Annotated in this window: 44 protein-coding genes and 1 pseudogene (1 of these 45 only partly in view); 20 read left to right on the top strand and 25 right to left on the bottom strand. The window is 45.4% G+C overall.

The genetic code is table 11. The features are described from left to right. Nucleotides 1–796: 796 nt before the first annotated feature. The 8 genes from yacG to nadC form a co-directional block, all read right to left on the bottom strand. Nucleotides 797–991 (bottom strand): DNA gyrase inhibitor YacG, encoded by a 195-nt coding sequence (gene yacG, locus R7E78_RS10395; protein WP_017635922.1) that lies wholly within the window; start codon nt 989–991, stop codon nt 797–799. Between the two features lie 158 nt (nt 992–1,149). Further along, nucleotides 1,150–1,890: a cell division protein ZapD gene (gene zapD / locus R7E78_RS10400; RefSeq protein WP_005373086.1), complete on the bottom strand. Its 741-nt coding sequence runs from the start codon at nt 1,888–1,890 to the stop codon at nt 1,150–1,152. A 27-nt stretch (nt 1,891–1,917) separates the two neighbouring features. Continuing rightward, entirely contained in the window at nt 1,918–2,532 is a 615-nt protein-coding gene (gene coaE, locus R7E78_RS10405) for a dephospho-CoA kinase (protein ID WP_171345764.1), read from the bottom strand. Continuing rightward, complete coding sequence (locus tag R7E78_RS10410) at nt 2,533–3,402, bottom strand: prepilin peptidase (RefSeq protein ID WP_171345765.1); 870 nt, start codon at nt 3,400–3,402, stop codon at nt 2,533–2,535. It abuts the gene before it with no gap. Nucleotides 3,403–3,466: 64 nt separating this feature from the next. After that, nucleotides 3,467–4,690, bottom strand: coding sequence for a type II secretion system F family protein (locus R7E78_RS10415; RefSeq protein WP_262640631.1), 1,224 nt, complete (start codon nt 4,688–4,690; stop codon nt 3,467–3,469). 23 nt (nt 4,691–4,713) lie between these two features. Then, nucleotides 4,714–6,399, bottom strand: coding sequence for a type IV-A pilus assembly ATPase PilB (gene pilB / locus R7E78_RS10420; protein ID WP_171345767.1), 1,686 nt, complete (start codon nt 6,397–6,399; stop codon nt 4,714–4,716). A gap of 5 nt (nt 6,400–6,404) precedes the next feature. Next, on the bottom strand, nt 6,405–6,878 hold the full coding sequence (locus R7E78_RS10425) for a prepilin-type N-terminal cleavage/methylation domain-containing protein (protein WP_065274839.1): 474 nt from the start codon (nt 6,876–6,878) through the stop codon (nt 6,405–6,407). 255 nt (nt 6,879–7,133) lie between these two features. Then, nucleotides 7,134–8,021: a carboxylating nicotinate-nucleotide diphosphorylase gene (nadC, locus tag R7E78_RS10430; protein ID WP_017635915.1), complete on the bottom strand. Its 888-nt coding sequence runs from the start codon at nt 8,019–8,021 to the stop codon at nt 7,134–7,136. 92 nt (nt 8,022–8,113) lie between these two features. On the opposite strand from nadC, the gene ampD reads away from it, so the two are divergent. From ampD to lpdA, 5 genes are all read left to right on the top strand, one after another. Further along, a complete protein-coding gene (gene ampD, locus R7E78_RS10435; protein ID WP_017635914.1) occupies nt 8,114–8,665 on the top strand; it encodes a 1,6-anhydro-N-acetylmuramyl-L-alanine amidase AmpD in 552 nt (183 codons plus the stop codon). Between the two features lie 405 nt (nt 8,666–9,070). Beyond that, nucleotides 9,071–9,838 (top strand): pyruvate dehydrogenase complex transcriptional repressor PdhR, encoded by a 768-nt coding sequence (gene pdhR / locus R7E78_RS10440; RefSeq protein WP_005379989.1) that lies wholly within the window; start codon nt 9,071–9,073, stop codon nt 9,836–9,838. A gap of 48 nt (nt 9,839–9,886) precedes the next feature. Beyond that, nucleotides 9,887–12,550 carry a pyruvate dehydrogenase (acetyl-transferring), homodimeric type gene (gene aceE / locus R7E78_RS10445; protein WP_005386612.1) on the top strand — a complete coding sequence of 888 codons (2,664 nt, stop codon included), beginning with the start codon at nt 9,887–9,889 and terminating at the stop codon, nt 12,548–12,550. Between the two features lie 19 nt (nt 12,551–12,569). Next, nucleotides 12,570–14,462, top strand: a complete 1,893-nt coding sequence (aceF, locus tag R7E78_RS10450; protein WP_005396678.1) for a pyruvate dehydrogenase complex dihydrolipoyllysine-residue acetyltransferase — start codon at nt 12,570–12,572, stop codon at nt 14,460–14,462. 267 nt (nt 14,463–14,729) lie between these two features. Beyond that, nucleotides 14,730–16,157, top strand: coding sequence for a dihydrolipoyl dehydrogenase (gene lpdA, locus R7E78_RS10455; RefSeq protein ID WP_005379993.1), 1,428 nt, complete (start codon nt 14,730–14,732; stop codon nt 16,155–16,157). Between the two features lie 138 nt (nt 16,158–16,295). Here the strand turns inward: lpdA and opaR are convergent, their stop codons facing one another. Continuing rightward, the gene (gene opaR / locus R7E78_RS10460; protein ID WP_262640632.1) at nt 16,296–16,910 is read right to left on the bottom strand and encodes a transcriptional regulator OpaR; all 615 of its coding nucleotides are present in this window, start codon (nt 16,908–16,910) and stop codon (nt 16,296–16,298) included. A gap of 319 nt (nt 16,911–17,229) precedes the next feature. Between opaR and hpt the strand changes: the two genes are divergently transcribed. Beyond that, nucleotides 17,230–17,760, top strand: coding sequence for a hypoxanthine phosphoribosyltransferase (hpt, locus tag R7E78_RS10465; protein WP_005379995.1), 531 nt, complete (start codon nt 17,230–17,232; stop codon nt 17,758–17,760). Nucleotides 17,761–17,836: 76 nt separating this feature from the next. Here hpt and can read toward each other — a convergent pair whose 3' ends face one another. Then, nucleotides 17,837–18,505, bottom strand: coding sequence for a carbonate dehydratase (gene can, locus R7E78_RS10470; protein ID WP_213907281.1), 669 nt, complete (start codon nt 18,503–18,505; stop codon nt 17,837–17,839). Between the two features lie 281 nt (nt 18,506–18,786). Between can and R7E78_RS10475 the strand changes: the two genes are divergently transcribed. The 4 genes and pseudogenes from R7E78_RS10475 (at nt 18,787) to R7E78_RS10490 (ending at nt 23,452) form a co-directional block, all read left to right on the top strand. Next, on the top strand, nt 18,787–20,457 hold the full coding sequence (locus R7E78_RS10475; RefSeq protein ID WP_005379997.1) for a SulP family inorganic anion transporter: 1,671 nt from the start codon (nt 18,787–18,789) through the stop codon (nt 20,455–20,457). Nucleotides 20,458–20,707: 250 nt separating this feature from the next. After that, nucleotides 20,708–21,625, top strand: coding sequence for an ABC transporter ATP-binding protein (locus tag R7E78_RS10480; RefSeq protein ID WP_005380000.1), 918 nt, complete (start codon nt 20,708–20,710; stop codon nt 21,623–21,625). Continuing rightward, nucleotides 21,626–22,396 (top strand): ABC transporter permease, encoded by a 771-nt coding sequence (locus tag R7E78_RS10485; protein ID WP_005386598.1) that lies wholly within the window; start codon nt 21,626–21,628, stop codon nt 22,394–22,396. It abuts the gene before it with no gap. Between the two features lie 127 nt (nt 22,397–22,523). After that, nucleotides 22,524–23,452, top strand: a pseudogene (locus R7E78_RS10490) (Kdo(2)-lipid IV(A) acyltransferase). A gap of 53 nt (nt 23,453–23,505) precedes the next feature. Here the strand turns inward: R7E78_RS10490 and panC are convergent. The 7 genes from panC to sfsA all read right to left on the bottom strand — a co-directional run bounded on the left by panC (nt 23,506) and on the right by sfsA (nt 29,452). Then, on the bottom strand, nt 23,506–24,411 hold the full coding sequence (panC, locus tag R7E78_RS10495; RefSeq protein ID WP_065274834.1) for a pantoate--beta-alanine ligase: 906 nt from the start codon (nt 24,409–24,411) through the stop codon (nt 23,506–23,508). Nucleotides 24,412–24,422: 11 nt separating this feature from the next. Continuing rightward, the gene (gene panB, locus R7E78_RS10500) at nt 24,423–25,217 is read right to left on the bottom strand and encodes a 3-methyl-2-oxobutanoate hydroxymethyltransferase (RefSeq protein WP_054574817.1); all 795 of its coding nucleotides are present in this window, start codon (nt 25,215–25,217) and stop codon (nt 24,423–24,425) included. Between the two features lie 24 nt (nt 25,218–25,241). Next, entirely contained in the window at nt 25,242–25,727 is a 486-nt protein-coding gene (gene folK, locus R7E78_RS10505) for a 2-amino-4-hydroxy-6-hydroxymethyldihydropteridine diphosphokinase (protein WP_017635910.1), read from the bottom strand. After that, entirely contained in the window at nt 25,724–27,091 is a 1,368-nt protein-coding gene (gene pcnB / locus R7E78_RS10510) for a polynucleotide adenylyltransferase PcnB (RefSeq protein WP_005386589.1), read from the bottom strand. The genes folK and pcnB overlap by 4 nt, the downstream gene beginning before the upstream one ends. Nucleotides 27,092–27,193: 102 nt before the next feature. After that, on the bottom strand, nt 27,194–28,057 hold the full coding sequence (gene gluQRS, locus R7E78_RS10515) for a tRNA glutamyl-Q(34) synthetase GluQRS (RefSeq protein WP_047102653.1): 864 nt from the start codon (nt 28,055–28,057) through the stop codon (nt 27,194–27,196). Between the two features lie 95 nt (nt 28,058–28,152). Continuing rightward, complete coding sequence (gene dksA, locus R7E78_RS10520) at nt 28,153–28,599, bottom strand: RNA polymerase-binding protein DksA (protein ID WP_005386584.1); 447 nt, start codon at nt 28,597–28,599, stop codon at nt 28,153–28,155. 136 nt (nt 28,600–28,735) lie between these two features. Then, complete coding sequence (sfsA, locus tag R7E78_RS10525; protein WP_262640633.1) at nt 28,736–29,452, bottom strand: DNA/RNA nuclease SfsA; 717 nt, start codon at nt 29,450–29,452, stop codon at nt 28,736–28,738. A 33-nt stretch (nt 29,453–29,485) separates the two neighbouring features. On the opposite strand from sfsA, the gene hrpB reads away from it, so the two are divergent. The 10 genes from hrpB (at nt 29,486) to R7E78_RS10575 (ending at nt 45,845) form a co-directional block, all read left to right on the top strand. After that, on the top strand, nt 29,486–31,987 hold the full coding sequence (gene hrpB, locus R7E78_RS10530; protein ID WP_206169861.1) for an ATP-dependent helicase HrpB: 2,502 nt from the start codon (nt 29,486–29,488) through the stop codon (nt 31,985–31,987). After that, the gene (gene mrcB, locus R7E78_RS10535; RefSeq protein ID WP_262640634.1) at nt 31,980–34,352 is read left to right on the top strand and encodes a penicillin-binding protein 1B; all 2,373 of its coding nucleotides are present in this window, start codon (nt 31,980–31,982) and stop codon (nt 34,350–34,352) included. Before hrpB ends, mrcB begins: the two co-directional genes overlap by 8 nt. A 122-nt stretch (nt 34,353–34,474) precedes the next feature. Beyond that, entirely contained in the window at nt 34,475–36,805 is a 2,331-nt protein-coding gene (locus tag R7E78_RS10540; RefSeq protein ID WP_262640635.1) for a patatin-like phospholipase family protein, read from the top strand. A 268-nt stretch (nt 36,806–37,073) separates the two neighbouring features. Beyond that, nucleotides 37,074–39,671, top strand: a complete 2,598-nt coding sequence (acnB, locus tag R7E78_RS10545) for a bifunctional aconitate hydratase 2/2-methylisocitrate dehydratase (protein ID WP_005380009.1) — start codon at nt 37,074–37,076, stop codon at nt 39,669–39,671. Between the two features lie 99 nt (nt 39,672–39,770). Then, a complete protein-coding gene (locus R7E78_RS10550; RefSeq protein ID WP_017635908.1) occupies nt 39,771–40,139 on the top strand; it encodes a YacL family protein in 369 nt (122 codons plus the stop codon). 188 nt (nt 40,140–40,327) lie between these two features. Next, the gene (locus R7E78_RS10555) at nt 40,328–40,666 is read left to right on the top strand and encodes a P-II family nitrogen regulator (RefSeq protein WP_318057878.1); all 339 of its coding nucleotides are present in this window, start codon (nt 40,328–40,330) and stop codon (nt 40,664–40,666) included. 27 nt (nt 40,667–40,693) lie between these two features. After that, nucleotides 40,694–41,923 (top strand): ammonium transporter, encoded by a 1,230-nt coding sequence (locus tag R7E78_RS10560; protein WP_047102648.1) that lies wholly within the window; start codon nt 40,694–40,696, stop codon nt 41,921–41,923. 152 nt (nt 41,924–42,075) lie between these two features. After that, nucleotides 42,076–43,089 carry a Fe(3+) ABC transporter substrate-binding protein gene (locus R7E78_RS10565; RefSeq protein WP_005386566.1) on the top strand — a complete coding sequence of 338 codons (1,014 nt, stop codon included), beginning with the start codon at nt 42,076–42,078 and terminating at the stop codon, nt 43,087–43,089. 99 nt (nt 43,090–43,188) lie between these two features. Then, nucleotides 43,189–44,814, top strand: coding sequence for an ABC transporter permease (locus tag R7E78_RS10570; protein ID WP_005386564.1), 1,626 nt, complete (start codon nt 43,189–43,191; stop codon nt 44,812–44,814). Beyond that, nucleotides 44,814–45,845, top strand: coding sequence for an ABC transporter ATP-binding protein (locus R7E78_RS10575; protein WP_005380055.1), 1,032 nt, complete (start codon nt 44,814–44,816; stop codon nt 45,843–45,845). The genes R7E78_RS10570 and R7E78_RS10575 overlap by 1 nt, the downstream gene beginning before the upstream one ends. Nucleotides 45,846–46,002: 157 nt before the next feature. Here the strand turns inward: R7E78_RS10575 and R7E78_RS10580 are convergent, their stop codons facing one another. The 8 genes from R7E78_RS10580 to R7E78_RS10615 form a co-directional block, all read right to left on the bottom strand. Continuing rightward, nucleotides 46,003–47,415: a phosphoglucomutase/phosphomannomutase family protein gene (locus R7E78_RS10580; RefSeq protein WP_033905585.1), complete on the bottom strand. Its 1,413-nt coding sequence runs from the start codon at nt 47,413–47,415 to the stop codon at nt 46,003–46,005. 125 nt (nt 47,416–47,540) lie between these two features. Then, nucleotides 47,541–49,949 (bottom strand): GH36-type glycosyl hydrolase domain-containing protein, encoded by a 2,409-nt coding sequence (locus R7E78_RS10585; protein ID WP_047102646.1) that lies wholly within the window; start codon nt 49,947–49,949, stop codon nt 47,541–47,543. 84 nt (nt 49,950–50,033) lie between these two features. Then, entirely contained in the window at nt 50,034–51,953 is a 1,920-nt protein-coding gene (locus R7E78_RS10590; protein WP_262640637.1) for a beta-N-acetylhexosaminidase, read from the bottom strand. Nucleotides 51,954–51,961: 8 nt separating this feature from the next. Then, nucleotides 51,962–52,852 (bottom strand): N-acetylglucosamine kinase, encoded by an 891-nt coding sequence (locus R7E78_RS10595; RefSeq protein WP_262640638.1) that lies wholly within the window; start codon nt 52,850–52,852, stop codon nt 51,962–51,964. A 2-nt stretch (nt 52,853–52,854) separates the two neighbouring features. After that, nucleotides 52,855–54,594 (bottom strand): glycoside hydrolase family 9 protein, encoded by a 1,740-nt coding sequence (locus R7E78_RS10600; protein ID WP_262640639.1) that lies wholly within the window; start codon nt 54,592–54,594, stop codon nt 52,855–52,857. Between the two features lie 63 nt (nt 54,595–54,657). Then, the gene (locus tag R7E78_RS10605) at nt 54,658–55,653 is read right to left on the bottom strand and encodes an ABC transporter ATP-binding protein (RefSeq protein ID WP_005380041.1); all 996 of its coding nucleotides are present in this window, start codon (nt 55,651–55,653) and stop codon (nt 54,658–54,660) included. Nucleotides 55,654–55,700: 47 nt separating this feature from the next. Further along, entirely contained in the window at nt 55,701–56,684 is a 984-nt protein-coding gene (locus tag R7E78_RS10610; RefSeq protein WP_005386550.1) for an ABC transporter ATP-binding protein, read from the bottom strand. 2 nt (nt 56,685–56,686) lie between these two features. Then, nucleotides 56,687–57,671, bottom strand: the 3' portion of a protein-coding gene (locus R7E78_RS10615) for an ABC transporter permease (protein WP_054730004.1). The gene runs 41 nt beyond the window's last position; the window shows 985 of its 1,026 coding nt (coding positions 42–1,026); the start codon falls outside the window, past its right edge; it ends in the stop codon at nt 56,687–56,689.

The raw sequence follows: 57,671 nt of genomic DNA on the forward strand, positions 1-57,671 counted from the left end.
CAAATATTACTGGGTACTGTGGTTAAAATTCGTCATTCTGGATAGCGACGAAGGAGCGTGATTCAGAATCTACTAGTCGAGCATGCAATTGTTTAAGTTGTTAGCTTCATCCTTGCTATGAGTAGATTCCTGATGTCGCTATGGCTCCTCGGAATGACGGGAAATGATGATCAAATATTACTGGGTACTGTGGTTAAAATTCGTCATTCTGGATAGCGACGAAGGAGCGTGATTCAGAATCTACTAGTTGAGAATGTAAGTGTTTAAGTTGTTAGCTTCATCCTTGCTGTTAGTAGATTCTTAATGTCGCTATGGCTCCTCGGAATGACAGTAAATGATGGTCAAAGATTACAGAGTACCGTGGTTAAAACTCGTCATTCTGGACAGCGACGAAGGAGCGTGATTCAGAATCTACTAGTTGAGAATGTAAGTGTTTAAGTTGTTAGCTTCATCCTTGCTATGAGTAGATTTCTGATGCCGCTATGGCTCCTCGGAATGACAGGAAATGATGGTCAAAGATTACAGAGTACCGTGGTTAAAATTCGTCATTCTGGACAGCGACGAAGGAGCGTGATTCAGAATCTACTAGTCGAGCATGCAAGTGTTTACGTTGTTAGCTTCATCCTTGCTATGAGTAGATTCCTGATGTCGCTATGGCTCCTCGGAATGACGGAAAATGATGGTCAAAGATTATATAGCACTGAGGTTCAAATTCGTCATTCTGGACAGCGACGACGGAGCGTGATTCGGTTCCCCAAGAAGGAACCTAGGGTATTCCTTTACCCTAGGTCTCAATTTAATACTGGTCTTCAGACCAGCCATCACTATCGGACATATCGGGTGCGCCTGGGATGGTGTTTTCTTCATCTGCCCATTCACCAAAATCAATCATTTGGCATTGTTTACTGCAGAAAGGGCGATGAGGACTTTGTTCTCCCCATTCTACGTCGGCGCCACATTGTGGACATTGAACGATGGTAACTTTAGACATAGTTGAGCGTCCCATTACTAATTGGTGTTAAAGGGTAGTATACCTAAACGAATTAAAGATGGCTTATTCAACGCGCTATTGCTGCTACGAAATTTTATCAAATATAAGCGCAATAAAGCGTTGAATTTTAGATTATGGAGGCGAGGCGTAGTGTCGTCTTAGCTGCACACAGCAAGTTCAAATTCAATATCTTGTGTGCACGCTTGACCGTTTTCAAACGACATGAACTTGATCGCAAAGCGGTTTTTATGGCCTGAAATCATAGGATACACGCCATATTCCATTGGGATGTGAAGTCTTAGAATGTTGGCTTCATCAGCGTCACTTTGGAAGAAACCTGCACGACCGATTTGAGCTTTGAAATGTCCGGTCTCTCTAGTGAGCTTTAACCATAACGAAAGCGCATCAGATAAGGGCTTTAAGCTTGCTTGCCACTGTTGTGCATCACGCTTTTTACGTTCAATAGGTAGATGAAGCCAGTAGTGTAATGCTGGCAGATCAAAACAGCATGAACCACCCGGTAGATTAAAGCGTTGACGGATAGAGCTTAGGAAGCGATCTTCTTTTAGTGCTTGGCCAAAACGTTCAGCACCCATTAGTTGGCTATGAACGACATCTATCTCTTGTAGTAGGGTATTTAATGCGTCTTGATCGACACCATCAACATTGAGCCAATGGCGGTACGACAGCCGCTGCTTCTCAAGATCTTTAGCCAGTTCACTTTTCAGTTGGATTTGTTCGAAGATCTCAACCATATCGAATAACGCACGGAAAAACAGTTGATACTGATGATTTTCGCTAAACCCAGAGGCCAAGTGAGCCTGACGCAGCAGAGACTCCACTCTTAGATAAATACGAGTTTTCTCATTTAACGGATGTTCAAATTTGTGCGTGGTCATCGACATAAGCCTTTGTGAGTTTCGTTCCTATTTTCGCAGATTTTTCTTACACATGGCTAGGTACTTTTCGTGCAAATCTGTGATTTGAAGCAAAAGATCAGGGTCACTTGGATTATTCTTAACCACATCGTCTGCAAGCGCGAGCCTTTGCTCTCTTGATGCTTGAGAGGCAAGGATGGCGCGAACTTGATCTTCACTCACATTGTCTCGTTTCATCGTGCGAGATATCTGTGTATTCGGTTCTACATCGACGACAAGAACGCGATCACACAAACTATCTAGCTTGTTTTCTACGAGCAACGGCACCACAAGTAACGCATACTCTGAAGTGACTTGCTGCAAATCTTCGATCATCTTTTCACGAATTATCGGGTGCAACAGTGCGTTGAGCCATGCTTTTTCATCTGAATTCGAAAAGATTTTTTCTCTCAGCTTTGCGCGATCTAAAGTTTGGTCTTCACGAACGATATCGTGACCAAAGTGTTCAATAATCGCGTTTAGGCCGGGAGTACCTGGATCGACAACTTCTCTTGCTACAATGTCGGCATCGACGATATCGATTTTAAATTGTTGTTTGAACAGATTCGCGACGGTTGTTTTTCCACTAGCGATACCACCTGTTAAACCAATAACCAAAGCCATTTACACTCCTAGAACTGAAGTAAAGTACCAGTTTAAAATCTGGTCGCCCCAAATTAAGCTTATCCAACCAGCAATTGCTAAGTAAGGACCGAAAGGGAAAGCTTTTTCAATTCCCTGCTTTTGCAAGCGTAGTTGAATGATGCCAAATACGATGCCAACCACAGAAGAAAGTAGAATGATCATCGGCAGTGACTGCCAACCTAGCCAAGCTCCTAGTGCCGCCAGTAGTTTAAAATCACCATACCCCATTCCTTCTTTACCGGTAAGTAACTTAAAGCCCCAGTAAACGGACCAGAGACATAGGTAACCAGCAATAGCACCAATGACAGAATCTTGTAGAGTAACAGGACTTATTTCGACTAATGCTAAGGCAATGCCAGCCCAAGTTAATGGTAATGTTAATTGGTCAGGTAACAACATAGTATCGAGATCGATAAATGTTGCGGCGATTAAGATAAAAGTAAAAAAGAGTAGGGCAACGGTAAAGTAACTAAAACCAAAGTAATAAGCTATAAAGCCTGAACAGAACGCGGTGAGCAGTTCAATCAGTGGATAGCGTGCACTAATGGTTGCCTGACAGTTGTGACATTTGCCTTTTAAAAGCAGCCAGCTAATCACAGGAATGTTGTCGAGAATACGTATCGGTGTTGCGCATTTCTGGCAGGAGGAGCGTGGGACGCTCAAGGTCAGCACTTCTTTAGGAGGTTCTATTTTGTATTCAGGAAATGACTCGGCACATTCGCGTCGCCATTCTAGTTCCATGATTTTAGGTAGTCGATAAATAACCACATTGAGGAAGCTACCCACGATCAGACCGAAGATGGTGGCAAACACAACGAATAGCCAAGGGTAGTACTGGAATACTTCCATATTTGTCTCTTGAGCGATGAGTGAAATCAGCAAGATGCTGTTTTAAAGGAGTTAACAGCTCATTCTAGCCCAATACACTCATTAAGTTAAAGATTGGCAAGTACATTGCTGTCACTAATCCGCCAACAACGATACCTAAAAATACGATAATTAGTGGCTCTAGAATTTTACTAAGGTTGTCGACGGTGTTGTCGACTTCAAACTCGTAGATCGTTGCAACTTTATTGAGCATATCGTCAAGTCGACCAGACTCTTCACCGATCATAACCATTTGTAACACCAATTCAGGGAACACATTACAGTTGCGCATGGCTACATACATTGGCATACCTGCGGCGGTATCACGGTACACTTCTTCTATGGCGAGTTGATAGTGTAAGTTTCCTGAGGTTTTTGATGTGGTTTTTAAACTGGTTAGAATTGGAATACCCGCTGTAAAGCTTGTGGCGAGTGTTCGACTAAATTTGGCGATAGCGGCTTTTGATAATACAGGGCCCAGAACAGGAAATTTAAGCACAGAGCGGTTGAGCATTAAGCGAAAAGAATCTGAACGCTTAGAGAGGATTCTCGCCGAGGTGAATAAACTAATGGAGCCTAGTGCGATAAACGGACTCCAGTTTTGTGTCCAGGCGGAAAGATCTAACACTTGCCTGGTAAACCAAGGTAAATCAGCACCAAAACCAACAAACATTTTTTCGAACTCGGGAATGACTTTGGTGAGCATGATAAACGACACGCCTAACGCGACTAGCACTACCATCGCTGGGTAAATCAGTGCTTTGATCACTTTCGCACGGAGTTGTTCATTTTTTTCTCGGTAGGTGGCTAAGCGCTCGAATACTTCCGCTAAGTTACCGGATTGCTCACCTGTTGCGATAAGGTCGGTATAGAGTGGGTCAAAGTGTTCACTTGCAGTGCGCATGGCTTTTGACATAGGCGTACCCGCTTCGACGGCGCGTGTTACGCTCATCAAAATGGATTTCATCTCTGCTTTTTTATTGTTTTCTGAGACCAATTTTAAAGCCTGAACTAAGGGCACACCGGTTATCAACATCGTCGAAATTTGACGGGTAAACACCGTGATGTCTCTGCCTTTTACGCGATGGCTGAGTTTAGTGAGAAACGAGATACTGCTTTTCTTTAACTTCTTGATCTTGATATGCTGTGCGTTTAGACGTTCGCGTACTTCAATTTCTGTCATCGCGAGGGTTTGTCCAGACGTCTTTTTGCCTGAACTATTGATGCCTTTCCAGCGGAAGTTTTTAAGTTGTGGTGTAGTGCTTTTCATGGATGTGACTGCTGATTAAAGGATTAAAAATAAAGTACACGCTGTAGTTCACTAAAACTTGTGATCCCTTGTTTGAGTTTTTCTATGCCCGACATTTGTAACGTGCTCATACCATTTGCGATGGCGAGTTTTTCTAGTTCATGTACCGAGGCACCTTTAATAAGCGCTTCGGAAAGAAATTCATCAAAGCGCATCACTTCATAAATCCCCGTCCGGCCGGAATAACCATGGGTACACTCATTGCATCCATCGGGATTGGCTTTAAAAATGTTGTCGCTTGCTTGAATTCCAAGATGTTGTAGCTGAACCGTAAGCTCTTGTGATTGTTTACAGTGCGAGCACAGTTTACGGGCCAAGCGCTGGGCAATAATCAAACTAAGAGATGAGGCCAAGTTAAAGCTTTCTACGCCCATGTTTGATAAACGAATAACCGTTTCAGCCGCAGAATTGGTATGTAAGGTTGAAAGTACTAAGTGACCAGTTTGCGAGGCTTTGATCGCGATTTCTGCAGTGTCTAAGTCACGAATCTCACCGACCATTACCACATCGGGGTCTTGACGTAAGAAAGAGCGCAGTGCTTCGGCAAAACCAAAACCAATCTTAGGCTGGACTTGAACTTGGTTAATGCCCGATAAGTTAATTTCTACTGGGTCTTCTGCCGTAGAAATGTTGATTTCTGGTTTATTGAGGATACTCAGCCCGGTGTACAAAGAAACGGTTTTTCCGCTCCCGGTTGGACCTGTCATCAGAATCATGCCTTGTGGGCGACGCAGCGCATCCAAGTACAATTGTTTTTGTTGTTCGCTATAACCAAGCTTGTCGATATCCAATGACGCAGAGCTGCTGTCGAGCAGTCGTAGTACAATTTTCTCTCCAAATAGAGTAGGCAGTGTGGATACACGCATATCAATTGCGGTGTCTTGATTCAACTTGAGCTTAATACGCCCATCTTGTGGTAAACGTCGCTCTGCAATATCAAGCTTAGAGAGGATTTTGATACGAGCGGATAAGCGGCGACTCAAGTGGCTTGGTGGCTGCTGTGTTTCAATTAAGATGCCATCACAGCGCAGGCGCACGCGGTACATCTTTTCATAAGGCTCAAAGTGGATATCGGATGCGCCTTTGCGCACAGCGTCCAATAGAATTTGGTTGATGTAACGGCTAACAGGAGACTCATCTTGGCTCAAGTCTTCAATGTTGTCGATTTCATCTGCGCCCACGTCAACTAGGTTGGCTAACTCTTCTTGGTTGATCTCTTTTAACCCGGACTTCTCATGACTCAATGAACGACCATACAAGCGTCGAATTGCCGCGCTGAGTTGACTAAAATCCCCCAAGACCAATTCAACCTGTAAACCAGTGGCAAAGCGAAAATCATCTTCTGCTTGTTGGTTGGTGGGGTCGGCAACCGCTAATAATAACGTTGAAGACGTACGCTGGAGTGGGAGTGCGTTATGCCGCGTGATTAATTCCCTAAGGCCAAGTTGCTGACAAAGCGAAGCATACTCGTACTGAGATAACTCGGGCTGATTTAAACCAAAGAGAGAACTTAAGTGCTCAGCGAGTTCGCTTGATGTAAATAATCCAGAACTGAGTAAAGCCTCTGGCATCGAAATGCCAGAAGCTTTGACTTGCTCTATTAACGATTCTTCTTGGGAAAACGTCAGTAACCCTTTTTGGCGAAGAGCCGTGGATAGGTTGGTCAACATTTAAGTTAGTTTGGGCAGTAGTCTGTTTGTGCTTTACCGCCAGCTTTACATGAAGCCCCCCACTCTAAGCCTTGAGTTTTATATGATGCAGCCATGATATATTGCTCGCCTTTAGCAATAGGTCCCTTAACTTCATCAGCTGCTGCAATAACTGCTATCGCACCAGAAACGCTAGCATCTGTGGCTTTAACAACGCTAATTTCAATATTATTCAAAACGAATTTAGCGGGAATTCCATTTTCTTCCTTTACACATTCACTAATAAATGTTGTTTCATTTGAGGCATTCTCATGGGCACATAATTCTACTGCTAATTTGGCTGCCGCAGCTGCTTTTGGAAATTCTGACAATGTCGCTTTCTTAGTATAATTTTGGTAAGCAGGAACTGCGAAAGCAGATAAGATGCCAATAATCGCCACCACAATCATTAACTCAATCAGAGTAAAACCCTGTTGTTTTTTCTGTTTACTGTTTTTCATTTTTAACCCTTAATTAATAATGCTCTTGCATTAGCGAAAGATTATGGAGAGTTAAGGCGAGTTGAAAATGGGGAAGAGATGGGCTCTCGAGTGAGATAAAACTCTTTGGTGAAAAGTTGCACATCGTATGCAGAGTTTTGCGAGTAGCACTATTTTTTTAGTGGATAAAAAGAAAGGGCCAATAGGCCCTTTTAAATGATGAATTACTCACAACTAACTGAGTTAGTTGAAGTAATTAGAGATTTATTACTTTTATTATTTGAAGCGCATCGAAAGATCCATCGCTTTTAGATGCTTAGTCAACGCGCCTACCGAAATGTAATCGACACCGGTTTCTGCGTATTCTGCGATGGTCTCTAGCGTAATGTTACCTGAGTTCTCTAAAGCGGCACGACCTGCGTTAATCGCTACGGCTTCACGCATCATTTCTTTTGTGAAGTTATCGAGCATGATGATGTCGGCACCAGCCTCTATCGCTTGTTTCAACTCTTCTAAGCTTTCCGTTTCTACTTCTACTGGTTTGCCTGGGTTAAGCTCTTTCGCTTTTTGGATGGCTTGAGTGATGCCACCACAAGCAATAATGTGGTTTTCTTTAATAAGGTAAGCGTCGAACACGCCGATGCGATGGTTAAAGCCACCACCACACGTCACGGCGTATTTTAGTGCGCTACGCAGACCAGGAATGGTTTTACGTGTATCTAGTAGACGGCACCCAGTATGCGCGATTTTTTCAGCGTACTCTGCGGTAACTGTTGCGCAGCCAGACAGCGTTTGGATGAAGTTCATTGCGTTACGCTCACCAGTCAACAAGTCACGAGCAGGGCCTGTCAGCGTGCAAAGGGTTTGGTTAGGTTCGACTTTATCGCCGTCCTTTACGTGCCATTCAATGCTGACCTTGCCACCGAGCTGTTTAAAAACTTCATCAGCCCATGCTTGACCACAGAACACACCATGCTCACGAGTAATAATCGTTGCGGTATTAACCGCATCGGCAGGGATCAAAGATGCAGTAATGTCGTTATCTGCGTCGACACTGCCACCTAGATCTTCTTTTAAGGTATCAGCGACAGAGCGAGTGATCTCTAAAGGGAGTTGTTGTTTAAGGTATTCTAGGCGTTCTTGAATGTTGTGTGTGTTCTTCATCGCAAATCTTGTCTTGAAAGGGAGATGGCAACGAATGATACTCTCCGGTGTCAATAATTTCAGCAGTTAATTTGCAAAGTAGAGAGGTTGATATGCGCCCAATTATCGAGAATGGCTGGCTGACACAAGCAAAGCATGTTCCGTCACCATTTTTTGATGCCCGCTCTGATATAAACGACATCTCTCTGCTGGTGGTACACAATATCAGTTTGCCTCCTGGGCAGTTTGGTGGACCATATATAGAGGACTTCTTCACTGGCAAGCTAGACCCAAATGAACATCCATTTTTTGAAGCTATTCACAAAATGGGCGTTTCTGCACATTGCTTGATTAAAAGAAACGGCGAGGTTGTTCAATTTGTTTCTTTTCTTGATAGAGCATGGCATGCCGGTCAATCCAGTTTCGCAGGCAGGGAGCGTTGTAATGACTATTCCATTGGTATCGAGCTTGAAGGGACAGAATTTACTGCCTACACAGAAGCGCAATATCAATCACTTGCAGAGATCACTGAGGTGATTATGCAGTCTTATCCTCAAATCACCCCGCCACGAATTACCGGTCATCAATATATTGCGCCCTTGAGAAAAAGCGATCCTGGTCTAAGCTTTGATTGGGTGAAATATAGACTGCTTATACAGCGTTGATTTGTAGCGAAAGTGTAAATTCAAAAAAGCGAAATAAATAAGGCATACGATCAGGTATGCCTTTTTTTGATACCAGAAATATTAATGATTGTTAAAAGTTAACTACACTTTTACGCTCGTACATGCCGTTTTGGTGAATAAATAGACTGATAATTTTGTCATTTTCTGTATTTCTTTTCCAAAACTGCTAGCACGTCGACTTCCCATTTGTATGCTTTATGTAATTGGTCATACCAATTCTATTGCTGTTTTAACAGTCGATTGTTATCAGAGTGTTGGAAGTAAGCTCGTTCTATGATTTAGGTCAATTTTCGGCTGGACAGTGGCGTTTTAATTATGTTAATTTCTGCACCAACTTAAAATTGGTATTACCAATTACCTGCAAGAGTAGAAGAACAATAAATTATGGCTTATCAAAGGATTCGTCAGCCAAAACTCTCTGATGTTATAGAACAAGAGTTAGAAAGGTTGATAGTGGAAGGAACATTGTCTCCGGGGCAACAACTGCCTCCAGAGCGTGAACTGGCAAAACAGTTCGATGTGTCTCGTCCTTCAGTCCGAGAAGCCATTCAACGCTTGGAAGCGAAGCGTTTGTTGACTCGTCGCCAAGGTGGCGGAACATTCGTAAGTGAGAATATCTGGAAGAGCTTTTCAGATCCCTTGTTGAATTTGTTGTCTAGTCATTCTGAAACCCAGCTTGATGTGCTTGAGTCTCGTCATGCGATGGAAGGAATTTCAGCCTACTTTGCAGCTTTACGTGGTACCGAAGAAGATTTTGCGCGTATTCAAGGTTGCCTTGAGCGCATTAGCCAAGAGCAAGCAAACAACGATATCGAAGCTGAATCTGCGGAAGTGATGCAATTTTTGATCGCTTTGACAGAAGCCGCGCACAACGTGGTTCTGTTGCACATTGTTCGAAGCTTAGCGCCTTTGCTTGAGCAAAATATTCTACAAAATTTTAAATTACTACGTCGCCGCCCAGAAGCGGTCGAGAAAGTCAGTAAACACCGAGCCAATATCGTGGATGCGATTGTTTCTGGTCAGCCTGAAAAGGCGCGAGAAATGTCCCACTCGCACTTGGCTTACATCGAAGAAACATTGTTGGATTTGACTCGAGAAGAGTCTCGACGAGAGCGTTCTCTACGTCGAATTCAGCAGGGTAACGACTCGTAAGAGCGTTACTTAAATAAGTAGATCCAACCAACAGAAGGATAGATCGCCATGTCTGATATGAAGCATGACGTAGATGCACTGGAAACTCAAGAATGGCTACAAGCGCTTGAGTCAGTTGTACGTGAAGAAGGTCTAGAGCGTGCTCAATTCCTATTAGAGCAAGTTCTAGATAAAGCACGTCTAGACGGTGTTGATATGCCAACAGGTATCACAACTAACTACATCAACACGATTCCTGCAGACCAAGAACCAGCATACCCAGGTGACACAACACTTGAGCGTCGTATTCGCTCAATTATTCGTTGGAACGCTATCATGATCGTTCTACGTGCATCTAAGAAAGACCTAGAGCTAGGCGGCCACATGGCGTCTTTCCAGTCTTCTGCTGCGTTCTACGAGACATGTTTCAACCACTTCTTCCGTGCACCAAACGAGAAGGATGGTGGCGACCTAGTTTACTACCAAGGTCACATTTCACCAGGTATCTACTCACGTGCATTCGTTGAAGGTCGTCTAACTGAAGAGCAGCTAGACAACTTCCGTCAAGAAGTAGACGGCAAAGGTATTCCTTCATACCCGCACCCTAAACTGATGCCTGAATTCTGGCAGTTCCCGACAGTATCGATGGGCCTAGGTCCAATCGCTTCTATCTACCAAGCTCGTTTCCTTAAGTACCTAGAAGGCCGTGGTCTTAAAGATACTTCAGAGCAGCGCGTTTACGCGTTCCTAGGTGACGGTGAGATGGATGAGCCAGAATCACGTGGTGCTATCTCTTTCGCTGCGCGTGAGAAACTAGACAACCTATGCTTCCTAATCAACTGTAACCTACAGCGTCTAGATGGCCCTGTAATGGGTAACGGTAAGATCATTCAAGAACTTGAAGGTCTGTTCAAAGGTGCTGGTTGGAACGTAGTGAAGGTAATCTGGGGTAACAACTGGGATTCACTACTAGCTAAAGATACGACTGGTAAGCTTCTACAGCTTATGAATGAAACGATCGACGGCGACTACCAAACATTCAAATCAAAAGATGGCGCGTACGTACGTGAGCACTTCTTTGGTAAGTACCCAGAGACAGCTGCACTTGTTGCTGACATGACTGATGACGAAATCTTCGCACTTAAGCGTGGTGGTCACGAGTCTTCTAAGCTATACGCGGCATACAAAAACGCGGCAGAAACTAAAGGTCGTCCAACAGTAATCCTAGCTAAGACTGTTAAAGGTTACGGCATGGGTGAAGCGGCTGAAGGTAAGAACATCGCGCACCAAGTTAAGAAGATGGACATGACTCACGTACTACACCTACGTGATCGTCTAGGTCTTCAAGACATCCTAACTGACGAAGCAGTGAAAGAGCTTCCGTACCTGAAACTTGAAGAAGGTTCAAAAGAGTACGAATACCTACACGCTCGTCGTAAAGCGCTACACGGCTACACGCCACAGCGTCTACCAAAATTCACTCAAGAATTCATCGTTCCTGAGCTAGAAGAATTCAAGCCACTACTAGAAGAACAGAAGCGTGATATCTCTTCTACTATGGCATTCGTACGTGCGCTAAACGTTCTACTTAAGAACAAGAACATTGGTAAGAACATCGTTCCTATCATTGCTGACGAAGCACGTACATTCGGTATGGAAGGTCTGTTCCGTCAAATCGGTATCTACAACCCGCACGGCCAAACTTACACACCAGAAGACCGTGGCGTTGTTTCTTACTACAAAGAAGCGACTTCAGGTCAGGTTCTACAAGAAGGTATCAACGAGCTAGGTGCTATGTCTTCATGGGTTGCTGCTGCGACTTCATACTCGACAAACGACCTACCAATGATCCCGTTCTACATCTACTACTCAATGTTCGGCTTCCAACGTGTTGGCGACATGGCGTGGATGGCTGGTGACCAACAAGCACGTGGTTTCCTACTAGGTGCAACTGCGGGTCGTACAACGTTGAACGGTGAAGGTCTACAGCACGAAGACGGCCACTCGCACATTTTGGCGGGTACGGTTCCTAACTGTATTTCTTACGACCCAACATTCGCGTACGAAGTAGCAGTAATCATGCAAGACGGTATCCGTCGCATGTACGGTCCAGAACAAGAAAACGTGTTCTACTACCTAACGCTAATGAACGAAAACTACGCAATGCCAGCAATGCCAGAAGGCGCTGAAGAAGGCATCCGTAAAGGTATCTACAAGCTAGAAACTTACACGGGCGACAAAGCGAAAGTTCAGCTAATGAGCTCTGGTACTATCATGAATGAAGTACGTAAAGCAGCTCAAATCCTAAGCGAAGATTACGGTGTTGCTTCTGATGTTTACTCTGTAACGTCATTCAACGAACTAACTCGCGATGGCCAAGATGCAGAGCGTTTCAACATGCTTCACCCAGAAGCGGAAGCGAAAGTACCTTACATCCAAACAGTAATGGGTACTGAACCTGCTATCGCAGCAACTGACTACATGAAGAACTACGCAGAGCAGGTTCGTGCATACATTCCTGCTGAGTCTTTCAAAGTTCTTGGTACTGATGGCTTCGGTCGTTCAGACAGCCGTGAAAACCTACGTCGTCACTTCGAAGTGAACGCAGGTTACGTAGTAGTAGCAGCGCTAACTGAACTAGCGAAACGTGGCGAAGTTGAGAAATCTGTAGTTGCAGAAGCAATTAAGAAATTCGACATCGACACAGAGAAAACAAACCCGCTATACGCTTAATTAAGAAGGTAGATAAGAAATGGCAATCGAAATTAATGTACCAGACATCGGTGCGGATGAGGTTGAAGTTACTGAGATTCTTGTAAGCGTTGGCGACAAGGTTGAAGAAGAGCAGTCTCTGATCACAGTTGAAGGCGATAAAGCTTCTATGGAAGTTCCTGCTTCTCAAGCGGGTATCGTTAAAGAAATCAAAGTTGCAGAAGGCGACAAGGTTTCTACTGGTTCTCTAATCATGATTTTCGAAGCCGAGGGTGCAGCTGACGCTGCACCTGCTCCTGCGGCAGAAGCAGCTCCAGCAGCAGCTCCAGCTCCAGCAGCAGCGGCAGAACTAAAAGAAGTTCACGTACCAGACATCGGTGGTGATGAAGTAGAAGTTACTGAAATCATGGTTGCCGTTGGCGACAGCATCGAAGAAGAGCAATCTCTTCTAACTGTTGAAGGCGACAAAGCTTCTATGGAAGTTCCAGCGCCATTCGCAGGTACTCTAAAAGAGATCAAAGTTGCAGCAGGCGATAAAGTATCGACTGGCTCACTTATCATGGTGTTCGAAACAGCAGGTTCAGGCGCTCCAGCAGCACCAGCGGCAGCTGAAGCTCCTGCGGCAGCAGCTCCAGCAGCGTCTGCGGCAAAAGAAGTTAACGTACCAGATATCGGCGGCGACGAAGTTGAAGTTACTGAGATCATGGTTGCGGTTGGCGACACAGTGGAAGAAGAGCAATCTCTAATCACTGTTGAAGGTGACAAAGCTTCTATGGAAGTTCCTGCACCATTCGCTGGCACAGTTAAAGAAATCAAGATTGCAGCTGGCGACAAAGTGTCTACTGGCTCACTAATCATGGTATTCGAAGTGGCGGGCGCAGCACCTGCTCCTGCAGCAGCTCCAGCTCAAGCGGCAGCACCTGCAGCTCCAGCTCCTAAAGCAGAAGCTCCAGCGGCAGCAGCTCCAGCAGCGACTGGCGATTTCAAAGAAAACGATGAGTACGCTCACGCGTCTCCAGTTGTTCGTCGTCTAGCGCGTGAATTTGGCGTTAATCTTTCTAAGGTTAAAGGTTCTGGTCGTAAGAGCCGTATCCTAAAAGAAGACGTTCAAGCTTACGTGAAAGATGCACTTAAGCGTCTTGAGTCTGGCGCAGGTGCAGCAGCATCTGGCAAAGGCGACGGCGCGGCTCTTGGTCTACTACCATGGCCAAAAGTGGACTTCAGCAAGTTTGGTGAGACAGAAGTTCAACCGCTATCTCGCATTAAGAAGATCTCTGGCGCAAACCTACACCGTAACTGGGTAATGATCCCGCACGTTACACAGTGGGATAACGCAGACATCACGGCTCTTGAAGCATTCCGTAAAGAGCAAAACGCGATTGAAGCGAAGAAAGACACTGGCATGAAGATCACACCACTTGTGTTCATCATGAAAGCGGTAGCTAAAGCGCTTGAAGCGTTCCCAGCGTTCAACTCTTCTCTATCAGAAGACGGTGAGAGCCTAATTCTGAAGAAATACGTGAATGTTGGTATCGCGGTAGATACACCAAACGGTCTAGTTGTTCCTGTATTTAAAGACGTGAACAAGAAAGGCATCTACGAGCTATCTGAAGAGCTAATGGCGGTTTCTAAGAAAGCACGTGCTGGTAAGCTAACTGCGGCTGACATGCAAGGTGGCTGTTTCACTATCTCTAGCCTAGGCGGTATCGGCGGTACGGCGTTTACTCCAATCGTAAACGCACCAGAAGTTGGTATCCTAGGTGTGTCTAAGTCAGAAATGAAACCGGTATGGAACGGTAAAGAGTTCGAACCGCGTCTACAACTTCCACTGTCTCTATCATACGACCACCGTGTGATCGATGGTGCTGAAGGTGCGCGCTTCATCACTTACCTAAACTCATGTCTATCTGACATTCGTCGTCTAGTTCTGTAATAGAAATTAGATGAATGAGAGGCGGCAACTTAGCCGCCTCTGCTAATCATAATTACCGACAATTTGGTTATCAGCCTTGCTTCGTTCAGGGTTTTCACAATCGAATTGTTGTCTAGCTCACAGGCTAAATTGATTTACTTTTCACACCATTAACATCTCTGTAAACTGTTAGCGGTCTGAAAATAACTGTTTAAAACAAATCTCTCTTAAACATAAAAAATCGATACCCACTCAGCCTGTTAGGGATAATGACTACAAGAGGTCAAAATGAGCAAAGAAATTAAAGCCCAAGTTGTTGTACTTGGTTCTGGTCCTGCTGGTTACTCCGCTGCATTCCGTTGTGCGGACTTAGGTCTTGAAACTGTACTAGTTGAACGTTACAGCACGCTTGGCGGTGTATGTCTGAACGTGGGTTGTATCCCATCTAAAGCACTGCTTCACGTTTCTAAAGTAATTGAAGAAGCGAAAGCGATGGCTGACCACGGCGTTGTGTTCGGTGAGCCTCAAACAGACATCAGCAAAATCCGCATCTGGAAAGAAAAAGTTGTTAACCAACTAACTGGCGGCCTAAGCGGTATGGCTAAGATGCGTAACGTAACAGTAGTTAACGGTTACGGTAAGTTCACTGGCCCTAACTCTATCCTTGTAGAAGGTGAAGGTGAGCCAACAGTTGTTAACTTTGACAACGCAATCGTTGCGGCTGGTTCTCGTCCAATCAAACTGCCATTTATCCCGCATGAAGACCCACGTATTTGGGACTCTACTGACGCTCTAGAACTAAAAGAAGTGCCAGAAAAACTGCTTATCATGGGCGGTGGTATCATCGGTCTAGAAATGGGTACGGTTTACCACTCTCTAGGTTCTAAAGTTGAAGTTGTTGAAATGTTTGACCAGGTAATTCCTGCAGCAGACAAAGATATCGTGAAAGTATTTACTAAGCGTATCAAAGACAAGTTCAAGCTAATGCTAGAAACGAAAGTAACAGCAGTTGAAGCAAAAGAAGACGGTATCTACGTTTCAATGGAAGGCAAGAAAGCGCCAGCTGAAGCTGAGCGTTACGATGCGGTTCTAGTTGCTATCGGTCGTGTACCAAATGGTAAGCTAATCGACGGTGAAAAAGCGGGTCTAGAAATTGACGAGCGCGGCTTCATCAACGTTGATAAGCAAATGCGTACTAACGTTCCTCACATCTTCGCGATCGGTGATATCGTTGGTCAACCAATGCTTGCTCACAAAGGTGTGCATGAAGGTCACGTAGCTGCTGAAGTTATCTCTGGTAAGAAGCACTACTTTGACCCTAAAGTTATCCCTTCAATTGCGTACACTGAGCCAGAAGTGGCTTGGGTTGGTAAGACTGAAAAAGAAGCGAAAGAAGAAGGCATCAAGTACGAAGTAGCAACATTCCCATGGGCAGCATCAGGTCGTGCAATTGCATCTGACTGTGCAGACGGTATGACTAAGCTAATCTTCGACAAAGAAACTCACCGCGTAATCGGTGGTGCTATCGTTGGTACTAACGGTGGTGAACTACTTGGTGAAATCGGCCTTGCAATTGAGATGGGCTGTGATGCAGAAGATATCGCTCTGACTATCCACGCTCACCCAACTCTACACGAGTCTGTAGGTCTAGCTGCTGAAGTATTTGAAGGTTCAATCACTGACCTGCCAAACAAAAAAGCAGTTAAGAAGAAGTAAGCTTTTTCTGACTGAATGATAGAAGCCGCTGCATTGCAGCGGTTTTTTTATGCTTGTTATATAGAAATATAAATGTGTGCTTAGCAGACAATAAAAAGCCCACCAAACGGTGGGCTGACATATATTACGAGCTAAGCTTTAGTGTTCACGGTTGTAAATGCAAAGCATATCTAAGTATGAATTCACTAGGTGTTTCAGCTCCGCTTCACCTTTAGCGCGGTTCGCTTGGACAAACAGTGAGTAACAAATACCGTGGAACAGGTTTGCCAAGTGTTCTGAATCGTGCTGGTCACACACTTCGCCACGTTCAATTGCTTTAATGAACATGTTTTGTACCAGCAACTGGTTAGTACGGTTAGTTGAAACAAACAATGGCCATACTTCGTCACGTGTTGAAGCACTCCACTCGAACCATACTTTTAGCCAGTGACAATCTTGGCTGACAAGCTCGATCATCGCATTAGTAATATTGGCGATGTTTTCACGTGCATGTAAGTCTAGGTCTATGTTATCCGATAGGAAGTTTGAGAACTGACGTACGACGTGATTGAGAACTTCATCCACCAAGTCTTCGCGTGTAGGGAAGTAGTTAAAAACAGTCGCTACAGAAACTTGAGCAATTTCTGCGATATCTGCGTGACCACCACGACCGATGCCGCGGCACGCAAATACTTCCAATGCGATTTCCATTAACTGTTGCTTACGCTTAATTGGAGAAAGCCTAGTTCTAGGTCTCTTTGCAATTGAGTCCATATCCATTTTCCTTGCCATTTGAGTTGATATTGGGGGTAACCCCCTAATTGATTATTTTAATAGTTGCTTAAAGCAGTGATGAGTGTAATGGTGCATATGCACAAGGTCAACATCTGTAGAGCAATTTATATACAGTAATGTCATTATTATTGATAAATTTAGCTATGAACTTTATAAAACTAAGACCTTCTTCCAAGATTTTTTGGCAACAGGATGCGACTTTCAACCCAATGAACGTGGTGATACACTACACGCCGTAAGATTAGGTGATCGTTTGCGTGCGACTTACCTCAACCCACAAATTTAGATTGAGCACAGTATGAAACATACAATAGAAGTCATGATTTCTGAGCAAGAAGTTCAGGAGCGAGTTCGTGAATTAGGCAAACAAATTACAGAGCGTTATCAAGGTAGTGAAGATCTTGTGTTGGTAGGCTTATTGCGTGGCTCATTTGTATTTATGGCAGACTTGGCACGTGCTATCGAACTGACTCACCAAGTTGATTTTATGACTGCGTCAAGCTACGGCAATACGATGGAAAGCTCACGTGACGTTCGTATCTTGAAAGATTTGGATGATGACATCAAAGGTAAAGACATTCTGCTTGTTGAAGACATCATTGACACTGGTAACACACTAAATAAAATCCGTGAGATTCTTTCGCTACGTGAGCCGAAGTCTATCGCTATTTGTACGCTCCTAGATAAGCCATCTCGTCGTGAAGTGAATGTTCCTGTGGATTGGATTGGTTTCGAAATTCCAGATGAATTTGTCGTTGGGGTGGGTATTGATTACGCGCAGAAATACCGCCACTTACCATACATCGGTAAAGTTGTACCTCAAGAATAATCATTGAGTTCAGCATTAAAAATATAAAAAACGCCCATCTAAGATGGGCGTTTTTCGTTCAACTTTTAGATATGACTTAGCGACAAAGGAGCTTGTTGTCTGTATTTAGAATCGTCGAAAGAGCTTTCTGGTAAGACGCTTCTACGGTTTCCTTAGAGTTAGAACGAATGCCTAAGTACTCTAAGCGACCATCTTCAATTCCGTATACCACACCATGAATTTCAACATCTTGCCCACGCTCCCAAGCGTTTTGCAGGATGGTTGAGTTACCCAAGTTGTACACTTGCTCTGCAACATTAAGCTCGCCTAGTTTATCCGCTCGATCTTGTTGCGGCATTTGATCTAGGTATGTGCGGTATTTGAAATAGATATCTCTGATATGTAACAGCCAATTATTAATAAGACCTAGCTTAGGGTTATCAATGGCTGCATTTACGCCACCACATCCATAGTGTCCACAGACAATGATGTGTTTAACCTTAAGAACGTCTACGGCGTACTGGACGACAGATAGACAGTTGAGATCAGTATGGATAACTTGGTTTGCAACATTCCGATGAACAAAGAGTTCACCTGAGTATAGCCCGGTTAGTCGCTCGGCAGGAACGCGGCTATCAGAGCAGCCAATCCAAAGAAAATCAGGCTTTTGCCCCTCAGCGAGTTTTGCGAAGTATTCAGGTCGATCAGATTTGATCTCTTGAGACCATTTCGAATTGTTTTCAAATAACTGTTTTATTTCCGGCATTTTGCAAACTACTTCCCTTAAAAGACAAAATCGCTGCCGCTGTTTGTGTGCACATGCAAGCGATCAGTGTTGTAACTATACACAATGTTACAATTTCGATCTCGTTAAATATTCGTCAGATAGGACTCATCTGACTAGTTTTCATTAAGAAAAAAGTAAAATCTGGTGAAACTATTTGTGGTGTGAATTTAGCCTTAATCTATTTATGGTTTAAATTTTCGCCTAGCTCGTTAAAGTAGTGATATTTTACTTTTTAAAATTGAATGCAGGGAAAATCAGCAGTGTTCGGTAGTCGTTTTGAAGATATCAATTTCAAAGGGGATGTATTTGGCGGGGTAACCACGGCGATTATCTCTCTCCCTCTGGCGTTAGCGTTTGGTGTTGCATCCGGAGCCGGGGCTGAGGCCGGCCTTTGGGGGGCAATAATGGTCGGTTTGTTTGCCTCGTTATTTGGTGGTTCTAATACGTTAATATCAGAACCGACAGGGCCAATGACGGTAATCATGACCGCAGTATTAACCAGTATGATGGCGAAATACCCAGAAACGGGCATGGCTATGACTTTCACGGTTGTCATGATGGCTGGCGCGTTCCAAATCCTATTGGGGACATTAAAACTGGGTAAATACGTTACCTTGATGCCTTACAGCGTTATTTCCGGTTTTATGTCTGGCATAGGTGTGATTCTTATCATTCTGCAGTTATCGCCTTTGATGGGGCATGCTGCGCCTTCAGGGGGAGTACTCGGAACGTTATCTGCTTTGCCGGAGACCATTTCTAACCTTAAGTTCAGTGAGTTGTTTTTGGGACTACTGACTTTGGGGATTCTTTTTTTCTTCCCTAAGCAATATCGTAAATACGTTCCTGCACAGCTCGTGGCATTGGTCGCGGTGACTTTATTGTCTGTGATTCTCTTTGATACAGAAGATATTCGTCGTATCGGTGAAATTCCTGCTGGGTTACCTTCTCTCGTCGCCCCTTATATTGACACAGATATGTTTGTCGAGATGGTCATTGATGCATTAGTGCTAGGCACATTAGGTTGTATTGATACTTTGTTAACGGCGGTTATCGGTGACTCATTAACTCGTAAAGAACACGACTCAGATAAAGAGCTGCGAGGTCAAGGGTTAGCTAACATGATCTCAGGCTTGTTTGGTGCGCTGCCGGGGGCGGGGGCTACCATGGGGACGGTAACGAATATCCAAGTTGGGGCTCGTTCGCCATTATCTGGTGTGATTCGTGCACTAATGTTGGCGTTGGTTGTACTGGTTGCTGGCGGATTAACAGAGCCAATCCCGATGGCTGTGTTAGCAGGCATTGCGGTGTATGTTGGCTTTAACATCCTAGACTGGAGCTTTATTCAGAGGGCACATAAGGTAAGCTTTTCCGGAATGGCGGTGATGTATGGCGTTATGTTGCTTACAGTATTCGTTGATCTTATCGTTGCGGTGGGTTTAGGCGTCTTTATCTCGAACATTATCATCATCGAGCGTTTGAGCCGAGAGCAGGCGCGACAAGTAAAAGCGATCAGCGACGCGGATGAAGATGATGTGCCGCTGACTGACAGCGAGCGTGGTTTGTTGGATCGTGCTAATGGTAAAGTGCTGTTCTTTTATCTTTCCGGTCCGATGATCTTTAGTGTTTCTAAAGCCATTTCACGTCAGCACTCTAGTATTTCGGACTATGACGTGATGATTCTCGATCTTACGGATGTACCAATGATTGATGTAACCGTCGGTTTGGCGTTAGAGAATGCGATTAAGGATGCTCTCGATGCCAATTGTGCCGTGTATTTATTATGCCCGAATGAGCGAACACGAGAACAGCTAGAGAAATTCCATGTGATTGACCTTGTCCCGGATGAAAATATGTACCAATTCCGTTACGAAGCATTGAATGCGGCGGTGGCACATGTTGAGGCAGACCAGTATCAGCGCATAACGGCGTAATCATTCTGACAGTTAAAAACGCAACAGTTTCCTGTTGCGTTTTTTTATGCTCTATTTTGTCTTACTTAGAGATAACCTTTACGAGGTAAGGGTTATATTTCCAATATTATCGAAAGGTTTATTTGTAATCATCGTTATTCAACGATAAACTGATGGACCTCCAGTACGATACCCAAGGCGATTTTGTAGTAAACCGCTGCTAAATATGAGTCGGTATTAGTAATCACAAACAAACGGCAATCAAGACCTTATGTACGCATTAGAAATTGAACAATTGCGCAAGACGTATGCAGGTGGCTTTGAGGCGTTAAAAGGTATAAGTCTCCAAGTGAAAAAGGGTGACTTCTACGCGCTTCTGGGTCCCAATGGTGCAGGAAAATCGACCACGATTGGCATCATTTCCTCCTTAGTGAATAAAACCTCCGGAACGACGAAAGTTTTCGGTTATGACATTGATACCGACCTCGAATTGGCCAAGCAGAATTTAGGCTTGGTGCCACAGGAGTTCAACTTCAACCAGTTTGAAACCGTTGAGCAAATTGTGATGCAGCAAGCTGGCTATTACGGTGTGTCTAAAGTATTAGCCAAAGAAAGAGCAGAAAAATACCTGAAAAAATTGGATTTATGGGAAAAACGCCAAGAGCGTGCTCGTAACCTATCCGGTGGGATGAAGCGTCGTTTAATGATCGCAAGAGCTTTGATGCACGAGCCGCAATTACTCATTTTAGATGAACCAACGGCTGGAGTGGATATTGAACTACGCCGCTCAATGTGGGGGTTTCTGAAAGAGATCAACCAAGAGCAAGGAATTACGATTATTTTAACGACACACTACCTAGAAGAAGCGGAGATGCTGTGTCGAAATATCGGCATTATTAATCGTGGTGAGCTGATTGAAAATACCACCATGAAGGCGTTACTAGGTAAGCTAAGCGTCGAGACATTTATCTTGGATATTGAGTCAGAAGTCGAGGTGCCTGAGCTTGAAGGTGTTAATCGACAAAGTATTGTTGATGGCTCTTTAGAGATAGAACTAGATAAGAGCCAAGGATTGAATTCGGTATTCAGTCAGTTAACAGAGCATGGCATTAAAGTTCTCTCAATGCGTAACAAAGCCAACCGACTTGAAGAGTTGTTTGTCAGCATTGTAAGAGAGGGGAGTAATTAAATGTACGGTTTATATTGGACGGCATTTCGCAGCTTGCTGAGCAAAGAAGTTACTCGTTTTACACGTATTTGGGTGCAAACCTTAGTGCCGCCAGCCATTACGATGACGTTGTACTTCATCATTTTCGGCAATCTTATTGGCTCTCGAATTGGTGAGATGAGCGGCTTTAGTTACATGGAGTACATTGTTCCAGGTTTGATCATGATGTCGGTGATCACTAACTCATACTCGAACGTGGCGTCGTCATTCTTTAGTGCAAAGCTACAGAAGAATATTGAAGAACTGCTGGTGGCACCGGTACCAAACTATGTGATTATTGCTGGCTATGTGATGGGCGGCGTGACTCGAGGTTTGTTGGTCGGTGCAATTGTTACTTGTGTGTCACTTTTGTTCGTTGATTTGCAAGTGGAGCACTGGGGCATTATTGTCGCGACTGTCTTCATGACGTCGGTTGTATTTGCTCTCGGTGGCTTGATCAATGCGGTTTACGCAAAAACGTTTGATGATATTTCGATCATCCCTACGTTTGTATTGACTCCTTTAACTTACTTGGGAGGAGTCTTTTATTCGATCAGTCTGCTGCCTGAATTTTGGCAAGGCGTTTCTAAGATCAACCCAATCGTCTACATGGTGAATGCGTTCCGCTACGGCTTTTTAGGTGTCTCGGATGTGGGCATTGTCACTTCATTTAGTGTACTTGCAGTGTTTGTTGTTGCACTGTATGCCATTGCGCATTATCTAGTAACCAAAGGGATTGGGCTAAGAAGCTAAGCCATTCTCATAAAGCAAAGAGCGGCGATTCACGCTGCTCTTTCGCGTGCATAACAATACATACCCATACAATTTTTCGGTTTTTATCATGGTAGGTTTCAATCATTTGTAATAAATGAGTGATCCTATGAATATTGTCCCGCCGCCGCCTTTCTCCTATCAGTTACTTAAGCCCAAATATTGGTCTGTATGGCTGGCATTTGGATCTTTAGCGATTCTTGTTAATGTACTGCCATACGTAGTATTGCGAATCTTAGGTAGAAGCATCGGCTGTATTGCGATGCATGTAATGAAGCGCCGACACAAGATCGCTCTGCGTAATCTCCAGCTGTGTTTCCCTGATTTTACGGATTGGCAATGTAAGGACGTAGTACGAAAAAACTTTCAATATACTGGAATGGCGATCATCGAAACCGGTATCGCTTGGTTTTGGCCAGATTGGCGGATACGTCGGATAACCTCTATTGTTGGAAAAGATCGTTTACTCGCTGAGGAAAAGAATGGACGTGGTGTGTTGGTGGTGTGCAGTCACCATTTAAACTTGGAGATAACCGCTCGTATTTTTAGCCAGTTTGCCCAAGGTTATGGCGTTATCGCCCAAATTCGAATCCTGCTTATGAGTTTATTCAACATCGAGGTCGAACTCGTTTTGGACATCAAATGATTGATCGAAAAGACGTGAAATCAATGCTCAAAGTTCTGAAGAATGGTCATCGACTTTGGTATTTACCCGACCATGATTATGGCGTTAGCCATTCTGTTTTTGCGCCGTTTTTTGCTGTTGAACAAGCGGCGAGTACCGTCGGGTCTAGTGTTCTCATTGATGCAACAAAGTGCGCGGTTATATCTGGCGTTACAGTGAGTAAAAATCACCATTACACGCTGTACATTGGAAAAGACATTAGCGAGCGTTTCGAGAGACGTAATGCGGTTAAAGCGGCAAGCATCTTGAACCAAGAGCTTGAGAAAATGATAAAACGTGATATTCCAGCGTGGATGTGGCTGCACAAGCGGTTTAAAACTCGCCCTGAAGGGTTAGATTGCGTCTATACGTAGAGTATAAAAAAGGTCGACTAAGAGTCGACCTTTTTACTTTTATGGCTCAGAGCTTACTCTGCGTTCTCTGAGTTTGTATTGTTAGATTCAGCTTCTTCCTTCGTTTCGACAACCATATCTACCGTTTGGTTATCGATAAGACGAGCTTTGCCTAGGAACGCAGACATCAGAATAACAGCTTGTGTCGTTTCTGGTGTGATCACTTGTAATGTACGAGCATCACGAATGAAGATCTCATCAGGGTGCAGACCTGCAGCTCGAAGTTGGTCGCTTGCATCTTCGATGATCGATGCGTAGTCATCGCGGCCACCGCGAATGGCACTACTGATCCAACGCATTGTACGAGCAAGTACAGGAGCGCGTTGACGCTCGTCCAGCGTAAGCAAGCCATTGCGTGAACTCATTGCTAAACCGTCCATTTCACGTACGGTTGGTACACCGATGATTTCAATGTCCATTGCTAGGTCATCAACCATCTTGCGGATAACAGCAAGTTGTTGGAAGTCCTTCTCGCCGAAGCACGCGACATCCGGTTGTACGATGTTAAACAGCTTATTCACAATCGTCGTCACGCCACGGAAATGACCTGGTCGAGACGCGCCTTCGAGAATTGTTGATAGGCCAGGGACATCGACGAAGGTTTGCTTATCCAGACCTTCAGGGTAGATAACTTCTGGTGTTGGCGTAAATACCACATCGACCCCTTCAGAAGTTAACTTGCTTAAGTCTTCCTCTAGCGTGCGTGGGTAATTATTTAAATCGTCAGCACGATCAAACTGCATCGGATTAACAAAGATGCTTACGACAACGATATCAGCGTATTCGCGTGCTTTACGCACTAAAGTTAAGTGGCCTTCGTGAAGGTTGCCCATGGTAGGGACAAACGCCACTTTACGACCTTCACGTTTAAAGGTTTTAAGGTGTTCACGAACTGCTGAGATTTCCGCAAAAGTTTGCATGCATTTATCCTCTAGGCAATGGTATGAGCGTCGTCTGGGAATACACCGTTGGCTACATCTTCAATGTATTTAGTAACGGCTTTGCGCATATCACCTGTTTCAGCAAGAAAGTTTTTGGAGAATTTCGGCATGTAGTTGGCAGAAATACCGAACATATCATGCATCACGAGAATTTGACCATCTGTTACGTTACCTGCACCAATACCGATAACAGGAACGTCAAGCACTTGCGTAATACGTTCAGCAAGCTCAGCTGGTACGCATTCTAGTAAGACGATTTGAGCGCCTGCTTCTTGCAGCGCTAATGCGTCTTTTACCATGCGGTCTGCTTTTTCTTGATCGCGACCTTGGATTTTGTAACCACCAAAAATATTAACAGCTTGAGGAGTTAAACCAAGATGAGCACAAACTGGAACTGATCGTTCAGTGAGCATTTTCACCGTGTCGACAAGCCAGTCACCACCTTCAATTTTTACCATATTGGCACCAGCACGCATCAGTTTAGCCGCACTTTCGCAAGCTTGCTCTGGCGTGGTGTAGCTCATGAATGGCATGTCTGCCATCAACAAACAATTTGGGCTACCAGCACGTACGCAACGAGTATGGTAAGCGATATCATCGACCGTTACTGGCAGAGTATCGTTGTGACCTTGCAAAACCATACCTAGAGAATCACCAACAAGAAGTACTGGCATTTCTTGGCTTTCAAACAGTTGGGCAAAGCTCGCATCATAAGCGGTTGAAGTAGCAAATTTACGACCTTCTTGCTTCCACTTGATTAGGTCGTTGATGGTCATTTTTTTCATGGTTTTATCCTTACTAGGAGTTGGCTATGACTGCCAGATACTGAGGCCGTTTCTATCTACTTGTTCCAGTAGTTCAGAGACCTCGGTCCCATCAGGGAGTTGTAAACTTGGTGCAATTTCCGCAAGAGGGTAGAGTACGAATTCACGCTCTTTCATTCCATAATGAGGAACGATCAGCCTCTCGGAATTAATCACCTCATTGCCATAAAGCACAATGTCGAGGTCCAAGGTTCTTGGTCCCCAGCGTTCGTCTTTACGGACACGCCCTTGTTCTTGCTCTATAGCTTGTGTGCAATTGAGCAATTCAATAGGCGTCAAACTGGTGTTAATAGACACAACCGCATTGATGTAATCCGGTTGGTTTTGTGGCCCCATTGGCGTGCTGCTGTATAGCGAAGAAGCTTGAACAAACTCTGATTTAGGCAGCGTTTTTAATGCTTCAATCGCTTGCTTCGCTTGGCTGACAGGATCCGCCAAGTTACTGCCTACCGCAATGTACGCTGTAATCATGATTTGGGCTTACTCTTTTTCTTGCGATAAGTTTTACGGCGGCGCTGGCCTGTTTTCGGTGATTGACCGTCTAAGTCGGCAGCCATTGCTTGACGCATTTCTCGGCCTGCATTTTGAAAAGTTTCCCACCACTTGGCAAGCTTCTGAGTGTCACCACCTTCAATTTCACCGCGCATTTCAAGAAAATCAAAGCCAGCTCTAAATTTATTGAGCTCCATAAGACGGAATGCACGTTTACCGTTACGTCGTGGAAGACGAAGCTGTAACTGCCAAATCTCGCGAATGGTTGCGGTGTGGCGTCTTGGAATGGCAATTGTGCGAACTTGCTCGTCAAGAATGATGTTGCTCGCTTCCATAATGGCGTCGTAATGGCCTAAGTTGCGCTCTTCCATCAGTTCATCGGCTTTCGCACACAGTGGGTACCACAGCATTGCAGCAAACATAAATGCTGGATTGATGCGTTTCCCATCTTCGATGCGCATGTCGGTAGAATCTAGGACAAGATCCAACATCTGCTCAGTATGAGAGGAGTAATCTTCTGTAAAGTGCGCTGCAATCGTCGGGAATAGTTGCTGGAATAGGTTGTACTCACGCAGTAGGTGGTAGGTTTCTAAGCCATGACCGGATTGCAATAATTTGAGTGACTCTTCAAAAAGACGCGCTGACGGAATGTCACCGAGCAACGGTGCCATGTGTTCGATTGGCGCTGCGGTGTCTTCTTCAATATCAAAGTCTAGTTTTACCGCGAAACGAACCGCACGCAGCATGCGCACAGGGTCTTCACGGTAGCGTGTTTCTGGATCACCAATCAGTCGAATTAGGCGATCTTCTAAATCTTCAATACCACGTGCGTAGTCGTGAATCGAGTAATCTGCGATGTTGTAGTACATCGAGTTAATCGTGAAATCACGGCGCTCAGCATCTTCATCGATGGTGCCGTAGACGTTGTCACGCAGCAGCATACCCTCTTTTGATTGCTGAGAAATGCTCTTATTCTTTTGCTCTTGGTGGTGACCACGGAATGTCGCAACCTCAATGATGTCTCGGCCAAACATAATATGAGCCAAGCGGAAGCGGCGACCAATCAAACGGCAGTTACGAAATAGCTGTTTGATCTGTTCCGGCGTTGCGTTGGTCGCAATGTCAAAATCTTTTGGTTTTTGTCCAAGCAGTAAGTCTCGAACCCCGCCACCCACAAGAAAAGCATCGAAACCAGCACCATTTAGGCGGTACAGTACCTTCAGCGCATTATCACTGATCTGCTTACGCGAAATGTTGTGCTCTTCACGAGTTATTACATTGAGAGCGAGCTCTGGAATTGTGGCAGGTTCGCTTGGTGTATAGTCGTTTGTATTCATGTGCATCTGGCAATAACTGGGTTTAATCCAATCTTGCTTTGGTTAGTTTTATACGCCTCTAGGGCCTAATTTGCGGCTAATGATAGCCTACACAATGCCATTTGAGAATCACGGTGTGATCTCGATCTCTGCTGGAAGCTGTTCCAACCGCCAGTTTTCGCAGCCCCAACGAAGAATATCTTCTATGTTGGCCGCCCTTACGGTTTCAGGTATCTCGAAACCTAAAAATGTCATGGCGCGCAATAGAGTAGGTTTTGGTGTATCTATATCAATAGCCGTCGCGTGATTTTGTTTCGACAATTTATTGCCGTTGTTGTCCATCGCCAATGGTAAATGCAAGTAGCTAACTTCAGGCTGACCAAGTATTTGGTACAGGCTAATTTGACGCCCTGTCGGCTCGATTAAGTCTGCACCTCGCACGACTTCTGTGACGCCTTGGTCGATGTCGTCTAATACTACCGCAAGATTATAAGCAAATAATCCATCTCGACGTTTAATAATGAAATCTTCATTAACGAGTTGCTCTGGAATCGTAATGGTTCCCTGCTTTTGGTCGAGGAAATGAGCGACAGGCTTGGTCATTTTTAGGCGAATCGCGCCGTCTTTCAAGTTTTTATCGCGGCAAGTGCCAGGATAAAAACCGCCATGCTCTTTAATTTGCTTACGAGTACATTGGCAATAATAGGCTTCTCCATTTTCGAGCCATTTGTTTATTTGAGCTTGGTAAAGGTCGTGACGTTCGCTCTGGTATACCACTTCTCCATCCCAATGCAGCTGATAGGCCTTGAGTGCCTCTAGGATAAGTTGCGCTGCACCTGGCATTTCTCTTGGTGGGTCTAAGTCCTCAATACGTACTAACCAAGCTCCGTTTTGTGCTTTCGCTTGAAAATAACTGCCAAGAGCGGCAATCAGTGAACCAAAATGCAGTGGACCAGAAGGAGATGGGGCGAATCGACCTACATAGCGTGTCATGCGTGTATCTCGAATTTAGTAAACAAATAGGGTGCGAAGATAGCCAAAACAAAAAGGGAGCCTGAGCTCCCTTCAACAATCATAATGCTGGGTGATTAACCTTGCATTTGCTTCTCTTTGATTTCTGCAAGTGTTTTACAGTCAATACAAAGGTCAGCGGTTGGACGTGCTTCAAGACGGCGAACGCCAATCTCTACGCCACAAGACTCACAGAAGCCAAAATCGTCTTCTTTGATTTTATCCAAAGTCTTTTCAATCTTCTTGATCAAACGGCGTTCGCGGTCACGGTTACGCAGTTCTAGGCTGAACTCTTCCTCTTGAGAGGCGCGGTCAACTGGATCTGGGAAGTTTGCTGCTTCGTCCTGCATGTGGTGAACAGTACGATCCACTTCAGCTCTTAGCTGGTCGCGCCAAGCTGTTAAGATTTTCGTAAAGTGTTCAACCTGCTCTGGTGACATGTACTCTTCACCAGGTTTTTCCTGATATGGCTCCACGCCGGCAATGGCTAGGATGCCTATCGTTTTCTTCTTTGATTCTGGCATACAGCATCTCCTACTTACACCTAGTCAACTGCTACGCAGTCAATTTAAGGCGGGTATCTATAGCAAAAAGAGGCGGTGCAAGCAAATACTGAATCGCAAAGTTATCGTCAATGTGAAGACGACATCATTTTTTCTCTTAATTGATAAAATCAATAGCGGAAATCAGCTTCATTCCAGTATCGCTCAGTTCAGCGTTGTAGCAGAGAACTTCCACTCCAGCGTCTTGTGCTTGTTTGAGTAATAGTGAATATTTCGCGTCTATATGGTGCGCCGCGGATACTTTTTCAATACCTGAATGTAAAACAGTGAATAAAAGTATGGCTCTACTTCCATTTTGTGCCATTTCTGTGAGCTCTCTCAGGTGTTTTTGTCCCCGAGTCGTGACCGCATCTGGGAAGTATCCTTGTCCAGTAGAGTCGGTCTCATCAAGAAGAGTGACGCTTTTCACTTCTATATAGCACTTTGGCTTGTCGTCTGCGCTGAGCAAGATATCAATTCGGCTATTTTCATTGCCGTATTTCACCTCAGTTTGAAGTGTGTCATAACCACAAAGCTCTGAAATGACATTATTTTCAATAGCCTCTACGGCTAATTGATTGGCACGCGCGGTGTTGATACAAATACGGTGGCCTTGTTCGGTCTCACTCAACTCCCAACTATTGGGGTATTTTCGTTTCGGGTTGTCGGAAGTAGAAAACCAAACCTTGTTTCCGGGCGTTGCACAACCCGTCATTGCACCTGTATTTGCGCAGTGGATTGTACGGATTTCACCAGTATCGAGCTCGATATCGGCAAGAAAGCGTTTATAGCGTTTGAGTAGAGTGGCGGACTCTAAAGCGGGTGTGAAATGCATTTGCTTATTTAGACAAAAAATTTTTTATGTACAATGTTGCCATCATTACACCATAAGGTATTTCCTTTGTCACAATTGCCGATTGAAGCCGTGATGCCTGAGTTGCTGACGGCGGTCAAAAATCAACATCAAGTGATCGTAAAAGCGGCGCCTGGTGCCGGTAAGTCGACTTACTTCCCTTTGCAGTTACTCTTAAATCATTCGGTTGCTGGAAAAATCATCATGCTTGAGCCAAGACGACTCGCGGCGCGTAACATTGCCCGTTATCTTGCTGAGCAATTGGGAGAGCAAGTAGGTCAACGCGTGGGTTATCGAGTCCGTGGTGAGGCAAAGGTAAGTTCTGCAACGCAGCTGGAGATCGTGACCGAAGGGATCATGACTCGGATGATTCAAACGGACCCGGAGTTGGATGGGGTTGATCTACTGATCTTTGATGAGTTTCATGAACGCAGCATTCATGCCGATACCGCTTTGGCATTCAGTTTAGAAGTTCAAGAGGCATTGCGAGACGATCTCAAGCTGGTGGTAATGTCGGCAACGCTTGACCAACAAGCATTACAATCGTTGTTGCCAGAAGCCAGTTACATTGAATCTGAAGGGCGCAGCTTTGATGTGGCAATGCGCTACCAGCCGTTAGGTGTGAACGAGCATTTACCTACGAGTATGGCAAAAACAATAGAAAGTCTTATGAACAAAGAGTCTGGATCTTTGTTAGCTTTCCTACCGGGTGTTGGTGCCATAAAACAAGTTGAAGAGCGGTTGTCTCATTTAGCGGATGATATCGACGTATGCCCACTTTATGGTCAACTGAGTTTTGCAGATCAACAAAAAGCGATTACGCCAGCAGAACAAGGTAAGCGTAAAGTCGTTCTAGCGACCAACATTGCAGAAACTTCACTAACGATTGAAGGCATTCGCCTCGTCGTTGATTCTGGGTTAGAGCGTGTTGCCCGCTTTGATTTGAAAAACGGTTTAACACGCTTAGAGCAAACACGCATTGCACAGTCTTCAGCGATTCAGCGTGCAGGACGAGCGGGACGAATAGAAGAGGGCATTTGTGTTCGTCTTTATTCTGAAAGCCAGTTCAAGCAGCAACCGCTGGTTCCCCAACCCGAAATTTTGCATTCCGATTTGGCTAGTTTAGTTATGGAGCTTGCCTTTTGGGGAGCGAGTGATATCCACGCTCTAAAGTGGCTTGATGTTCCAGCTAATGCGTCATTGGAACAAGCGAAGCAGCTATTGGTGTCATTGGGACTACTGACGGAAAAAGGGCAATTAACGTCCGAAGGAAAACAGGCGCATGAACTAGGCGTTGAGCCTCGTGCGGCTGCGATGCTAATTAAAGCGCAATCTTACAGTGATAAGATGTTAAATGCTGCTTTGACGGCGGTCGCACTGATTGAAGAGCCAGAGAGGAGTGTTACCAATATCGCTCATAGCTTGCATCGTTGGCTTGTTGGTACTCATCCAAAAAAGTCGATGTTGTTCAAGCGTGCTCAATCTCTAGCGTACAAATTGGATACGGTATTTGACCTGAAAGGCGTGGATGAAGATGCATTACCGCTGGTGTTAAGTTTGGCATTTCCAGATCGCATTGCGCAGCAGCGCACAAATCAATTTGGGCGATTTACTTTGGCTAATGGTCATGGTGCAGAATGTCGTCAGGAAGACATGCTAGGTGGCTGTGAGTATTTGGTTGCCGTTGACTTAATGCGTTCTCATTCTAACTCAAGTCAAATTCATTCGGCATGTGAATTGGATGTCAATATATTGCGAACGACCTTTGATACGCTATTTTCGTCTGAAGAAGTAGTGGGCTGGGATGAAAAAAGAGGCCGTCTAATAGCTGAGCGACAAACAAAACTCGGCCTGCTAGTCGTTGAAAGCGAGCCGTTGCCAAGCCCGGGCAAAGAAAAAATGACACAAGCTTTACTCACGTATGTCCGCCGCCAGGGCTTACAGAGTCTAAACTGGACACCGGCAGCGGAGAGCTTGTTGGCTCGGATTCGTTGTGCGGTGGAATGGTTACCTGAGCAGTCATGGCCAGTGTTTGATGAAGCCAGTTTGCTGGATTCATTAGAGGAGTGGTTAGAACCATACATGACGTCTGTCAGCTCGGTTAAAGACCTGAGCAAGATAAACTTGGTCGAAGCGCTTAATGCTCTATTAGGTTGGCCACTCAATCAACAACTGGATGAATGGTTACCTGAGCATTACCAACTACCCACAGGTTCAAAGAAGCGTATCCGTTACCAATATGGCCACGAGCCGATATTATCGGTGCGTATGCAAGAAGTATTTGGGGAGAGTGGTTCCCCAACGGTGGCTCTTGGCCGCAAGCGTTTGGTGCTTGAACTGCTTTCACCGGCACAACGTCCATTGCAAGTAACGTCGGACTTGGCGGCTTTCTGGAACGGAAGCTACAAAGACGTTCAAAAAGAGATGAAAGGGCGCTACCCAAAACACGTTTGGCCAGATGATCCTGCCAATCATGTAGCAACAACGAAAACAAAAAGACAATTGAATAATGACTGACAGCAAGAAGCCTAGCGCGAAAAAAGCGCCAGCGAAGAAAAGTACAACCAATAAAGGAACCGCAAAACAGACTCGACGTACGCCGAGTAAAAAGCCGACTAACGAGAAACGTTCGTGGTTGAAAGTTCTGTGGTCGTTTAGCTGGAAAGCTGGCGTTGCACTTGCCGCTGTTTTGCTGTTTGTTGGGATTTACTTAGATAGTGTGGTGAAAGAACGCTTTGAAGGCCAGCTGTTTGAGCTGCCAACGGTGGTTTATGCCCGTATCTTGAATCTAAGCCCTGGTGAGAATATCACCATCCAAGAACTGCGCAACGAGCTAGATGTGTTGAATTACCGTAAAGTGAGTCAACCTCGTTACCCAGGCGAATATTCCTCTTCTTCCACTCGGATTGAATTGATTCGTCGTCCATTCGAGTTTGCCGATGGTCCCGAGCCGGATCGTCACATTATGCTGCATTTCTCTGATTCCGGCTTGCAACGTATTCAGTCTTTAGAATCTCGAGGAGACCTTGGTTACTTGCGCCTAGAACCGAAGATGTTGGGCATGCTGGAGAAAGACCGTGATGAACAGCGTCTTTTCTTACGTCGTGATCAGTTCCCTGAAATTTTAGTGGATGCACTGCTTGCGACCGAAGACCGGGATTTTTATCAACATGACGGGGTGTCACCGCTGGCGATTGCACGTGCATTGGTTGCGAACATTAAGGCCGGCCGTACTGTTCAAGGTGGTAGTACGCTGACTCAGCAATTGGCAAAAAACCTGTTTTTGACTCGTGATAAAACACTGTGGCGTAAAGTTCGAGAAGCGTATATCGCGCTAATTTTGGATTACCGTTACAGCAAAGATCGTATCTTAGAAGCCTACCTCAACGAAGTGTACCTAGGTCAAAGTGGAGGTGAAGCGATCCACGGGTTTGGCTTGGCGTCGCGTTACTATTTTGGGCAGCCAATTCAGGAGTTGCGAATCGATCAGCTGGCGATGTTAGTTGGGATGGTAAAAGGACCGTCTTACTACAACCCAATTCGTTACCCTGAGAGAACGAAAGAGCGTCGTGATCTCGTTCTGCGCCTGTTAATGCAGCAAAACATGTTGACTTCAGAGCAGTATGAACAAGCTGTAAGTCGTCCACTCGATACGCAAAGCAAGCCACGTATTGCGAGCCGTCAGCCAGCTTATTTCCAACAATTGAGTATTGAATTAAAAGAAAAAGTTGGGGAGCGATTTAAGGCAGGGACCGGACTGCGCGTATTTACGTCTCTGGACCCAGTATCGCAAAGCAAAATGGAACAAGCTATCGCGAAAAAGATCCCAGAACTAGCTAAACGGGGTGGTAAAGAGTTAGAAGCCGCAGCTGTGGCCGTTGATCGCCATAGTGGTGAAATCCGTGCGATGGTAGGTGGTAAACGTGTCGGTTATGAAGGCTTTAACCGCGCGCTCAATGCCAGTCGTCCGATTGGTTCTTTAGTGAAACCAGCGATTTACTTAACGGCTCTAGAACAACCGGATAAATACAACCTAGGCACGACGCTACACGACACGCCGTTAAGTCTGAAGAGCAGTAAAGGTAACGTGTGGACGCCGCGCAACTACGATAGAAAATATCGTGGTGATGTACCACTTTACATTGCTTTAGCGAAATCACTCAACGTACCAACCGTGCGCTTAGGTATGGCACTTGGCATTCCTGAAGTCTCCAATACTTTAGAGCGTTTGGGCGTGAACAAAGACGAAATTCGCCCAGTGCCTTCGATGTTTTTGGGTTCGTTTTCTTTGACGCCATTCGAAGTTGCACAGATGTATCAGACTCTGACGAATTCAGGTAAGCGTGCAAAACTGACCGCTCTGCGCTCAGTCATGGATATGGAAGGTAATGTGCTGTATCAATCCTTGCCTCGTTCATCAAGAGCCGTGGATGAACAAGCTGCATGGCTAACGACCTACGCGATGAAACAAGGGGTTGCTCAAGGCACTGGCCGCTTCTTACAAAGCCAGTTTGGTTGGGCTGCATTGGCAGGAAAAACGGGTACCAGTAATGACAACCGCGATAGTTGGTTTGTCGGTGTTGATGGTCGTGAGGTGACGACAATTTGGCTAGGCCGCGACGATAATAAACCCGTGAATCTAACGGGGTCGAGTGGTGCATTACGAGTGTACGCAGAGTACTTGAAGCAGCGTATTCCTGAGCGCTTAGAGCTCCCATGGCCAAGAGAAATCACCACATTAGGGTTCAAGCCTACATCTGATGGAGGTTTAGAAATGAACTGCCGTAGTGATTACAAACTGCCGGTTTGGGATAAAACCGGTCAGATAAAGCAACAGTGTGAGAAGAAATCAAACTGGTTAAATAGCATATTTGATTGGTAGCATCGCCAAATCAACAACATTAGCTTGTTTATCTGATTAATTCTTAGTACATATTAGGGCGTGTTAGTACAGTACTGCTAGCACGCCCTACTTGATCAGATATTCAATAAAGGAAGAAGTGAATGTTCAAAAAGCTGTTATCAAGCCCATCGGTTCGCAACTTTGCGCTTTGGGTTAGTACCTTTTTGATGATCACTCCTTCTGTTTCCCTCGCAAACTCTCTAACAAAAACGGATGACTTGGAACCTCGACCAAAGGTGGCGGTTGTGCTCGCTGGTGGCGGAGCGAAAGGGGCGGCACACATTGGAGTTTTAAAAGCATTGGAAGAAATGCAGATTCCTGTGGATATTGTGACCGGTACCAGTATGGGCGCCTATGTGGGTGGGCTTTATGCCACGGGGATGAGTGCTGATGAAATCGAGAGTTTTATCTACACCGTCGATTGGGGCAGCGGTTATCGAGATCGTGTTGACCGTAGCCAACGTAGAGTTCGTGACAAAGAGTATGAAGACCGCTATCAAATTAATACCGACCTCGGCTTAAGATTCGGTGAGGTACGAGCACCAACGGGTGTGGTGCAAGGCCAGAACATGTTGCGAGTATTGCGTGAGACTACAGGGAACTTAGGGCGATTCGATTCTTTTGATGATCTTGCCATTCCCTATCGTTCTGTTGCGAGAGATATTCTTGCCCTAGAAGAAGTCGTACTGGGCAATGGTTACCTTGTGGACGCCATGATGGCTAGCATGTCTGTACCAGGAGCGCTTCCTCCCTATAAGCTCAATGGCCATATGCTTGTCGATGGCGGTGTCGTCAATAACATGCCTGTCGATGTGGCTCGCGCCATGGGGGCTGATGTCGTTATTGCCGTCGATATTAGCACCGACTACAAAACCGAAGATGAATTTACGGGGCTGTTTACTGTCGCGGACCAACTCTCTAACTATCTCGTTCGTCGTAGTACACAACAGCAAGTGGACGAGCTTGAACCTCAAGATATCTATATTCGTCCCAATGTGGGCACCATGGAAACTGTCGAGTTCGACAAAATGCCTTGGGCTTTTCAAGCTGGGTACGATATTACCAAGCAGTTAAAAGACAAGCTGAAAGGGTTGCGCTTGTCCAATGCGGACTATCAAAAATACATCGATCGCAAACAAGAAGTTCGTAAAACTTTGATTTATGGCGATCAGCGTGTGGTTGATGACATAGTGATTGTTAATAACACGCACTACAGCGATGTGTTGTTGACGAATCGTATTGAATTAGAAACCGGACGTCGTATTTCAACGGCCGAAATTGAGAAAGCCGTTGAAAACCTCTACGCGTTAGATCGGTTCGAGCTCATCACTTATCACTTTGAAGAGGTTGATGGTGAGACATTGTTGGTTTTTGATGTTAACGAGAAGTCGTGGGGGCCTAATTATCTCAACTTCCGATTTTTTCTTGAAGATGACTTCGATACAGATAGCCAGTACGGCATAGGAATATCGACCAACTTTACCAATTTAAACTCTCATGGCGCGGAGTTGGCGTTCAACGTAGAAATGGGCACGGATAAGCTGATTGAAGCTGAGTTGTATTCCCCTGTTTTATCTAGCCAAGAACTTTTTGTATCGGGGCGAATTTCCTATGGTAGTGAGAGCCGAAACTTACCTTTAACAGAGCCTCAAGCACCAGGTTTAGAGTCAGTAAATGACTTTTTTCCGGTCACTTACGATGATTTTACAACAGAGTTAGCGATAGGTATCCAACCCACATTGTGGCAAGAACTTCGATTTGGCGCTCGCTACTCAACCGGAGATATTGAGCTTTCTACTTTGGCTTCTGCTGGTAAATTGGATTTTGAACGTCGTGGCCTGTTTGCCAATTATCGCCTAGATACACTTGATGATTTCGCATTTCCGACTCGTGGGCTTTTAGTCGATCTCGAATATTTAGTGTCTCATGATCAAAGTCCTCAAGGCGTTAGCCTTTTAGAAACTGACAAAATTATTGAAGATACCGTTTATGAAATCTCTGCACGATTTAAAGGTGCAGTGAGTCATCAGCGTCATACTTTAGTCGGACATGCTGAATATAGTTTTGTAGAGAGTAAAAACTCATCTTTACCGCTTGATCCCAGAGAGTTGGGCGGCTTCTTAAGCCTATCGGGAATCCCAAGAAATAGCCTGATCGGACAGAACTTATTTTTCAGCAGTTTGGTGTACCGATATAAGTGGTTTGATAATGATTTCGGATTGTTTGAAGCTCCAGTCTACCTGGGCGCATCGGTCGAATATGGCGGTGTTTGGTCTGATAATGATCTGAAACTAAACGAAGCGCCGCTTTACAATGCTGGCTCCATCTTCTTTGGTGTTGACTCACCAATAGGACCAATAATGTTGGCATACGGTCGTACCGAGCAAGATTTGGATGCTGTGTATTTGATCGTAGGAACATCGTTTAATTAATCGGGTATGAGAAAGCAAAAACTTGGCATATTTGGTCAAAATTAGCAGAACTTTAGTCGTAAGTTGCTATGTTGGTCAAAATGATAAGATTTTAATTTAAGGTTAAATTTGCTATTATTTTGCCCACAGTTTGGCCTCTACGGCGCTGTTTCTCAATCATAATTGAATGAAAACAAGGGCAATGGAGAGCCAAGTTTCCAAGGATGTTCACTCCTTTACTTTAACAATAGTAATAATAGAGGAGGAACCGCAATGAGAGGAAAAAGTCGTGCTTGAAGCCTACCGTAAACACGTCGAAGAGCGTGCTGCTGAAGGAGTTGTTCCTAAACCGCTAGACGCAGAACAAGTTGCTGGACTTGTAGAACTTCTGAAAAATCCCCCGCAAGGTGAAGAAGAAGTCATTCTTGACCTACTTGAAAACCGTATCCCTCCAGGTGTTGATGAAGCTGCTTATGTAAAAGCGGGTTTCCTAACAGCAGTAGCAAAAGGTGAAGTTAAATCACCATTAGTGAGTCGTGAAAAAGCGGCTGAACTGCTAGGCACTATGCAAGGTGGTTACAACATCGAACCGCTAGTTGAGCTATTGGATGATGAAGCACTGGCAGAGATCGCAGTAAAAGCGCTGTCTCATACGCTGCTGATGTTTGATGCTTTCTATGACGTAGAAGAGAAAGCGAAAGCAGGCAATGCGCATGCACAGAAAGTACTTCAATCATGGGCTGATGCTGAGTGGTTCCTTTCTAAGCCTAAGCTTGAAGAAAAAGTCACTCTAACCGTATTTAAAGTAACAGGTGAAACGAACACGGATGACCTTTCACCTGCACCTGACGCTTGGTCTCGCCCTGATATCCCAGTACACGCACTGGCGATGCTTAAAAACGAGCGTGAAGGAATAAACCCTGATCAACCGGGTACTATTGGCCCGATCAAGCAAATTGAAGAGTTAAAAGACAAAGGCCATCAATTGGTTTACGTTGGTGATGTTGTTGGTACTGGCTCTTCACGTAAATCTGCAACCAACTCAGTGCTTTGGTTTATGGGTGATGATATCCCTTACGTTCCAAACAAACGAGCTGGTGGGTATGTGCTTGGTGGCAAAATTGCCCCTATCTTCTTTAACACAATGGAAGATGCTGGCGCACTACCAATCGAAGTTGACGTAACTAAGCTCAACATGGGCGATGTTATCGATGTTTACCCATATGAAGGTAAAGTTTGCAACCACGAAACTGGTGAGGTTCTAGCTGAGTTTTCGCTAAAAACAGAAGTACTGATTGATGAAGTTCGTGCTGGTGGTCGTATCCCATTGATCATCGGTCGTGGTTTGACAGACAAAGCGCGTCAATCGCTAGGTCTTGAGCCTTCGGACGTATTCCGCAAACCAGGTGAAATCGCAGATTCTGGCAAGGGTTACACGCTTGCACAGAAAATGGTTGGTAAAGCATGTGGCGTAGAAGGCATCCGTCCTGGAACCTACTGTGAGCCGAAAATGACGACAGTAGGTTCGCAAGATACTACTGGCCCTATGACTCGTGATGAACTTAAAGACTTGGCGTGTCTCGGCTTCTCTGCTGATCTTGTCATGCAGTCTTTCTGTCACACATCGGCTTATCCAAAACCAGTAGACGTTAACACTCACCATACACTTCCGGACTTTATTATGAACCGCGGTGGTGTATCTCTTCGTCCTGGTGACGGTATTATCCACTCATGGCTAAACCGTATGCTACTACCGGATACTGTCGGTACGGGTGGTGACTCACATACTCGTTTCCCTCTGGGTATTTCATTCCCAGCCGGCTCGGGCTTGGTTGCCTTTGCAGCTGCGACAGGCGTTATGCCGCTAGACATGCCAGAGTCAATCTTGGTTCGTTTTAAAGGTGAGATGCAACCGGGTATTACACTGCGTGATCTTGTTCATGCCATCCCTTACTACGCGATTCAGCAAGGTCTACTAACGGTAGAAAAAGCGGGCAAGATCAACGAATTTTCTGGCCGTATCCTTGAGATTGAAGGCTTAGAAACGCTAACGGTTGAGCAAGCATTTGAGCTTTCTGATGCATCTGCAGAGCGTTCGGCGGCAGGTTGTACTGTGAAATTGTCTCAAGAGTCGATCGAAGAGTACTTAAACTCTAATATCGTGATGCTGAAGTGGATGATCTCTGAAGGCTACGGTGATCGCCGTACTATCGAGCGCCGTATTACTGCAATGCAAGAGTGGCTAGCAAACCCTGAGCTGATGCAAGCAGATAAAGACGCTGAATACGCACATGTGATTGAAATCGATATGGCTGAAATCAATGAGCCAGTACTATGTGCACCGAATGACCCAGATGACGCTCGTTTGTTGTCTGAAGTACAAGGCACAGCGATTGATGAAGTGTTCATCGGTTCTTGTATGACGAACATCGGTCACTTCCGCGCAGCAGGTAAATTGCTTGATAAGTTCAATGGCCAGTTAGCGACGCGCCTTTGGGTAGCGCCACCAACAAAGATGGATAAAGACCAACTGATTGAAGAAGGCTACTACGGTATCTTCGGACGTGCAGGGGTTCGTATTGAAACGCCAGGGTGTTCACTTTGTATGGGTAACCAAGCGCGTGTTGCAGATAAATCAACAGTAATGTCGACTTCAACGCGTAACTTCCCGAACCGTCTGGGTACTGGTGCGAATGTTTACCTATCGTCAGCTGAGCTAGCTGCAGTAGGTGCAATCCTAGGTAAGATTCCAACCAAAGAAGAATACCTAGAATACGCGAAGCAAATCGACGCTACGGCAACGGATACGTACCGCTACTTGAACTTCCATAAAATGGATCAATACACCAAGAAAGCGGACGAAGTGATCTTCCAAGAACCGGCATAATCAGAAATGCACAATTCAAAAGCACCTCACATGAGGTGCTTTTTTTATGGGAGCAATTCGCTATACTCGCACCAAATTGATACGAAATAGGCAATCTCGGTGGAATTTGAATTCATTCGTAACACGTTGATGGGCGAGTACTACGTAAAATGTAGCATGGGACATGAGATTGTAGGGCGCTGGTTGCAAGAAGAAATTGGTAAAGATCCGATGAAGATTGCACAGGTTGAAAAGCTAATTGAGCGGTCATTTTCAGCGCCTTCTCAGGAGCATAACCTTACAGGCACGGAAATTAGCTTGATGATTCAGGGCGACGAAGTTCTTGTACAAGAAAACGCATTAGCCCATGAATATGATGTCGAGATGGAAAGTGAGTTCGACTTCTACAATGCAGAAAGTACAGCAAGTTGTGGGATAGAGGATTTCATGGCACTTATCGAACAGTGGAAAGACTTTTTGAACATTTAATGCACAGTTTTGGGTAACTTCTCTGCCGTTGCTTTAAATTTGTGAAAAGGGCGCACCGATATGGTGCGCCCTTTTTGTTTATAGATATGTAAATTGAGGTTAGTTTTTATTATTCAATAACTTAAAAACTTGGCACGTAGATTGGATTATAAGAAGTGTTTCAGGATGAAAGCTTCGGAGATAACTCAATGAAAATAATCAATGCCATTATTAAGCCGTTTAAATTAGACGATGTACGAGAAGCATTGGCTGATGTCGGTATCGAAGGGATGACAGTATCAGAAGTTAAAGGGTTCGGTCGTCAAAAAGGTCACACGGAATTGTATCGCGGTGCAGAGTATCAAGTCGATTTTCTACCAAAGGTGAAAATTGAAATCGCGACTCACGCAGACAATGTAGATCGCGTTGTTGAAGCAATTACAAAAGCTGCGCAAACCGGAAAAATCGGCGACGGTAAAATTTTTGTTTACGATCTGAACCAAGCGGTGCGTATCCGAACTGGCGAAATGGACGCAGAAGTACTTTAAGAATTCAAAGGATTGGAGATACTTATTATGGAATTAGCAACAACAGTAACCGAGTTACGTTACGCACTTGACACCTTTTTCTTCCTCATTTCCGGTGCGTTGGTAATGTGGATGGCAGCAGGCTTTGCGATGCTAGAGGCTGGCCTTGTGCGCTCTAAAAACACAACAGAAATTCTTACGAAGAACATCTGTTTGTACGCCATCGCATGTACGATGTTTCTGATTGTCGGTTATAACATCATGTATGTCGATAACGGAGAAGGAGGCTGGTTACCTTCATTTGGTACGCTAATTGGTACTCAAGGTGAAGGGGCCGACCACTCTTTAGAGTCTGACTTCTTCTTCCAAGTTGTCTTCGTTGCAACTGCCATGTCCGTCGTTTCTGGTGCGGTAGCTGAGCGCATGAAGCTTTGGTCTTTCTTGATTTTCTCAGCGATTTTAACTGCGTTTATCTATCCAATGGAAGGTTACTGGACATGGGGTGGAGGCTTCCTAGCAGAAGCTGGATTTAGTGACTTTGCGGGTTCTGGTATCGTACATATGGCAGGTGCTTCTGCTGCTCTTGCTGGTGTGTTACTGCTTGGCGCGCGTAAGGGTAAGTACGGTAAAAATGGTGAAATTTATCCGATTCCAGGTTCTAACATGCCTTTGGCAACGTTGGGTACTTTTATCCTTTGGTTTGGCTGGTTTGGATTTAACGGTGGTTCTCAGTTGATGGTTTCAGATTTTGAGAATGCTACAGCGGTAGGTCAGATCTTTCTAAACACTAACGCAGCAGCGGCTGCTGGTGCAATTGCGGCGCTATTCGTTTGTAAAACTACTTGGGGTAAAGCCGATTTAACGATGATCCTCAATGGCGCGCTAGCTGGCTTGGTTGCCATCACTGCAGACCCTCTATCGCCATCACCACTGTACGCGGTTGCGATTGGTGCGGTGTCGGGTGCACTAGTAGTATTCAGTATCATTGCTCTAGATAAACTTAAAATTGACGATCCAGTAGGTGCTATCTCAGTTCACGGTGTGTGTGGTTTCTTCGGCCTAATGGTAGTGCCACTGAGCAACGGTGATGCAACGTTTGGTGCACAGCTTTTAGGTGCCGTAGTTATCTTTGCTTGGGTATTTGGTGCTAGCCTAGTTGTGTGGGCAATCTTGAAAGCGACCGTTGGGATTCGCGTTACAGAAGATGAAGAAATGGAAGGTATGGACATGCATGATTGTGGTGTTGGTGCTTACCCAGAGTTTGTTACGGTGAAATAATCATTAGCTTGTAATAAATGGTTACACACTTAACACAATAAAACCTGCTCCGATGAGCAGGTTTTTTAATATTCGTCATTGTCTTCTTATTGAACATACATATAATAACGCAACTGATAAACGTTATCATTAGCATGGTAAAGGATTAAACAATGAAAAAACTGCTAACTCTTTCAGCACTAACTTGCGCTACTCTAGCTCCAACAGCAATGGCTGCTGAAGAAGTGAACGTCTACTCTTACCGTCAACCTTTCCTAGTTGAACCTATGTTCAATGAGTTCACTAAAGAAACTGGTATCAAAGTAAACGTAAAATTTGCTAAAAAAGGCTTAGCAGAAAAGCTAGCTCAAGAAGGTGAGTACAGCCCTGCTGACGTTATTCTTACGACAGACATCAGCCGTCTAGCTGAACTGACAAACAAAGGTTTAGTTCAGAAAGTCGATAGCAAAATCATTGAAGAAAACGTACCTGCTCAATACCAAGATAAAGAGAATGAGTGGTTTGCTCTAACTCTACGTTCTCGTAGCGTTTATTCATCACGTGATCGCGTAGGTAAACTAGGCGCAGATTTCAACTACGCAGACTTAGCTAAGCCAGAGTTCAAAGGTAAAATTTGTACTCGTAGCGGTAAGCACCCGTACAACGTTTCTCTAGTTTCAGCAATGATTGCTCACAATGGCGAAGCAGAAACCAAAGAGTGGTTAGAAGGCGTGAAAGCAAACCTTGCTCGCAAACCACAAGGCAACGATCGTGCACAAGTTAAAGCGATCAAAGAAGGCCTATGTGATGTTTCTCTAGGTAACAGCTACTACCTAGGTAAAATGGTTAACGACAAAGAGCAAAAAGCTTGGGCTGATGCAGTTTACATCAACTTCCCTAACCAAGAGACTACAGGCACTCACGTGAATATCTCTGGTATGGCGATGGCTAAGTACTCTCCAAACAAAGACAATGCTGTGAAGCTAATGGAATTCCTAACGGGTGACAAAGCGCAGCAAATGTACGCAGAAGTTAACTACGAGTACCCAGTTAAAGAAGGCGTGAAGCGTTCTGAGCTTGTGGAATCTTGGGGTGACTTTAAAGCAGACAAGCTTTCTCTAGACGATATTGCAGCCAACCACGAAGCGGCAATTAAGCTATTAGATGAAGTGAAATTTGACCTTTAATTCCTTGTGGGGGTATAACAGTACCCCCATTTGATTAAAGGATATGAGATGTATTTGCAACAGCATTTGTATTTCATACAGCCTTGCAGTAATTAGGCGATGAAAGATAAACACTCTTTATGGAAAACCAGTAGTGGGGTAATAACTCTGCTACTGGTTTTGCCGATCTTAGCGATCTTCTACACCGCAATTGGTGAAACGGATGATTTGTTTGCTCATTTAATGGCAACGGTCATGCCGACTTATATTTTTAACACGGTTGCGCTAACTGTTGGCGTAATGGTGCTGTCCTTAATTCTTGGTATTCCAAGCGCTTGGATAATGGCCATGTGTAAACTGCCGACCGAAAAATGGTTGCAGTGGGCATTGGTGCTACCTCTTGCAATGCCAGGTTATATCATTGGTTATATTTTTACTGATTGGTTTGATTTTGCAGGCCCGATTCAGATCTTTTTGCGTGATGTAACCGGATGGGGACCTGGCGAGTATTGGTTCCCTGACATTCGTACGTTGCCTGGCGCGACCTTTGTGTTAGCTTTGGTGTTGTATCCTTACGTGTATTTATTGTGCCGGGCTGCGTTTATGGAGCAAAATGTCTCTTTATTGCAAAGCGCGCGTTTGCTCAAGTGCTCTCCATGGGAAAGTTTTTGGCGCATCTCGATGCCGTTAGTAAGACCCTCTATCGCAGTGGGTTTATCATTGGTCGCAATGGAGACCATTGGTGACTTTGGTACGGTAAGTTACTTCGCGGTGAATACGTTAACCACAGCGGTCTACGATACTTGGTTGGGGTACTCTAATCTTAATGCGGCAGCCAAGATTTCTGCCATGATGCTCGTCATTGTAGTACTGCTTCTTAGTGCCGAACGATACAGCCGCCGTAAACAAAAGCTTTTTCAAAGCCAATTTAACAGTCACGAAGATTTTCGTTACGAGTTGACGGGCTGGAAAAAGTGGACCGCACTAGTTTGGTGCTGGGGCTTGGTTTCGGTCGCGTTTATTTTGCCGCTACTACAGCTGATTGATTATGCGATCACTTATTTTGCGCAGAGTTGGACCTCAGAGTTTCGTGAATACGCATGGAACAGCTTAGTTGTGTCTGTTATTGCTGCGATTATTGGTGTTGCTGTCGCACTGATCGTTAACTTTACCCATCGAGTCAATGGTAAACGAGAAAGCTTGGCATTTATGCGTCTTTCTTCTATGGGCTATGCAGTACCAGGAACGGTACTAGCCATCGGTGTGATGGTCGCTGTGCTGTTTATGGATCATCGTGTCAACGACGTTGCTAAAGCCATGGAGTGGGGAAGGCCGGGACTTATCTTTTCTGGTTCCATGTTCGCACTAGTATTTGCCATGGTTGTGCGCTTTTCCGCGGTAGCGATTGGTAGTATCGAGAGTAATTTAAATAAAATTTCTCCGTCGTTAGATATGGCATCGCGCACTATGGGTTGTAAGCCCAATGCCATGCTGTGGCGCGTGCACTTTCCGCTGGTTAAGCGCGGTGCACTGATTGCGGCTTTATTAGTGTTTATCGAGTCAATGAAAGAGCTCAATGCGGCTTTGTTACTTCGTCCGTTTAACTTTGAAACACTAGCCACATACGTTTATAACTTCGCCTCGGATGAGCATTTAGAATTGGCCGCTTTGCCAGCGGTTCTGTTGGTTCTTGTTGGGTTGATCCCGCTTGTTGTTGTTAACCGTTCACTGGAGCAAAATCACTGATGAGCTGTGCATTATCAATTAAAAACCTAACGTGCCAATATGACGATCAAACCGTACTCGAATCATTGTCTCTTGAGGTAGAACAAGGGCAGATTGTCTGTTTGCTAGGAGCTAGTGGCTGTGGGAAAACAACACTATTAAAGGCCGTTGCGGGATTATTGCCGTTAACGTCAGGCGAAATGAGTCTAAATTGCGTCACAATTGATGATGGGGAAAACTGGTTGCCGCCAGAACAGCGTAATATAGGGATGATTTTCCAAGATTACGCACTTTTTCCTCACTTGACGGTGGAGCAAAACATTGCCTTTGGCTTAAAGCAGTGCTCGACAAAAGAGAAAAATGCAAAAGTTCAAGAGATGTTAGAACTCGTGCATCTTCAAGGTTATGGCGATCGTTATCCTCACCAATTGTCTGGTGGACAGCAGCAGCGTGTTGCGATTGCTCGCTCATTAGCTTACAGCCCAGACTTACTGTTACTGGATGAACCGTTTTCTAATATTGATACGCAAGTTCGCCATGAGTTGATAAGTGAGATCCGTAAGATTTTTAAGGCCCAAGGTGTGACTGCCATTTTTGTTACGCATAGCCGTGAAGAGGCTTTTGCTTTCGCCGATAAAATGGCAGTGATGAACAATGGAGTCATCGAGCAATATGGCACAGCATCTGAGCTTTACTACCAACCTTCAAGTAAATTTGTCGCTGATTTCTTAGGTGGTGGCAGTTACCTTGCTGCTAAACGAGTTTCGAATTCAGAATATGAAACCCACTTGGGCGTGGTTGAAGCCACGGCTCAACAAGATATTCCAGTACAGGCGGAGTGCTCTTTACTGCTAAGACCGCAGCATGTGCAAATTCAATCCGATGAAGATAGTTCGGTAACCGTATTGGAACAGCATTTTATGGGTGATCACTGCCGTTATGTGATTAACGCAAATGGTGATCGTTTGTTAGCTACAGCTTCGCAAGCATTAAATATAGGTGAGTCCGTCGCGGTAAAAATTGAAACGCAAGGCGTCCTGGCATTTGCTTAACGCTCCTGAGTATCTTTGCTATCTCGTTTACGACTTTCCAACATACAATAAAAAAGCCCGGCAGTGGGGCCGGGCAAGTGCTCTTCTCCTGTTGATGAGCGCCTTTTCAGACAGCGTCGACTCTCATCATAGTGCTCGAAGCGGGCACAAGGTTCAGTTATAAAGACAAGAAGTCTTTAAACTGTTGAAGAACACGTTCCGCAGTGTCCTTATCTTGCATCTCTGCAAAAATTCGTAGCAGTGGCTCAGTACCAGAGAAGCGAGCGATGATCCAACCGCCGTTTTTGAAGTAGACTTTCGCACCATCTTCGTAGCTGACTTTTTCGATTTCAAACTCAAACTCAGGCAACTGCTTTTCAACATAAATCTTGTTGAACAGTACGTCTTTTTGCGCTGGTTTGAACTTGCAATCGCCTTCTGCCATGTAGGCATAGCCGTACTTGCCGTAGATTTCATCCAGTAACTCAGACAGCTTCTTGCCGGTTACTGAAATCATTTCTACCAATAGGCTTGATGCGAATACGCCGTCTTTACCTTTGATGTGGCCGCGAATGGTTAGGCCACCAGAGCTTTCCCCGCCAATCAGTGAGTCATCCGCTTCCATTTGGGAGCTGATGTGCTTAAAGCCTACAGGAACCTCAAAGCATTTCTCGCCATGATCTTCGGCGACTTTATCGAGAAGGTGGGTGGTTGCGATGTTACGTACCACGGAGCCTTTCCAGCCTTTGTATTCAAGTAGGTAGTAGTAAAGCAGCAGTAGCACTTCATTTGGATGAATGAAGTTACCTTTTTCGTCGATAATACCAAGACGGTCCGCATCGCCATCAGTACCGATGCCAATATCGTAACCTTGCTCTTTCACTAGGTGCATCAAACGGTAGAGTGTTGCAGCGCTTGGCGAAGGCATTAACCCACCGAAATCTGGGTTTTTGCCATCGTTAATCACATCAACGTCACAGCGGCCGTTGATTAATACGGTTTGCAGTGCGTTTTTCGCGACACCAAACATTGGGTCGATCAAAACACGTAAATTCGCCTTCTTGATCGCTTCGATGTCGATAAAGTCGATGATTGAGTCAACGAATTCGTTCATCGGATTGATGATTTCAATCAGCTTATCTTCAACCGCTTGTTCAAAGTCGACGCTTTTTACATCTTGCGCAGTGAGCGCGTCTATTTGTGATTCGATTTTTTGGGTGATGATTTCATCTGCGTCACGACCGCCTTCAATGAAGACTTTAATGCCGTTGTAATCGGCAGGGTTGTGTGATGCGGTAATACATGCCGAGTATGCGCAGCCCATTTCTTTCGCTTTAAACATTACGATAGGTGTTGGGACAAATTTGTCGATAAAGCTGACCACAATGCCGTTTGCTGCTAGAACTTCAGCGAACCAACGACCTGCTTTATCGGAAAGAAAACGACGGTCATAGCCAATCACAAAACCGCGATCAGCAACCGATTCGTTATTCGTGATGTTTGCAACTGCTTGGGCAACCAAGCGTACGTTATCTTTAGTGAACTCCTCACCGATAAATGCACGCCAACCGCCTGTACCAAATTTGATCATGATTCGATCCTCGATAAGAGCGGCATCCCACCGCCTCTTAAATCTTTGCTAGCGAACCGATGCACTTGTAAAACATAAATGCACCGGATAAATCAAAAGGGGAGAAGGACTCCTCCAAAAGATGATTAACCTAGAGTAACGATAACTTCGTTTACTGAACCTTCCGCTTGAACTGGGACAGAGGCACCATTCACTGCTTCACCGTTCACAGTAATCGACTTAACGCCTTTGCTTACTGAGTCTGGGTTAACTACTTTGATGTTGTACGTTGCACCTAGCCATTGACGAGTCACTTCGAAACCAGGCCAGTTCGTTGGGATACATGGATCGATAGTTAGGCCATCGAAGCCTGTACGCACACCAAGGATAAAGTTGGTAACAGCGAAGTAAGCCCAGCCTGACGTACCTGTTAACCATGGGTGGTTTGCACGACCGTGGTCTTGGTGGTCTCGACCCATGATGAACTGAACGTATGAGTATGGTTCTGCAATACGTTTTTCGATGATGTCGTTCTGGTTGTATGGGTTTAGCGCATCGTAGAACTTCATTGCACGATCACCACGACCCAGTTTCGCTTCAGCTACCCAAGCCCATGGGTTTGGATGTGAGAAGATCGCACCGTTCTCTTTTACGCCTTGGTAAACACGAGTTACGAAGCCGATATCATCATTCGGTGTTGCAAAAGATGGTGAGTTTAGGTGAAGGCCGTATTCAGAGAACAGGTTCTCATCGACAGCGTCCATCGCTTTTTCGCCACGCTCTTGAGATACCGCACCAGAAAGTACCGCAAGTGTGTTTGACTCTAGGTGTACTCGGCCTTCCGCTTGTTGCGCAGTACCGATCTTGTCGCCATTCTTCGTCAGACCACGGATGTACCAACCGCCTTCGTCATCCCAAAGGTGGGTTTCACACGCTTCACGAACGTTTGCTGCCATCACCGTGTATTTTTCAACGTCGGCTTCCTTACCTAGGTATTTCGCTAGGTCGATGAACTCCTGCAGTGCCCAGAAATGTAGGAACGACACCATTGAAGATTCGCCACCACCTAGGTTCAGACAGTCGTTCCAGTCTGCACGCAGACCTTTACAGATACCGGTTTGACCTACGTATTCAGCCGAGAAGTCTAGCGCGGCTTTCATGTGGTCATAAACCGTTGCATCGCCACCGTCGGCGTAAGGGATCACTTCGTCAAAGAAGCTGTGCTCACCGGTTTCCATCACGTACTTACAGATGGTTGGAACTAGCCATAGGTGGTCATCAGAACAGGTGTCTTCGATGCCGTGAATCTTGTCTTCATCAGACGGTGTTGGAACCACGGTTGGGGATTTCGATGGTTTAACGTCAGCTTTCTCTGGATCAAACCAATCTGGATCAAATAGGTGTAGACCGTAGCCCGCTTTTACTTGGCCGCGCAGTAGGTCAACGATACGTTTGCGCGTCATTGCAGGGTTAGCGTGAGGGACTGAGATCGCATCTTGCGCTGTATCGCGGTAACCAAGACCAGTACGACCACCCACTTCGATGAATGAAGCAAAGCGAGACCACACCACACAAGTTTCTGCTTGGTACAGTGTCCAAGCGTTGATCATGGTATCTAGACCTTCGTTTGGTGATTTCACTTGGAACTTGCCACAGCGTTCATCCCAGTGTGCTTTGATACCCGCAAATGCATTGTCGACTTCTGCAAGGTCTTGGTACTTAGCACGTAGACGGTCACCATTGCCTTTACCGATACCTAGAATGTAAGCAAAGCGAACTTCTTCACCCGGCTGGATAGTGAATTGCTTGTGCAGAGAGCCACAGTGGTTGTAACACGTTTGTGCTGTGTTGAAACACTTGCCTTGTTCTACCGCTAGCGGGTTTGCTTCGTCACGGTATAGGCCAAGGAAGCTGTCACGTTGACCGTCGTATGAATCTGGGTCAAATGTTGAAGCTAGGTAGTAGAAGCCTTCGAAATCGTTGGTGTTGTAGTACAGGTCGTATTCAATCACACCTTCGTTGTAAGCCGTACCTGCCGAGTACAGAGACATCTGATGGTTTTGATTATCAGATTGAATGTGGCTGAATGAGAACTCAACAAATGAGAATGCACTGATCGTACGTGGTTTGTCAGAGGTGTTTTTAATCACTACATCCCAGATTTCAGCGTCTTCGCCTTTTGGCACGAACAGAGTTTTTGTTGCGGTAATACCGCTGTATTCACATTTGAACTTAGAGTAAGACAAGCCGTGACGAACTTCGTAGTTTGCTTCGTCTAGGCTCTTCGCAACTGGTTGCCAAGAGATTGACCAGTAATCACCTGTCTCATCATCACGCAAGTAAACGTAGTGTCCTGGGCGATCGAATGTCGCATTTGGACGGAATTTAGTAACACGGTTGTATTCTGGAGAGTTGTAGAACGAGTAGCCACCCGCGTTGTGCGAGATAACCGTACAGAACTTCTCAGTACCTAGGTAGTTGGTCCATGGTGCTGGTACGTCAGGGCGAGTGATGACGTATTCGCGATTCTCGTTATCGAAATAGCCGTATTTCATTTGTGTCTTTCCTTTTTACGAAGCTGCATCAGCAGCCAAAATTTAAAAACTCTTCAAGCGTGATGTTTCGACATCAGTTTTGTATTACTTCCACGGTTTACGGTAATTCACTCCCTGCAAATCAAGCAGAGGTAGATGGCCTTTCAAGCGTGATAAATAGTCGGTCCAATCTCGGTGTTGTTTGTCTGTCCAACATGCTTCTGCCATTGCAGTTAAACGAGGGAAGATCATGTAGTCCATGCGAGGTTGGTTATTGATAATTTCGCACCATAATGCTGTTTGAATGCCCCAAATGCGCTTACGTATTGGGTCGTCAGCAGGCACTTCAGCGAGCGGCTCGTAGTTGTAAGCTTTTTCTAGTGGCAGTGGGTTTGCCCAGTCCACGCCCGGTTCTTCAGGTGCGTAGTCTTGGGTCATATCTAGGTAAGTGGTTTGTGCTGGTTGCAGCACCACATCAAAGCCTTGGCGAGCACAGTTCAAGGCCGCTTCTTCGCTTAGCCATGAGTAGATCACCGTATCTTTACTGACTTTGTCGCCGTGTTGAGCTTCTTCCCAGCCCAGCATGCGTTTGCCCAATTTACGAAGTTTGTCTTCGGCATAACGCAAGAAGTGTCCTTGCAAATCTTTGTAGTCGCTGTAACCCAGTTGTTCCATTAGTGCTTGGCATGCTGGGCTTTTTGACCATACGCCGTTAGGTACTTTGTCGGCACCAATATGAACGTAAGGCGCAGGAAAAAGCGCAGAGACTTCTTCTAGCACTTTGTCGATAAACTCATAACTCCCCGGCAGAGCGGGGTTAATGACGTTGTCGTTGTAATGCTGAATACTGCGGTATTCGGTGGTATCTTCCGCTTCTACCAATAGGTGTGGTAACGACTTGATGGCGGCTCGGCAATGACCAGGTACATCAATTTCAGGAATGATGGTGATGCCTCGTTGCGATGCAAATTCGATAACGTCTTTGATGTCTTCTTGTGTGTAGAAGCCGCCGTAACGTTCATCAAAGTGCGTGTACTGTGGTTCATTGATCTCATCCAATCCGCGCCAAGCACCAATATCGGTCAGTTGAGGCAGTGATTTGATTTCAATTCGCCAACCCTCATCGTCGGTGAGATGCCAATGGAACGTATTGAACTTGTAATGAGCCAGTTGGTTGATCAAGCGTTTGACTTGCTCAACGGAGTGAAAGTGACGAGCACAATCCAGCATCATACCGCGGTAACGAAAACGTGGCCTGTCCTTGATTGAACAGCAAACTACTTCCATTGAGTTAGGTTGATCGCCAACTTTGATTAGTTGTAACAACGTTGCACAAGCATGGGTAAAACCAGACGAAGATCCTGCTTCAATTTTGATTGACTCTTCGGCTACTTTCAGTTTGTAAGCGCCTTCATCCAAGGTTGGGTTGCCTTTGAAGATGATCTGACTGCCATTGTCTGATGCGAACTCAAATTGGTGAATGCGCTTAAGCTCTTCAAGTAGCCATTCTTTAGCTGAATTGGCCAGGCTTGAATAAACCGCGACGCCAGCATGATGATCAAAGCTAAAATAGTGATCGCTGACCTCAATATGGTTTGGTTTTGGCAGCAAGGGCTGTGCATGGGTTAAACTTGCCGGAATCTCACTGCGTTCACGGTATGGTGAAGCTAATACGATAGGCGTGACATCCACTTGTGCGCGCTGTGGGTTTCCATCAACGACAAAGTTGATCATCGCTTCGTTAAAGCCATCCGAGTAATAACGGAATGGGTTCGAACCAATACTGAATTCACAGTAATAGTGATGGTTGGCAGCCAGTACCAGCCCTTCTGGCTTAAGTGTGCAAAAACTACCAATTTGAGTCAGTTGACCATTTGAAACGCTGTCTGGAAGAATGTAACGATCGAAAGCGAAAGTTAAGCTCCAGCTGTTCAGGTCTTGGTCGCTCAAGTTATGAAAGGTAAGGCCAAAGCGGCAGTTTTGTTTCTGCTCAGAAAGGACTACGAGATCAACACGATATTCCATATCTACTCCTACGCCGCACTGAGCGAGTAAAGGTTATGTTCTGGTTTGCCTGCAAACATAATTGCGCCTTCAATCGCGTCAAACTGTGGCTCAACAATCCATCGCTGAACTGGTGGTGAAAGCCAACGTACAATGCGTTCAGCTATGCTGCCCATTAAACAAATACGTGTTGCGCCGCGCTTGTTTAATGCCACGAGAAACATTTCTATATCCGCTGCGGTTTGCTTCAGCATTTCAATGGCCAGTGCATCGCCTTGTTCCGCATGTTGGAAAATAGCCGGAGAAAACTGCCCATAATCACGAGGAAGCGCCTGTTTTGACCACGCCACCACGTTGTCGACCTCATTTTCGAAATGCGTCATAACGTGTTGTGCTAGGGGCGTTTTTTCTCTGATGCCATCTTCAGCTAACAAAACTTGCTGAACTAGGCGTAGCCCCATCACTGCGCCGCCACCTTGATCCGAAATAGGGAACTCACGACCACCGACAACGTGTTGCTCCAATCCTTTAAGGTAGATGCCACAAGAACCGGTTCCCGCAATCATGATTGCGCCATCTTCGCCATTGTGCGCACCAACGCACGCACCGTAAGCATCGGTATTCAGAGTTATACTGGCAAATGGATGAGGAAGAGACATGAAGGCTTGCCAAGATGCTTTGTGCTCTGCGCCAGCAAGGGCTAAGCCGACGTGCATCGACGCGAAATCTTGTTGTGTTAGACCGCCTTGCTCGGTAGCCGAAGTGATGGATTCAAGAATCGAAGCCATTGCTATTTCAGCACCTAGCATGATGTTGGCACTGCCGCTTTTGGCCTCGCCAAGAAAATTACCTTGTGAATCTTTAATCCTGGCTCGACATGACGTGCCGCCACCATCGATACCGACAAAATACATTCCCATGATTATTCTTCCTTCATATTTTTAGAGGTCGCCAACTGAGAAACATGCTGAGCTTGACTGATTATCGCGAGTAAGTACCAAGCGCCATGCGGGATCCATTGTTCGCCCCAGCGCCAGTTTTGTAACACGTCTTCTTTTTGTGCAGGTGGGTCAAATGCAATGTCTTCCTCGTCTTCAAAGCCGCCAGTGATTCCGTTACACACGCCACCTTTTGCGTTGAAGAAACCATATTGAGGGAGGTAATCAGGGTTGTTACGACCATGGCCATCTAGCATGCACATGTCGTATGGGTTTAAGCCTACAACCCAGTTCAATGCATCTTGAGCAAACACAGAAAGTTGTTGCTGTACTTCTTGCGACGCTATATGCGGTTGAGCAAGGTACGCCATGGTCGCGAGTGAGCCCAGTCGAGCATTCTCGCCTTGCCACCAATAGCCGGATTCATTGTTGTGTGCGACAAAAAATGCCTCGCGTTTTGACTCATTTACGCCTTTAACATATTGGCGAGGGTAACCGAATGGGTTGATCACTTTATTCGATATTGTGATCTCAAACTCACACGCTAGGTTGACGATACGTTTTACCGATTCCGCTCGTGCTGAGTCGTCTTCAATAGATAGATATTCGCATAGGGCAATAACTGGTAGACCAGCTTCGGCTGCGTGAAAATATGGACGGCTGCCGTTTTGGTTTGCTGACCAAAAGTGTTGAATCTGCTCGTCGCTCATTTGGCGTGCAACTAAACGTTGCGCCCACAAACGGCTCTCTTCCAAGTAGCGAGTTTCTTTGGTTGCTTTAAACAGTTCTACACAAGCCAGTAGCGCACAGTATTCGTCGATAATGTTTTCTTCCCCATCATTGAGGTACTGCGTATTGTGCTCTTTTAAGTGCCAGTAACCATTTTCGGCAGCGTTGCGGTATTTTTGTTGATCGTATTCACCGTGAACACTTAAACGCGACGCTGCCGCTAGCGCTGCAATGGCGACACCGCCACCTTGTCGAAAGCCTGCTTGATAGTCGTCAAATTTGTGACCAAGTTGAGTTTCGTACGCGCAAATCTCGCGTTGCGCAGTATCTTTGCTCCACTTGTCAAAGACCGTCATGTAGAAAAAGCCTTTTTCGTTTTGCATACGCACAAGAAAGTCTGCACCGAACAGGGCTTCTTCAATCAGACGTGTACGTGTGAAAGCTGCAATTTCTTCGCTTCCTTCAAGCAATGAAACCCCTTTTAGGATGTTCCAAACCACCATTGGGGTTTGTTGAGGATTCAAATAATTCGCGTATGAAAGGTGACTTAAATACTTGCTAACGTCTCCTGATGCGTCGTACCAGCCGCCGTGTACATCAACCTTTTTATTGGAGTTTAGTACTGGAAGTTGTCGATCTTGTTGATCGAAGATCCCGCCGCAACGTTGCGATTTGAAGTAGTGGATCACATCTGACAAAGTTTGATCCAACAGAATGTGTTCGCCAACGATGAAAGAGGAAGAGCGCGTATCTTCTACTTGCAAGAAATAGTCACCTGACGTTGTGAAAGAGGAAAAGTCGATGAGGTAGAAATAGCCCTGATGCCAGTTCGCCACTTTACCTTGTTCTTCAACCGCAAAAGTTGCCACGGTTTGCTCGCTAGTGGCACAAATCAATTGAGCAGTGTAAGAAGACAAGTGTGGTTGTTCGGTCTGGATAATGGCTTTCTTTGGGCCCAGACGTTCATAACCAATGTGGTTAGTCAGTAGCAGCATTCAATGTCTCCGGGAAACGATAAAAACAGGAATGGGCCAGGCTGAACCTGACCCTCGTTATGATTAATCTTCAAATAAGTAACAGCGGACAAAGTGGTTGTCGGACAGTTGAGTGACGCCCGGTAGTCGTTCGCGACATTTGTCGGTAGCGTGTACACAACGTCCAGCAAATGGACAGCCGACAGATTCTGGTGTCCAAAGTGGGATTTCCCCTTTGTTGCCTTTCAGTTTCTCGTGAATAGACTTCGATGGATCTGGAACCGCAGATACCAACAGTTGCGTATATGGGTGTTGAGGATCGTGAATGATTTCTTCAGTATCGCCCCATTCAACCATGTGACCTACGTACATGACCGCGAGATCTTCAGCAATGTAACGCGCTGTTGCGATGTCGTGAGTGATGTAAAGCAGAGACATTTGTTTCTCGAACTTCATCTCTTCCATCAAGTTCAGAACACCGGCACGGATTGATACATCGAGCATCGATGTTGGCTCATCCGCCAATACCACTTCTGCACCAACTGCGATGTTACGAGCTAGGTTTACACGTTGACGCTGACCGCCAGATAGCTGGTGCGGGAACTTTTGCGCCGTTTCTTTTGGTGGAATAAGACCAACTTGTTCAAGTAGGTCGTACACACGCTCTTCCAGTTCTTTCTTGTTGCCCGGTGCTACTTTCTTATGAATCAGCAGCGGGCGCGCAATATGGTGGAAAATGTTGTGTGTTGGGTTTAGCGAGCCGAATGGGTCTTGCCACACCATTTGTACACCTTCACGGTAGGTCATTAAATCGTGACGAGAGGTGATGTCTTGGATATCACGACCTTTGTATTCAATGATGCCATCGGTTGGTGCGTACATTTTTGCAATCATTTTTGCAGTAGTAGACTTACCTGAACCAGATTCACCTACCACTGACAAGCCGCGGCTCTTGTACATTTTGAAAGAGACGTCGTTGATTGCGCGCATCTTAGATTGTTTGATTGAGTTACTGTTTAAAGGGAAGTCCTTAACGACATTTTTACCCTCAATCAGCAGTTCGCCGAATTGTTTGCTCATAATTCTCTCCAGTGTAATTTTTGTTCTTAGCTAGCGTTTTTTTGTTGTTAAACCTTAGCTTGAGCAATGGTGTCGCCGTACAAATGGCAATTTGAGAGGCGACCTGGTTCAATTTGACGTAATTGGGTTGGTACACGTGTACATGCTTCATGTACGCGATCGCAACGAGCTTGGAAGCGGCAGCCTTGTGGAACTTCTAGCAAGTTCAACGGGTTACCTGGAATACCAGTCAATTTGGTCTTTGGTCCAGTTAGTGGAGGGAAAGAGCTACCCAAACCTTTGGTGTAAGGGTGGTAAGGACTTTCCAGAATTTGCTTAGAAGGCGCGACTTCAATCAACTCACCTGAGTACATGATGCCGATACGATCCGAGAACTCGACCATCAATGACAAGTCATGTGTGATGAATAGAATTGAGAAACCAAACTCTTCTTTAAGCGCGTAAATTTTTTGTAGAATTTCACGTTGAACCACTACATCCAATGCGGTAGTCGGTTCGTCCATGATGATCATTTTTGGGTTCAGAGCCAAAGCGATTGCGATTACTAGACGTTGACGCATACCACCAGAGAACTGGTGCGGGTAATCACTCAATCGGCTAGGGTGGATATCAACGATTTCCAGCAGACCTTCAGCGCGTGTTTTTGCTTGAGCGCGAGTCATATTGGTATGACGCATGATGACGTCACAGAACTGCTCTTCCATGGTTAGAACAGGGTTCAAAGCGTTCATCGCACTCTGGAATACCATCGACATTTCACTCCAGCGGAACGCTTGCATGCGATCATCGCTGTACTGAAGGATATCTTCACCGTTGAAGATAACCTCACCACCTGTGATAAACGCTGGCGGCTTATGAAGGCGCATTAGTGAGAAGGCAACAGTGGATTTACCACAGCCAGATTCACCAGCCAGACCGAATACTTCACCTGGTGCAATGTCGAAGCTCACGTTGTTACAGGCGCGGACATCGCCCGCGTCTGTGATGTAGTCTACGCATAGGTTACGGATGGAAATTAGTGGTGCAGTCATGATTATTTATCTCCGCTCCATAGTGCATTTTGTGGTGCCAGTTCAGGCTCACGTTCTTTCTTGTCTTTTGCAGCTAGTTTTTTCCAGCGTTTCATGCCTTTGTGAGAACGAAGTTGAGGGTTCGCAATTTCGTCAACGGCAAAGTTCAACAGAGCAAGACCAGTAACCAGTAGTGTTAGGGCAATACAAGGTGCTAGTACTTCCCACCATGCGCCAATCAGCATGGCTGATGAGGTTTGCACGTTGTAAAGCATGATGCCCCAACTGATCGTGTTGGCATCACCCAAACCTAGGAACGAAATGACCGCTTCAGTGTTGATCGCCAGCATTACTGAGCCAATGAAGCTCGCACCGACAATTGGGATAAGGTTTGGTAAAATCTCAACGAAGATGATGCGGAATGAAGACTCTCCCAATACTTCGGCAGCTTTAACGAACTCTTTCTCGCGTAGTGCCATAGTTTGAGAGCGGACAACACGTGCACCCCATGCCCAAGAAGTACCAGCGATAATCAAGGCAATGGTGAGTGGGCCTGCTTCACCGATAAAGGCCGCCAACACGAATAGCAATGGATACTGCGGAATTACTAACATGATGTTCATCGCGGCACTCAATACGTCATCCACTTTGCCGCCGAAGTAACCTGCCGATATACCAATGACTGTTGCTAAGAAGCACACGATGATGCCAGCGCCAAAGCCTACACCCAGTGATACTCGTGCACCGTAAGCCACTTGCGACCAGATATCGCGACCCATTCGGCTAGTACCTAATACGTGGTCGGCCTTTTTAGACATAATCAGCGTACGACGATCGTCTGCTAGGTTTTTAGCGACCCAACCATCAGGATTGTTTTGTGCCTGTTTTACAACAAAGCTTGGGTATTCGTGTGGGTTACCGGTTCGCTTGTCTGGCGCATGCTTTGTAAGTAAAGGAGCGGCGATCGCAACGAATACGAATACGGTAACAATACCAAGACCGATTCGA

The sequence above is a fragment of the Vibrio sp. YT-19(2023) genome (assembly GCF_033337395.1).

What these genes read in the sequence shown, in the direction of transcription:
- coaE (WP_171345764.1), bottom strand. Translation starts at nt 2,532, where the DNA reads ATGGCTTTGGTTATTGGTTTAACAGGTGGTATCGCTAGTGGAAAAACA.
- R7E78_RS10485 (WP_005386598.1), top strand. Translation starts at nt 21,626, where the DNA reads ATGTACGGTTTATATTGGACGGCATTTCGCAGCTTGCTGAGCAAAGAA.
- can (WP_213907281.1), bottom strand. Translation starts at nt 18,505, where the DNA reads ATGCCGGAAATAAAACAGTTATTTGAAAACAATTCGAAATGGTCTCAA.
- nadC (WP_017635915.1), bottom strand. Translation starts at nt 8,021, where the DNA reads ATGAAGAACACACACAACATTCAAGAACGCCTAGAATACCTTAAACAA.
- R7E78_RS10425 (WP_065274839.1), bottom strand. Translation starts at nt 6,878, where the DNA reads ATGAAAAACAGTAAACAGAAAAAACAACAGGGTTTTACTCTGATTGAG.
- hrpB (WP_206169861.1), top strand. Translation starts at nt 29,486, where the DNA reads ATGTTGCCATCATTACACCATAAGGTATTTCCTTTGTCACAATTGCCG.
- opaR (WP_262640632.1), bottom strand. Translation starts at nt 16,910, where the DNA reads ATGGACTCAATTGCAAAGAGACCTAGAACTAGGCTTTCTCCAATTAAG.
- panB (WP_054574817.1), bottom strand. Translation starts at nt 25,217, where the DNA reads ATGAAAAAAATGACCATCAACGACCTAATCAAGTGGAAGCAAGAAGGT.
- pilB (WP_171345767.1), bottom strand. Translation starts at nt 6,399, where the DNA reads ATGTTGACCAACCTATCCACGGCTCTTCGCCAAAAAGGGTTACTGACG.
- yacG (WP_017635922.1), bottom strand. Translation starts at nt 991, where the DNA reads ATGTCTAAAGTTACCATCGTTCAATGTCCACAATGTGGCGCCGACGTA.
- pcnB (WP_005386589.1), bottom strand. Translation starts at nt 27,091, where the DNA reads ATGCACATGAATACAAACGACTATACACCAAGCGAACCTGCCACAATT.
- R7E78_RS10590 (WP_262640637.1), bottom strand. Translation starts at nt 51,953, where the DNA reads ATGGAATATCGTGTTGATCTCGTAGTCCTTTCTGAGCAGAAACAAAAC.
- R7E78_RS10555 (WP_318057878.1), top strand. Translation starts at nt 40,328, where the DNA reads ATGAAAATAATCAATGCCATTATTAAGCCGTTTAAATTAGACGATGTA.
- R7E78_RS10560 (WP_047102648.1), top strand. Translation starts at nt 40,694, where the DNA reads ATGGAATTAGCAACAACAGTAACCGAGTTACGTTACGCACTTGACACC.
- R7E78_RS10580 (WP_033905585.1), bottom strand. Translation starts at nt 47,415, where the DNA reads ATGATCAAATTTGGTACAGGCGGTTGGCGTGCATTTATCGGTGAGGAG.
- aceE (WP_005386612.1), top strand. Translation starts at nt 9,887, where the DNA reads ATGTCTGATATGAAGCATGACGTAGATGCACTGGAAACTCAAGAATGG.
- R7E78_RS10410 (WP_171345765.1), bottom strand. Translation starts at nt 3,402, where the DNA reads ATGGAAGTATTCCAGTACTACCCTTGGCTATTCGTTGTGTTTGCCACC.
- R7E78_RS10600 (WP_262640639.1), bottom strand. Translation starts at nt 54,594, where the DNA reads ATGCTGCTACTGACTAACCACATTGGTTATGAACGTCTGGGCCCAAAG.
- dksA (WP_005386584.1), bottom strand. Translation starts at nt 28,599, where the DNA reads ATGCCAGAATCAAAGAAGAAAACGATAGGCATCCTAGCCATTGCCGGC.
- R7E78_RS10415 (WP_262640631.1), bottom strand. Translation starts at nt 4,690, where the DNA reads ATGAAAAGCACTACACCACAACTTAAAAACTTCCGCTGGAAAGGCATC.
- zapD (WP_005373086.1), bottom strand. Translation starts at nt 1,890, where the DNA reads ATGACCACGCACAAATTTGAACATCCGTTAAATGAGAAAACTCGTATT.
- R7E78_RS10605 (WP_005380041.1), bottom strand. Translation starts at nt 55,653, where the DNA reads ATGAGCAAACAATTCGGCGAACTGCTGATTGAGGGTAAAAATGTCGTT.
- sfsA (WP_262640633.1), bottom strand. Translation starts at nt 29,452, where the DNA reads ATGCATTTCACACCCGCTTTAGAGTCCGCCACTCTACTCAAACGCTAT.
- folK (WP_017635910.1), bottom strand. Translation starts at nt 25,727, where the DNA reads ATGATTACAGCGTACATTGCGGTAGGCAGTAACTTGGCGGATCCTGTC.
- aceF (WP_005396678.1), top strand. Translation starts at nt 12,570, where the DNA reads ATGGCAATCGAAATTAATGTACCAGACATCGGTGCGGATGAGGTTGAA.
- R7E78_RS10570 (WP_005386564.1), top strand. Translation starts at nt 43,189, where the DNA reads ATGAAAGATAAACACTCTTTATGGAAAACCAGTAGTGGGGTAATAACT.
- hpt (WP_005379995.1), top strand. Translation starts at nt 17,230, where the DNA reads ATGAAACATACAATAGAAGTCATGATTTCTGAGCAAGAAGTTCAGGAG.
- R7E78_RS10585 (WP_047102646.1), bottom strand. Translation starts at nt 49,949, where the DNA reads ATGAAATACGGCTATTTCGATAACGAGAATCGCGAATACGTCATCACT.
- ampD (WP_017635914.1), top strand. Translation starts at nt 8,114, where the DNA reads ATGCGCCCAATTATCGAGAATGGCTGGCTGACACAAGCAAAGCATGTT.
- mrcB (WP_262640634.1), top strand. Translation starts at nt 31,980, where the DNA reads ATGACTGACAGCAAGAAGCCTAGCGCGAAAAAAGCGCCAGCGAAGAAA.
- R7E78_RS10575 (WP_005380055.1), top strand. Translation starts at nt 44,814, where the DNA reads ATGAGCTGTGCATTATCAATTAAAAACCTAACGTGCCAATATGACGAT.
- R7E78_RS10610 (WP_005386550.1), bottom strand. Translation starts at nt 56,684, where the DNA reads ATGACTGCACCACTAATTTCCATCCGTAACCTATGCGTAGACTACATC.
- lpdA (WP_005379993.1), top strand. Translation starts at nt 14,730, where the DNA reads ATGAGCAAAGAAATTAAAGCCCAAGTTGTTGTACTTGGTTCTGGTCCT.
- R7E78_RS10565 (WP_005386566.1), top strand. Translation starts at nt 42,076, where the DNA reads ATGAAAAAACTGCTAACTCTTTCAGCACTAACTTGCGCTACTCTAGCT.
- panC (WP_065274834.1), bottom strand. Translation starts at nt 24,411, where the DNA reads ATGCAAACTTTTGCGGAAATCTCAGCAGTTCGTGAACACCTTAAAACC.
- R7E78_RS10540 (WP_262640635.1), top strand. Translation starts at nt 34,475, where the DNA reads ATGTTCAAAAAGCTGTTATCAAGCCCATCGGTTCGCAACTTTGCGCTT.
- R7E78_RS10480 (WP_005380000.1), top strand. Translation starts at nt 20,708, where the DNA reads ATGTACGCATTAGAAATTGAACAATTGCGCAAGACGTATGCAGGTGGC.
- pdhR (WP_005379989.1), top strand. Translation starts at nt 9,071, where the DNA reads ATGGCTTATCAAAGGATTCGTCAGCCAAAACTCTCTGATGTTATAGAA.
- R7E78_RS10595 (WP_262640638.1), bottom strand. Translation starts at nt 52,852, where the DNA reads ATGGGAATGTATTTTGTCGGTATCGATGGTGGCGGCACGTCATGTCGA.
- gluQRS (WP_047102653.1), bottom strand. Translation starts at nt 28,057, where the DNA reads ATGACACGCTATGTAGGTCGATTCGCCCCATCTCCTTCTGGTCCACTG.